The sequence below is a fragment of the Mycolicibacterium boenickei genome, assembly GCF_010731295.1.
In the GTDB taxonomy this organism is placed as follows: Bacteria; Actinomycetota; Actinomycetes; order Mycobacteriales; family Mycobacteriaceae; genus Mycobacterium; species Mycobacterium boenickei.
The window spans coordinates 3,233,305-3,289,652 of the sequence record NZ_AP022579.1 but is presented as its reverse complement, the minus strand read 5'-3'; the positions used below and the strand labels follow the sequence as shown (position 1 = coordinate 3,289,652).

Genomic DNA, 56,348 nt, shown 5'->3' with positions numbered 1-56,348 from the left:
CGGCAGCTGATCGCTGAACGGCAGTTCGTTGCGGTGCTTGTCGATGAGCGCGGTCACCTCTTCGGCGCTACGCCCCTCCAGCGGGACCGGGAAGCCCGGGAACGGTCCGGTAACCGACAGGCAGGACGAGAAGGTTTCCTCGTCGTTGTAGACCTGCACGGCCTCGTCCCAGCCGGTCACCATCGTGACGTTGTAGTGGTCTTCACGCGTGACCGGGCACTTGTTCCGCAGCGCCTCGAAGAATGGGTACGGGTCGTCGACCAATCGTTCATCGCGGAAAAAATCGATACCGGTTGGGTCGATCGCCATCAGCTACTCCCGTTCCAGCCGCACGTATGAGAATGCGGCTCTCATCTATGAATAGTAGATTTCCACAGCACCGGTTGTGCGTCAACGCCGGACCCCAACCCATCTGCGACAAGCAGCAAGAATAGGATTCTCTTCCTCAACCGCCGAGCATTGCCAGCCCGCCATCGACGGCGATCAGCCGGCCGGTGATAGTGCCCGCCCCGGGGCGTCCCGGCAACCAGGACCGGCAACCGCGCAGCGCAGTGCCAACAGAGAGATAGTTAGACAAACGTCAACTATTTCCAATAGCCGAATCCGTTGTTAAAGTGCCGGATATGCCCAAGGCAACCACGACCGAGACTGCTGACAACAGTCAGCGTCGGGCGTCATTCCAGCGGGCCCGGTCGCACCGGACCAAGCGCGATCTGGTCCAGGCCGCGATGGCGCTCTGGCGCACGAACGGCTATGCGAAGACCACGGTCGCCGACATCTGCCGCGCCGCGGGAGTGTCCCGCGCCCTCTTCTACTTCTATTTCCCAGCCAAGGAAGACGTGCTGTTCGAGGTGGGCCTGACCTCCACCCGACTGGCGCAAAAGCGGGTGAAATCGCTGCTGGTCGGCGATTACGACGTAATGACCGTCATCACCGAGGCGCTGCGCAGCCTGGAGCGGTCGATGGCACGCAACCCTCCTGATCTGATCGTCGAGACGATCCTGGAGGGGTACCGGCACGAGCACCGGATCCTGGCCGGCGACGTCGACCCGGATACGCAGGACGCCGACATGTTCGGCGAGTTGTTCCGCCGGGCCCAGGCCGACGGCAAGCTCGGCACCCACGTCGACGTGGACCATCTGTCCCGGCTCGCGCAGATCCTGGTCAGCGAAGGCGTCCGGCACTGGGCCGGCGGCAGTTTCGGCGACCACTCGTTCACCGACGTAGTGGCACGCGATATCGGCGCGATGATCACCGGCTTCAACAACACCGACAACTAGATTCGGAGGACCCCGATGGCGTGGGATTTCGAGACCGACCCCCAGTATCAGGAATTGCTGGACTGGGCCGACGAATTCGTGACCGAACAGGTCGAACCGCTCGATCTGGCCTTTCCGCACCTGCAGTTCACCCAACTGGAGGGCAAGCGACGGGACGCGATCGACCCACTCAAAGCACAGGTGCGCGAAAAGGGCTTGTGGGCTACGCATCTCGGGCCGGAGCTGGGCGGGCAAGGCTACGGACAGCTCAAGCTGGCACTGCTGAACGAAATCCTCGGCCGCTCGCAGTGGGCTCCGATCGTGTTCGGCTGTCAGGCCCCCGACACGGGCAATGCCGAGATCATCGCGCACTACGGCACCGAGGAGCAGAAGAAGCAGTACCTGCATCCGCTGCTCGAGGGTGAGCTGTTCTCCTGTTATTCGATGACCGAACCGCATGCCGGTGCGGACCCGACGCTGTTCACCACCAGTGCGGTGCGCGACGGGGACGACTGGGTGATAAGCGGCTGGAAGTTCTTCTCCTCCAACGCCGCAACCGCGTCATTCCTGATCGTCATGGTGGTGACCAATCCCGAGGTCAGCGCCTACCAGGGCATGTCGATGTTCCTGGTGCCCACCGACACTCCCGGCGTCGAGATCGTCCGCAATGTCGGGCTGTACGGCGAGGCGGACAACCACGGCAGCCATGCGTTGATCCACTACGACAACGTCCGAGTGCCGGCCGAGGCGCTGCTGGGCGGCGAGGGACAAGCCTTTGTGATCGCCCAGACCCGGTTGGGCGGCGGCCGGATTCACCACGCGATGCGCACGATCGGCCTGGCCCAGAAGGCGCTGGACATGATGTGTGAACGCGCGCTGAGCCGCGAGACCCAGGGCAGCCGGCTGTCCGACAAGCAGTTCGTGCAGGGCTACATCGCCGACTCCTATGCCCAGTTGCTGCAGTTCCGGCTGATGGTGCTCTACACCGCGTGGGAGATCGACAAGTACAACGACTACAAGAAGGTCCGCAAGGACATCGCGGCGGTCAAGGTGGCCATGCCCACCGTGCTGCACGACATCGCCTGGCGCGCAATGCAGGTCCACGGGGCGCTGGGTGTCACCAACGAGATGCCGTTCATGGGCATGGTCACCGGTGCCGCGGTGATGGGACTGGCCGACGGACCGACCGAGGTGCACAAGACCACCGTCGCCCGGCAAGTGTTGCGTGACTACCAGCCCACCACCGACACCTGGCCCACCGAGTGGATACCCCGCAAGCGTGAGGCCGCGCAGGCGAAGTTCGCCGAGTATCTCGAAGCCGAGGTGGGGAACCTGTGAGTGAGATCAACTCGGCGCGCCTTGCCGATTGGATGGACAACGCGGGGCTGGCCGGCAAGGGAGAGCCCCTGGAGGCCCGCTTCCTGTCCGGCGGCACCCAGAACGTCATCTATGAGATCCGCCGCGGCGAGCACACCTGTGTGCTGCGGATGCCGCCCGCGGGCGCTCCACCAGATCGGGACAAGGGGATTCTGCGGGAATGGCGCATCATCGAGGCGCTCGACGGCACCGACGTCCCGCATACCGCCGCGGTCGGGGTGTGCGCCGATCCGCAGGTGCTGGGCCGGCCGTTCTATCTGATGGGCTTCGTCGACGGCTGGTCCCCCATGGACACCCACGGCCGCTGGCCTGAGCCGTTCGACACCGACCTGAGCACCCGACCCGGGTTGAGTTATCAACTGGCCGAAGGTATAGCGCTGCTGTCCAAGGTCGACTGGCAGGCCAAGGGGCTGGGCGACCTCGGGCGGCCGGACGGCTTCCACGAACGCCAGGTCTCCCGCTGGATCGGCTTCCTCGACCGGATCAAGAACCGTGAGTTGCCCGGGCTCGAGGTGGCCACGGAGTGGCTTCGGGCGCACAAACCGCTCGACTTCATCCCCGGCCTGATGCACGGGGACTACCAGTTCGCCAACGTCATGTACCGCCACGGCGCCCCGGCCACGATGGCCGCGATCGTGGACTGGGAGATGGGCACCGTCGGCGACCCGAAGCTCGACCTGGCCTGGATGGTGCAGTCGTGGCCGGCCGATCCCGACAACCCCGAGCCGTCCGAGATGGGTTACGTCGACATGCGCGGAATGCCCTCGCGTGACGACGTCGTCGCCCACTACGCGAAGGTGTCCGGACGCCAGGTCGACGATCTGGACTACTACCTGGTGCTGGCGAAGTGGAAGCTGGCGATCGTCCTGGAGCAGGGTTTTCAGCGGGCCGGCGACGACGAGAAGCTGCTGGCCTTCGGACCGGTGGTCACCGAGCTGATGCGATCTGCCGCCGAACTCGCCGAATCCACCGATTACCGGTGAAGGCCGCCGTCTGCCCCGAGTACGGGCCTCCGGATGTCGTTCGCCTCGAAGACGTCCCCGCTCCCGCGCTGGAGTCCGGCCAGGTACGGGTCCGGATCCGCGCGGCCGCGGTGAACTTCCCCGATGTACTGCTGGTCGCCGACAAGTACCAGATCCATGTGCCGGTGCCGTTCATACCCGGCAGTGAGTTCGCCGGCGAGATCACCGAAGTTGCCGCGGGCACTGACGGTTTCGCCGTCGGTGACCGGGTGACCGGCACCGGGTTGTTCGGCGCATTCGCCGAGCAGGTGTGTGTCCCGACGGCAAGGCTGGCCCGGATTCCCGACGGTGTCGACGACGGCACCGCTGCCGCCTTCGGGGTAGCTCACCGCACCGCATATCACACCTTGCGCTCGGTGGCCCGGATTCAACCGGGCGACGACGTGATCGTGCTGGGAGCCGGCGGCGGCGTGGGTCTGGCGGCCGTGCAGCTCGCAACGATCCTCGGCGCGCGGGTCACGGCAGTGGCATCCTCGGACGAAAAGCTCTCCATTGCAGCGCATTACGGCGCGTCCTCACTCGTCAATCACACACGTGGAGATCTGCGTGCCGCCTTGAGAGAGGCACTACCCGACGGCGCGCATGCCGTGCTCGACCCGGTCGGCGGCGATCTGTCCGAGCCGGCGTTACGGTCGCTGGGTCGCGGCGGCCGATTCGTCACGATCGGCTACGCCTCCGGTGCGATCCCCCGCATCCCACTGAACCTGGTGCTGGTCAAGGGAATTCACATCTTGGGCTTCCAGTTCCAGGACATCACCCCGGACGAGTTCACCCGCAACGAGGCCGAACTGCGGGATCTGCTGGCCACCGGCGCCGTTCGGCCACACATCGGTGCGGTCTATCCGTTGAGCGAGGCCACCGCGGCACTGCGCGAGGTGGCCTCGGGGAAAGCCGTCGGCAAGGTCGTGATCGAGCTCAGGACTCCTTCGGCGGATAGAAGTACTCCCGCCACGCCGTGATCTTCTCGTCCCGTACCTCGTAGGCACCCATGACCGGCCAGCTCATCTGCTTGCCGTCCACGATCCAGTGATCGCGCCGCTCCATCAACACGACGTTCCCGTCAACAGCGAGGTACCGGATCTCGAGGTCGACACATTTCCCGCCGGCGAAGAACACCTTCATCATTTCGTGAATCGCATCGCGCCCGGCGAGCTTCGGCCAGTCGGGCCCGATGTCGAAGGTGGCGTCGTCGGCGAAATGATTCATGACCTCGTCGACGTCGTTGCTCCCCCACGCCGCGATCTCGGCGCGCACGATCTCCTCAGCGGTCATCAGTCCCCCGTCGGCCGTTGTTGGCAGATATTTACACTAGCGCGCCGGAGTGTAATTCCGATAGAGATCGCTTCCGGACCAGCGAACCTTTCAATCCGCAACAGCCCGTATCGAATTCACCCTGCCGCGGGCGCCGGCAACCAATCCTTGACCGGGCTGCCCCCGGCCTGCTAAGCAGATGCACAGCCCTTTCGATACGGTCAGGAGACCAGCCGTGCCCACGTCGACCGAAGCCGACCTGTACTACGACCCGTACAGCGTCGAGCTCAATATGGATCCCTATTCGGTGTTCGCCCGGATCAGGGAAGAGGCCCCGCTGTATTACAACGAGCAGCACGACTTCTACGCGCTGAGTCGCTACGACGACGTGAACAAGGCGGTCATCGACCATGAGACATTCATCTCCGGGCGAGGAGCCCTGCTCGAGATCATCAAGTCCGGCATGGAGATACCGCCGGGAACACTGATCTTCGAGGATCCGCCGATCCACAACATCCACCGCAACCTGCTGTCGCGGGTGTTCACCCCGCGCAAGGTGCTGGCACTCGAACCGCAGATCCGCGAATTCACCGCACGCTGCCTGGACCCGCTGATCGGATCCGACCGCTTCGACTTCGTCAACGACCTCGGCGAACAGATGCCCATGCGCGTCATCGGCATGCTGCTGGGCATCCCCGAGGACCGGCAGCGCGCCATCACCGACCACGGCGAGGAGACCCTGCAGGGGCAGACGGTCGACGCCCTGGCCACCGGTGAGGTGTTCGCCGAGTTCATCGACTGGCGCACCCAGCACCCGTCCGACGACATCATGACCGACCTGCTCAACGCCGAGTTCACCGACGAGACCGGCACCGTGCGCACCCTGCGCCGCGACGAGCTGCTGCTGTACCTGACGGTCATCGCAACAGCCGGCTCCGAGACCACCACGCGGCTGATCGGCTGGGCCGGAAAGACCCTGGCCGACGTCCCGGACCAACGCCGCGACCTGGTGGAGAATCCCGAGCTCATTCCCCAGGCGATCGAGGAGATCCTGCGCTGGGAGCCGCCGGCACTGCAGATCGCCCGCTATGTCACCCGCGATGTCGAGTACTACGGCCAGACCGTGCCGGCAGGTTCGGCGATGCTGATGCTGGTCGGCGCGGCCAACCGCGACCATCGGCGGTTCGCCCCCGACGGCGATGTCTTCGACATCCACCGGGAACAGAAGTCCCACATGACTTTCGGTGCAGGTACACACTTCTGCATGGGCAACGCGCTGGCCCGCCTGGAGGGTCGCATCGCCTTGGAGGAGATCCTCAAACGCTTCCCGGAGTGGAATGTCGACTGGGCCAACGCCAAGCCGTCTGAGACCGCCGCGGTGCGGGGCTGGGCCGCGATGCCCACTTTCGTCTAGCCCGGCTGGCGCCGAGTCTGCGTACAGATCGTGAAATTGGGAGTTTTCGCGATCTGTACGCAGACTCGACGAGCTGTACGCAGGGTCGACGGATTCAGAAAGGCAGATCCACGAAACCGTTGGTGGTGTTGACCTGGTCGTGGTTGTCGACGCTGTAATGCGGCCCCACCGGGGTGACCGGCTCGGCGGAGGCGGGCGCGGCCAAGCCGAGAACCGCTGCGCCCAAGCCGCCGGCGATCAGGGTGGCGAATCCGTATTTCTTCATTGTGGTGCCCTCTTCCGATGAGTTGAAGGTGGCGTCGAGCATCGCGCTACGGCTCCACAGGTCGACGATCCGTTGTGCCATTTCGTCGATCTGAATCATCAAACATCGAGGTCAAAGGGTTAATTCCGGTGGCAGAAATTGATCTGCCGGTGGCAGAAACGCTCGGCGAGAGATCAGCTGGCGGGAATCAGATCCGCGGGCACCGAGCGGCTGATCATCGTGCCGCAGCGGAATGCCTCGGTATTTCCGACCACCTTGGCTCCGGGATCGTTGACCGCCGCGAGCGCCTGTGCTTTGAAAGCGCGTGCGGCAGCGGATAGTTCGTGACGCACCGGGTCGACGCTCAGGTCCGCGGGACACTCGTCACCCCACAGCGTCACCTCGGTGTGGCCCTGCTCCAGCGCCCCCAGCACGCCGCGTCGCACCCGCTCGTCGGTGTTGAACAGATCCGCGGCCACCGCGACGGTCTGCGGATGCGGGCGGTCCTCCCACGACTCCAATACCGACTCCAGGGCGATGGTCTCCACCCCGAGGATCGCCAGCGGCCGGACATCCTCGTCGGCGCCGATCAGCACCGTGACATCCCACCCGGCCATCACCCGGTCGACCAGCCACCCACCGGCGAACCGGACCGCGTCCACCACACAGGGGGCGACCACATCAAGCCGATACCGCATGTCGTCCTCCAATCTCACTGGACGGCCGCCCCGTTGCGGCCGGCCGGCTGCTCTGTGTCCTGCTCCAAGTCCCTCGCCAGCATCTCCGCGTAGCTCGTGAACACGTCCGTCAACGGGAGCGAGGGATCGAGTAGCCATGAGGTCTCCATTCCATTGATGAATGCCAGGATTTCCACGGCCTTGGTGGCCGCGTCGAAGTCGGAGCGATAGCGGCCACTGAGCTGGCCGCGGGTGATGATGTCCGCGACGATGTCCCGCGCCGCCTGCTGTCGTTTCAGCAAACGATCGTGCAGTGGAGCGTCGGGTTGGATGTTCTCGACCAGCAGCACCGTGAACGTGCCGACCAACTCGGGCGCGCGGACGAAGCGCTCGGCGACCCGCTTGATCTCCTGAGCGAGATCACCGGAGCGGTCCGCGTGGGTGTCATCGTCATGATCGCGCGCATCGAGCACCGCGTTGAGCAGTTGCTCCTTGGACTCGAAATGGTGCAGCAGACCGGCCGGGGTGACACCCACCTCCCTGGCGATCTGGGCCAGGGAGGTGTTGCGCCAACCGTTGCGGGCCAGCAGCTTCTCGGCCACAGAAAGTATCCGCTGCCTGCGGTCTTCCCCCTTGGCCAGGAGCGTCTCATAGGGCCGTGCACCCCCGGAAGACGCCTCCGCCCCTGCCACTGAAGCCACCGGACTCCTTCGTCGAACCAACCTAGTGAACACACAGTAAGTTGGTTTGACCGCTGTGACAAGCGTCTCAGGGAAAGATTTTTCCGGCAGCCGTCACAACGGCCGGATATGCCCGGTCAGAGCCCCAGGGACTTCGCGATGATCACCTTCATGACCTCGCTGGTGCCGGCATAGATGCGGGCCACCCGGGCGTCCGTGTACAGCCGCGCGATGGGGTACTCCATCATGTAGCCGTACCCGCCGAAGAGCTGCAGGCAACGATCGATGACCCGCGCCTGCATCTCCGTGCAGAACAGTTTCACCCGGGCCGCGTCGGCACCGGACAGCTCGCCGTCGACGTGTAGCGCCACCGCCCGGTCGAGCATCGCCTGCGCCGCTTCGACCTCGGTCGAGCACGCCGCGAGTTCGAACTTGGTGTTCTGGAACGATGCCACCGGCTGGCCGAATGCCTTGCGATCTTTGGTGTAGTCGATCGCCGCGGCGATCGCCGAACGGGCCTGTGCCACCGAACCGACGGCCACGGTGAGCCGTTCCTGGGCCAGGTTGTGGCCCAGGTAGCTGAACGCCTCACCCTCCTCCCCCAGCACGTTGGCCACGGGGACACGGACGTCGGTGAACGACAGTTCCGCCGTGTCCTGCACCTTGCAGCCCATCTTCTCTAGCTCGCGACCCCGCTCGAAGCCCGCCATCCCGTCCTCGACCACCAGCAGGGTCAGCCCCTTGCGCCGGTTCTCCGGGTCTGTGGAGGTCCGCGCCACCACGACCACCAGATCGGCCTGGATGCCGCCGGTGATGAACGTCTTGGCGCCGTTGAGCACGTACTCGTCACCGTCCCGCACCGCGGTGGTGCGCATCCCGGCCAGATCCGACCCGGTGCCCGGCTCGGTCATCGCGACCGCGGTCAGCAGCGTGCCTGCCGCCAGCCCGGGGAACCAGCGCTGCCGCTGCTCGTCGTTCGCGTAGTGCAGGAAGTACGGCAGGATCACCTCGAGTTGGGTTCGCACCGTCGACAGCGTGACCAGCGCGCGGGCGGCCTCCTCCTGCAGCACCACGTTGTAGCGATAGTCCGTTATGCCCGCGCCGCCGTACTCCTCGGGAATCGCCATCCCGAGCATGCCGAGTTCACCCATCTGTTTGAACACGTCGCGGGGCATGCGCCCGCCCTTCTCCCACTCGGGATAGGCCGGCACGACTTCCTTTTCGATGAAATCACGGGCGAGCGCGCGGAATGCCTCGTGGTCCTCGGTGAACAGATTGCGTTGCACTACTTCTCCCTAGCGTCAGTCGATGAGCTCGACCAGCGTGGCGTTGGCGGTGCCGCCGCCCTCACACATGGTCTGCAAGCCGTACCGAATTCCGTTGTCGCGCATGTGGTTGATCATCCGGGTCATCAGCACCGCACCTGACGCACCGAGCGGGTGCCCCAGTGCGATGGCGCCGCCGAGCGGGTTCAGCTTCGCCTCGTCGGCACCCGTCTCGGCCAGCCAGGCCAGGGGCACCGGGGCGAAAGCCTCGTTCACCTCGAACACGCCGACCTCGTCGAGGCGGACTCCGGCCTTGTGCAGCACCTTTTCGGTGGCCGGGATCGGCCCGGTCAGCATCAGCACCGGGTCTGCTCCCGTCACCGCGCCGGCGCGGTAGCGCGCGATCGGCGAAAGCCCCATGGCCACCGCGGCTTCCGAGGTCATCACCAGCAGAGCCGCGGCCCCGTCGGAGATCTGTGAGGAGTTGCCCGCGTGGATCACCCCGTCCTCGGCGAAGGCGGGCTTGAGACCGGCCAGCTTCTCCACCGTGGTGCCCCGGCGCACTCCTTCGTCGGCGACTACTGGGTCGAGCTGATCTGCCGGATCGGGAAACACGGTGATCATCTGGTTCTCGAACGCGCCGCGATCCTGGGCAGCCGCGGCCCGCTCGTGCGAGGCCACCGAATACTCATCGAGCTGGGTTCGGCTGAAACCCCACTTCTGCGCGATCATCTCGGCCGAGATGCCCTGGTTGAACCCGAAATCCTTATAACGCTCGAATACTTTCGGCCCGTAGGGGGTTCCGGTGGCGCGGGCCGCACCCAGCGGCACCTTGCTCATCACCTCGACCCCGCCTGCGACCACCACATCCTGCTGGCCGGACATCACGGCCTGGACCGCGAAATCCAGTGCCTGCTGGCTGGATCCGCAAGCCCGGTTGACCGTGGTACCCGGGATGTGTTCGGGCCAGCCCGCGGCCAGCACCGAGTAGCGGCCGATGTTGCTGGACTGGTCACCGACCTGGGAGACGCAGCCCCAGACCACGTCGTCGATGATGTCGGGGCTGATCCCCGCCCGCTCCACCAGCGCGTTGAGCACCAGTGCGGACAGGTCGGCGGCGTGGAACCCGGACAGGCCGCCGTTACGCTTGCCGACCGGGGTGCGGACGGCCTCGACGATGACGGTTTCGCGCATGGGATTCTCCTCTAGAACTAAGACTGGTAGGCCGGGCCGATCGCACCCTGCTCCCGCAGGGCGGCGATCTGCTCGACGCTCAGGCCGATACCGCCGAGGACCTCATCGGTGTGCTCACCGAGGCCCGGAACCGCACCCATGCCCAACTCCATACCGCTGATCACCGGCGGCGGCAACAGAGCCGAGATCTCTCCGCTGGGAGTGTCGACCTGGCGCCACCGGTCCCGTGCCTGCAGGTGCGGATGGGTGATGACCTCGCTGGGCAGGTTGTAGCGCGAGTTGCCGATCCCGGCATCGTCAGCGGTCTGCTGGATGTCATCGAGATCATGCTCGGCACACCAGGATTCGATGGCCTTGTTCAGCTCGTCCCGATGGGCGCAGCGGTCGGAGTTGGTGGCGAAGCGCGGGTCGTCGGCGAGATCGGGGCGCTGGATGATCTCACGGGCCAACCGCTGCCATTCCCGGTCGTTGGTGGTCCCCAGCACGACGGTCTGCCCGTCGCGGGTGTCAAACGCACCGTAAGGCGCGACCGCAGGGGAACTCATCCCCAGCGGAACCTGGTCGATCCCCGAGTGCTGGGTGTACGTCAGCTGGTACCCCATGATGTCGGTCATGGTGTCGAACAGACTGACCGCAACGGCGGGCGCGGCGGCGGTGTCGCCAATTCGTGCCCGGCCGAGCAGCAGCGCCATGATGGACAGCGCCGAGTACAGCCCGGTGGTGATATCGGCAACCGCCGCACCAGGTTTGGCCGGCATCCCGGCATAACCGGTCGACGCGCAGGAACCGGATTCGGCCTGCACCAGCAGGTCGTAGGCGCGCTTGTGCGACAGGGGCCCACCTGGGCCGTATCCATCGATCTCCAGCGGGATCACCTGGGGATGACGCACCTTGAGATCCTCTGGGCCCAACCCCAGCCGTGCGGTGGCGCCGGGAGCGAGATTGGACACGAACGCGTCGGCACCGTCGAGCAACCGGTGCAACACCGCCATCCCCTCGGGCGACTTCAGATTGAGCGTGACCGACTCCTTGCCCCGGTTGGCCCATACGAAATGGGCCGCCTGGCCGAGCACGACGTCGTCGTAGTCGCGGGCGAAGTCGCCCCCCTTCGGGTTCTCGATCTTGATCACCCTGGCGCCGAAGTCCGCCAGCACGCGGGTGCACATCGGCGCGGAGACCGCCTGTTCCATCGCGATGACGGTGATACCGGCCAGCGGCAAGTCCGTCGTCGGTGGTTCGCTCGTAAACTCGCTCACAGGGTCACATAACCATGCCGCCATCGACCGGGAGCACCTGCCCGGTGATGTACGACGCGGCATCGGAGGCCAGGAAGACGAAGGCGCCCGCGACCTCGTCGGCCTCGGCCCACCGCTTGAGCGGGATGCGGTTCATCATGTTGGCCGCGAACTTCTCGTTGGTACGGATGGTTTCCGTCATCGGCGTCGCCGCCAGCGGCGCCAGGGCGTTGACCATGATGTTCTTGGTGGCGAGCTCACGGGCCAGGGATTTGGTGAACCCGATCAGCCCGGCCTTGGCGGCTGAGTAGTTGACCTGCCCCAGGGTGCCGGTGATGCCCGCCGAAGAGGTGACGTTGATGACGCGGCCGGTCCCGTCGGTCGGCATGTGCGGCAGCGCCGCCTGGGTGACGTGGAAGGTGCCCATGACGTGGATGTCGAAGGTGACGCGGAACGTCTCGTCGGTCAGCTTGGGGAACATCGCCGGCGACGTGACGCCCGCGTTGTTGACCACGATGTGCAGGTTGCCCTCACCGAGTGCGGCGGCCTGCGCCGCCGCAGCCACCGCCGCGTCACGGTCGCTGACGTCCAGCGCCGCACTGTCCGCCTTGCCACCGGCGGTATTGATCCGGTCGGCGACCTTCGCAGCCGCCTCACCGCTGATGTCGGTGACGAGCACCGACGCACCGGCGGCGGCCAGCGCCTCGGAAACCGCCGCGCCGATCCCGGCACCGGCGCCGGTCACGAGTGCCGAACGTCCGGTCAGGTCGAAATAAGTCCTCATCGATCTGGATATCTCCTAGTAGCTCTTGGGCAGGCCGAGAACGTTCGCACTCAGGAAGTTCAGGATCATCTCCTGACTCACCGGTGCGATCTTCATCAGCCGGGACTCCCGGAAGAACCGGGAGATGTTGTATTCCTCGGAGTAGCCCATCCCGCCGTGGGTCTGCAGGGCGCGGTCGGCCGCACCGAAACCCGCATCCGCGCAGAGGTATTTGGCCATGTTGGCCTCACGGCCACATGGCTTGCCGTTGTCGTAGAGCCAGGTGGCCTTGCGCAGGATCAGTTCGGCGGCATCCAAGCGGGCCAGTGAATCGGCGAGCGGGAACTGGATGCCCTGGTTCATTCCGATCGGCCGGTCGAACACCACACGTTCGTTGGCGTACTTGACCGCGCGGTCCAGCGCCACCCGCCCGATGCCAAGGGCCTCGGCCGCGATCAGCATCCGTTCCGGGTTGAGCCCGTGCAGGATGTACTTGAATCCGTTGCCCTCCTCGCCGATCCGGTGTTCGGCAGGAACCCGCAGGTCGTCGATGAACAACTCGTTGGAGCTCACCGCATTCCGCCCCATCTTGTTGATGGGACGGATCTCGACGTGGTCGCGGTCGAGGTCGGTCAGGAACAGCGTCAGTCCCTCGGTCGGCTTGCCTCCGCGTTTCTCCACGTCCTCGCGGGACTCCGTGCGAGTGAGCAGCAGGATCTTCTCGGACTCAAGAGCCTTGGAGATCCACACCTTGCGGCCGTTGACCACGTAATTTTCGCCGTCCTTCTTGGCGAACGTGGTGATGCGCGACGTGTCCAGGCCGGCACCGGGTTCGGTGACGCCGAAGCACACATGCAGGTCCCCGTTGACGATGCGCGGGAGCGTCGCCTTCTTCATTTCCTCGGAGCCGAACACCACCACCGGCTGCATCCCGAAGATCGACATGTGGATCGCACTGGCCGCATTCATGGCTCCGCCGGAGCGGGCCACTTCCTCGGCCAGGATGGTGGCCTCGGTGATGCCGAGGCCGTGTCCCCCGTACTCCTCGGGAATGGTCATCCCGAGCCAGCCCCCGCCTGCGATGGCGTCGTAGAACTCCTGCGGGAACTCGTGGGCCTGGTCCTTGGTCATCCAATAGTGATCGTCGAACTTGCCCGCCAGCTCCGCCACCGAATTGCGGATCAGCTGCTGGTCCTCGGTCAGCTCGAAGTTCATACCGCCCGACACTTGTGTGGTCTCCTATTGTTCTCGGCCGAGAAGTCTCGGCGTTCAGTCTCGCGCGCCGGCAACGGCTTTGGCGTTTGCCTGGAAGTCGGCGAACGTGGTGCCGGTCTTCTCCTTGTGGCTCAGCGCGCGGATCGACACGTCGTGCCCCTCGGCGGCCTTGCGCAACGCGCCGACGGTGGCCTGGTCCTTGGGCACGTGCGCGAACGGCTCGAAGTGGTAGAGCCGCATGGCGTTCTCGTGGGTGATCTTGTTGATCTCGTCGTCCGGGACGTCGTACGTCTCGAACACCGCGTGCAGTTCTTCGGGAGCGCCCGGCCACATCGAGTCCGAGTGCGGGTAGTCCATCTCCCAGCAGATGTTGTCGACGCCGATCTCATGGCGGTTCTTCACCCCGACCGGGTCGGAGATGAAGCAGGTCATGAAGTGCTCGCGGAAGACCTCCGAGGGCAGCTTGCCGCCGAAGTCCTGGTGCGTCCAGGTCGAGTGCATGTCGTAGGTGCGGTCCACCCGGTCCAGGAAGTACGGAATCCACCCGGTGCCACCCTCGGACAGTGCGATCTTGAGGCCCGGGTACGCCTTGATCGGTGCCGACCACAACAGGTCGGCCGCGGCCTGCACGATGTTCATCGGCTGCAGCGTGATCATCACGTCCATCGGGGCGTCCGGCGCGGTGATCGCCAGCTTGCCCGACGACCCGATGTGCACGTTCATCACGGTGTCGGTGTCAACCAGGGCCTCCCACAACGGCTTCCAGTACTCCAGGTCATGGAAGGACGGGTATCCCAGTGTCGACGGGTTCTCGGTGAAGGTCAGCGAGTGCACGCCCTTCTTCGATACGCGACGCACCTCGTCGGCGCACAACTGCGGATCCCAGATCGCCGGGATGGCCATCGGGATGAACCGCCCCGGATTCGACCCGCACCATTCGTCGATGTGCCAGTCGTTGTACGCCTGTACCAATGCCAACGAGAACTCGTCGTCGTCGGTGGCGAACAGCCGGGCGGCGAAGCCTGGGAACGACGGGAAGTTCATGGTCGCCAGCACACCGCCGGCGTTCATGTCCTTGACCCGCTCGTTCGGGTCGTAGCAGCCCTTGCGGATCTCGTCGAGCCCCTGAGGCTCCAGGCCGTATTCCTCCTTGGGCCGGCCGGCCACTGCGTTGAGTGCCACGTTGGGGATCACGGTGTCCCGGAACTGCCAGGTGTCGCTGCCATCCGGGTTGTGCACGAGCCGCGGTGCCTCGTCACGGTATTTGGCCGGCAGATGGTTCTTGAACATGTTCGGCGGCTCGATGATGTGGTCGTCGACGCTGATCAAGATCATGTCGTCTTTGTGCACTGCCTCGCTCCATTCCATGGCCGTCACATTGGTTCTCTATGAGAGAAAACTAGCTTCTCCTTTCGAGAGAATCAATGTCTGAGCCTGCTGACATGGAGATTTAGCCAGGTCACCCCACAACCTGGTGCGTTCTTGTTGACCATCGCGGCAAAAGATGGAAACCTCTTAGTCGGAAATGAGAACCAGATTCTCGCAACCGAGAGTCGGTGATGGGTCATCGAGAGGAGAACCGCCCCGTGCGCTTGGCCCCCTTGCCCGCCGAGGAGTGGGACGACGACGTGCGACGAGCACTGTCGGTCATGCTTCCGGAGGAGCGGCTCAACCCCGAGGGTGCGGGAACCGCGTTGTCGACGCTGGCCCGCCATCCCGCGCTGACCAAGGCGTTCTTGCGGTTCAGCAATCACCTGCTGTTCCGCTCGACGCTGGACCCGCAGATGCGTGAGCTTGCCATCCTGCGGATCGCCCATCGCAAGAACTGCGAATACGAGTGGGCGCACCACGCTTTCATCGGCAAGTCCGAGGGTCTCACCGATGAGCAGATCGCGAGCAGCACGAGCGGCGAAGGCACCACTGCGCTCGACCAATTGGTGCTCGACTCCGTCGATGAACTCGACGGAGAATCGGAGATTTCGGACGGCACCTGGGCCGCCCTGAGCGAGCACCTCGACGAGCGCCAGCGCATGGACCTGGTCTTCACAATCGGCGGCTACGGCCTGATGGCCATGGCTTACAACACCTTTGGAATCGCGCCGGAATCCGGCCACTAACTCAAGAGGAAAGTAGAGGTAGATGATGGCGTTCTTCCCGAAGCCAGCCGTTGGCAGCTGGACCGAGAACTGGCCCGAATTGGGCACCGCCCCGGTCAACTACGAGGACTCGATCGATCCCGAGCACTGGAAGCTGGAGCAGCAGGCCATCTTCCGCAAGACCTGGCTGCAGATGGGCCGGGTGGAGCTGATTCCCAAGAAGGGCAGCTACATCACCCGCGAGCTGCCGTCGGTCGGCCCAGGCACCTCGATCATCATCGTCAACGACGGAGACCAGATCCGCGCCTTCTACAACCTGTGCCGCCACCGCGGAAACAAGTTGGTGTGGAACGACTATCCGGGGGAGGAAGTCTCCGGCAGCTGCCGCCAGTTCGTCTGCAAGTACCACGCCTGGCGTTACAGCCTCAAGGGTGACCTGACGTTCATCCAGCAGGAGCAGGAGTTCTTCGACGTCGACAAGGCCGACTACCCACTCAAGCCGGTGCGCTGCGAGGTGTGGGAGGGCTTCATCTTCGTCAACTTCGACGACGACGCGGTGTCGCTCGAGGAGTACCTGGGCGAGTTCGCCGAGGGCCTCAAGGGTTATCCGTTCCACGAGATGACCGAGCACTACAGCTACCGCTCGGAGATCAAGGCCAACTGGAAGCTGTTCATCGACGCCTTCGTCGAGTTCTACCACGCACCGATCCTGCACATGAAGCAGGCGGAAAAGGAGGAAGCCGAGAAGCTGGCCAAGTTCGGCTTCGAAGCGCTGCACTACGACATCAAGGGCGATCACTCGATGATCTCGTCCTGGGGCGGCATGAGCCCGCCGAAGGACCTCAAGATGGTCAAGCCCATCGAGCGCATCCTGCACAGTGGCCTGTTCGGGCCGTGGGATCGCCCTGACATCAAGGGCATCCTGCCCGACGAGCTGCCACCGGCGATCAATCCCGGCCGGCACTCGACGTGGGGCCAGGATTCTTTCGAGTTCTTCCCGAACTTCACCCTGCTCTTCTGGGCGCCGGGCTGGTATCTGACCTACAACTACTGGCCCACCGGTGTCGACAGCCACATCTTCGAGGCCGACCTGTACTTCGTGCCGCCGAAGAACCTGCGCGAGCGGCTGTCCCAGGAACTCGCCGCCGTGACGTTCAAGGAGTACGCCTTCCAGGACGCCAACACGCTGGAAGCGACCCAGACGCAGATCGGCACCCGCGCCGTACTCGACTTCCCGCTGTGCGACCAGGAAATTCTGCTGCGCCACCTGCACCACACCGCGCACAAGTATGTCGACCGGTACAAAGAAGCCAAGGCCAACGGGAATGGTTCGACCAACGGCAAGCACGCCCCGAGTGAGAAGGCCGCAGAAAAGGATGCCGCAAATGTCTAAGTTGCCAGAGGAATTCGCCGACCTGGAGCGGTTCAGCGACTGGTGCCTGCCCACCGAAGAGGAGCGCTATCAGAAGCGCCTCAACTCTTCGATGGACGAGATGCAGGCACTGTACGACGCCGGCATGGAACGCCTCGAGGACATCATGGTCTACGTCGATGCCCGCTTCCCGCTGGCGAGCATGCCGGACGACGCCAAGGCCCTGGTCCACCTCGGACAGTCGATCGTCCAGGTCAGCTTTCCCGTCGAGGTGTGGAAGCAACCGCGGGTGCTCGACAGCGGTGCGGCCTACATCAACCTCATCAAGGAGCCGGTGGTCTGATCGTGCTGACCCTCAAGGCTGCGGGTCTTGTCGACGTCGATGCCGGGACGATCATTCGTCCCGGCATTGTCCGTGTCGACGGTGACCGAATTGTGAGCGTAGGTGGCCCGATTCCGGACGATGACGAGGTCATCGATCTCGGTGACTCCATCCTTCTACCCGGACTCATGGACATGGAAGTCAACCTGCTGATGGGTGGCCGGGGTGAGAACCCGGGCCTGTCCCAGGTGCAGGACGATCCCCCGACCCGCGTGCTGCGCGCGGTGGGCAACGCCCGCCGCACCCTGCGCGCCGGGTTCACCACGGTGCGCAACCTCGGGCTGTTCGTCAAGACCGGCGGCTACCTGCTCGACGTCGCCCTCGGTAAGGCCATCGACGCCGGCTGGATCGACGGCCCCCGCATCATCCCGGCCGGCCACGCCATCACCCCCACCGGTGGGCACCTGGACCCCACGATGTTCGCGGCATTCATGCCCGGCGTGCTGGAGCTGACCATCGAGGAAGGCATCGCCAACGGAGTCGACGAGATCCGCAAGGCGGTGCGCTACCAGATCAAGCACGGCGCCCAGCTGATCAAGGTGTGCTGCTCGGGCGGCGTCATGTCACTGACCGGTGAAGCTGGGGCACAACACTATTCCGACGAGGAACTGCGCGTCATCGTCGACGAGGCACACCGCCGCGGACTGCGCGTCGCCGCCCACACCCACGGCGCCGAAGCCGTCAAACACGCCGTGGACTGCGGCATCGACTGCATCGAACACGGCTTCCTGATGGACGACGAAGCGATCCAGAAGCTCGTCGACAACGACCGGTTCCTGGTCACCACCCGCCGCCTGGCCCAGGCCATGGACGTCTCGAAGGCACCGAAGGTGCTGCAGGACAAGGCTGCCGAGATGTTCCCCAAAGCCGAAACATCGATCAAGGCGGCCTACGAGGCCGGGGTGAAGATCGCCGTCGGCACCGACGCCCCCGCCATCCCGCACGGCAAGAACGCCGACGAGCTCGTCACGCTGGTGGAATGGGGCATGCCCCCGGCCGCCGTGCTGCGCTCAGCCACCACCATCGCCGCAGACCTGATCAACGTCACCGACCGGGGCCGGCTCGCCGAAGGCCTCCTCGCCGACATCATCGCGGTGCCGGGAAACCCACTCGAGGACATCAGCGTTACACAACATGTGGATTTTGTAATGAAAGGCGGTAAGGTCTTCCGCAATGAGCACATCAACTGATTCCCCGACGCGGACCGAGGATCTGATCGAGATCCAGCAGGTGCTCGCCAAGTATGCGGTGACCATCACCCAGGGCGACATCGACGGTCTGATCAGTGTTTTCACACCCGACGGCACGTACAGCGCATTCGGCGAGACCTACACGCTGAATCGCTTCCCGGTACTGGTGGACGCCGCCCCCAAGGGCCTGTTCATGACCGGCACCGCCCTGATCGACCTGGTCGAAGGGGCCGATACCGCGTCAGGCACCCAGCCGCTGTGCTTCATCGAGCACTCCAAGCACGACATGCGCATCGGCTACTACCGCGACACCTACGAGCGGACCGCCGAGGGCTGGCGGTTGAAGACCCGGGCGATGACCTTCATCCGGCGCAGTGGCGATCACGACCACGGCCGGCCGCACGCGATCGGCAGGCCGGAAGCGGGATGAGCGAGCGTAGCGCAGATCTGAGCGACCTCTTCGAACCCGCGACATTCCGTGCCGCGCTGCAGGATTGGCTTGCCGACAATGACCTGACCCCACCCGAGGACCACTCACTCGAAGGTCACATGCGCCAGTTTGCCCGCGTGCAGAAAGCGCTGTACGACGGCGGCTGGAGCCGCTACGGCTGGCCTGAGCATGCCGGCGGCCTGGGCGGCCCGGAGATGCTGCGCGCCATCGTCGGCGAGGAGGTCGTGGGCCGCAGGCTGGCCGAACCCGGCCCCTATTCGATGCTGGAAGTGCTGGCGCCGACGATGATCGACTACGCGCCCAAGGAACTGGCCGCCGAGATGGTGCCGAAACTGCTGTCCGGCGAAGAGCAGTGGTGCCAAGGCTTCTCCGAACCCGGCTCCGGCAGCGACCTGGCATCGCTGACCACCCGCGCGGTCCAGCATCCGACGGAGGGTCACCGGTACATCATCAACGGCCAAAAGGTCTGGACCAGCTTCGCGCAGTACTCGCACCGGTGCATCCTGCTGACCCGCACCGGCGGCGCCGACACTCCCAACCACCAGGCCATCACCGCATTCTTCGTCGACACCGACTCCCCCGGCATCACCATCAGGCCCTTGCGCACAATGCACGGCGTCGACGAGTTCTGCGAGGTGTACTTCGACGACGTCGAGGTCGACGCGAGCCGGATGCTAGGTAAGCCAGGCGACGGCTGGCAGCTGGCGATGGACCTGCTGCCGTACGAGCGGTCGACCTGCTTCTGGCAGCGCATCGCCTACCTGTACTCACGCTTCGACGCACTCGTCGAAGCGGTGAAACGGCAAGGGCAGGTGGTGGATCCGGATCTCGGCGAGGTCTACCTGGCTCTGCACACACTGCGCTGTCGTTCGGCGGCAACCCAGCACCGGCTGGCCGAGGGCCACAAGCTCGGGCCGGACACCTCGATCGACAAGGTACTGCTGGCGAGCGCCGAACAGCTGCTCTACGACACCGCACGCAATCTGATGCCCGGCGTCATCGAACTCGAAGACTCCGAATGGCGCACCGAGTACCTGTATTCGCGGGCGTCGACCATTTACGGCGGCACGGCCGAAGTGCAGCGCAACATCATCGCGCGTCGGCTACTCGACCTCGGGAAGGAGTGAGGCGTGACCGATTTGGATACCGAATCGCTGGGCCTGCTCGAAGACACGCTCCGCAAGACCATGCTGTCGACCTCGGGCGCCAAGCTGGACGCCGCACTGGCCGAACTCGGCTGGAACGAGATGCTGTCCGACATGTCTGAGGTCGCCCTGCCCCTGGTGTTCCGGCTGCTGGGCGAAACAGGTTCGCACGCCTCGATTCTCAACGATGTGCTGCTCGAGACCATCGGTGGGCTGCCCGGCGGTACCCCGCCGATGCCGTATGCCGGCGGCACCTGGGTGGTGTGGGAACGCGGCGAGAATCCCGCCAGCGCCGACGAAACCATGGGCGGCCTGCCGCTACGGAAGGTCCCCGACGGCCAGCTGCTGCGGATATCGGAGGCCCGCCGCGCGCTGGGCTGGTGGCTGGTCGGGTCCGCCCGCGCGATGCTGACCCTGGCCCGGCAGCACGCGCTGGACCGCGTCCAGTTCGGCAAGCCGATCTCGACCTTCCAGGCCGTGCGGCATCGGCTGGCCGAGACACTGGTGGCCATCGAAGGTGCCGAGGCCACGCTGAACCTGCCAAACGCGGACAACGTCGACTTGAACTCGCTGCTGGCCAAGGCCGCCGCCGGCAAAGCTGCGCTGACCGCGGCCAAGCATTGCCAGCAGGTGCTCGGCGGCATCGGCTTCACCGCCGAGCACGAGCTGCATCACCACGTGAAGCGGGTCCTGGTGCTCGACGGATTACTGGGCAGTTCACGGGAACTCACCCGCAAGGCCGGTGCCGGACTACGTGCCCGCGGGACCGTCCCCCGCCTCGCGCAGCTGTAGGTTTTCCCACCGCGAGCGTGCGGGTCTGCTGCCCGACACGCCGCGGTGGGGCGGCAGTGAGTGCACGCTCGAACCGATCGAGCGTGCACGAAGTACGGACATTTGTCGGCGTGTCGGCCAGCAGACCCGCACGCTCGCGGAGAACGACGCTCGCCGCTACGACGAGTCCGCAACAGGTTCGGCGAAGACCGTGGCCGTCGAGCGACCGCGCAGTACCGTCGAGCCGCGAACCACCCAGTGCTGCCCTTCGTCGGCATCGGCACAGGCCAGCGCGCTTCCCGAACACAACACCGTGGACTCGCGGTCCTTGGCGTGGTCGGCCAGCCGCGCCGCTTCGTTGACCGCGTCGCCGATCACGGTGTACTCGTACCGGTTCTCGGCACCGATGTTGCCTGCGAACACCGAGCCGCACGAAATACCCACGCCGAACTCCACATCCGGTAGTTGATGCAGCCGTGGCACCAGAGCCCGGGCGGTGGCCAGCGCCGAGGAGGCCGGGTTGTCCAGCCGTAGCGGGGCACCGAAAACGGCGAGCACGGCGTCACCCTCGAATTTGTTGATCAGGCCGTGATGCCGCTCGACGGTGTCCACCACGATCTTGAAGAACCCGTTGAGCAACTGCGCGACTTCCTGGGGCGGGCGCGAGGCACCCAACGCCGTCGAGCCGACCAGGTCGACGTAGAGCACAGCGGCGTCCCGAACGTCACCGGTGACCGCTCCGCCCTGCTGCAATGCATGGCGGGCCACGTCGACGCCGACGTAGCGACCGAACAGATCCCGCAACCGGTTCCGCTCGGCCAGGCCCGCGAGCATCCGGTTGAAACCGGACTGGAGCCGGCCTATCTCGGACGACTCGTATACCTTGACCGACACGCCGGACCAGCCCCGTTCGACCGCTCTCATGGCCAGCACGACCTCGCCGACCGGGTCCGATACCGACCGCGCCACCAACACCATCGACCGCAGTCCGAAGACCAGCGAGATGACGGCCACCACCAGTACCGGTGCCTCGACGGGCGCGGTCTTCTGCACGAACCAGCCGTTGGAGCGGGCCAGCACGATCATCGCGATGCCGGCCAGGGGCAGCCCGCTGAACAGCGTCCAGATGGTGATCAGCCGGGCCAGCACGCCGGGCATCCGCACGATCGTGGACGAGGACGCGGTCAGCGACGCGGCCACGATCGGTCGCAACATCCGTTGCGTCACCAGGAATCCCATGCAGGCGGCCGCGACTCCACCGAAGAGGATCGCGCCGCCCATCACGTACGCGACGCCTCCCCCGACATCGAGGTTCAGCAGTGTGTACACGAGTGCGCTCACCGCCCAGGTGGTGAACTGGATGATGGTCTGGCGAGGCGCGATACGCATGGCGGCGCGCTGCTGTTGCGGCGTCGGCTTCTCCCCCGCGGCGAACCATTTGAACGTCGGGTGGACGTTCACCCAGCCCACGATCGTGTCGACGATCGCCGCCGCGACCATCAGCGCGATCAGCGCCACCAGATTCGCCTGCGTCATCAGCTGGCGCGCGTCGCCGACCGTGTTGCGGCTCAGCGCCAGTACGACGAGCGTCACGGCGACCGCGGCGGTGGTCTGCGCGTAGATCTGCCTGGCCGCGTAGCTGACGCTGAGCCGGATCGCCCCCATCTTCAGAGGCCCGGGCCTACTTGATGTTCTGCTTCATTCCGTCGATATCCATCAGCACCGGCCATCCGCTGACGCTAAGCGCATTGCCGTGTCCGGTCTGGTGAATATCGAACACCGACTGGATCGCGGCGTAGAAACCCTGTACGTCGAGGGTCTGATTGACGGCCCGCTTGGCCTGCCGGAGCGCGAACGCCGGCATCTGCGCGATCTGCGCGGCCAGCTCTGCCGTCTGGGTGTCGAGTTCGTCGCGCGGCACCACCCGGTTGACCATGCCGGTGCGCTCGGCTTCCTCCGCGGTGAGCGCCCGGCCGGTGAACAGAATCTCCTTGGCTTTGCGGGCGCCGAGCTCCCAGGTGTGTCCGTGATATTCGACGCCGCCGATGCCCATCAGGGCCACCGGATCGGAGAACAGCGCGTCGTCGGCGGCCAGGATCAGATCGCACGGCCAGCAGAGCAGCAGACCGCCGGAGATGCAGCGCCCCTGGACCGCCGCGATCGACGGCTTCGGCACGTTGCGCCACCTCAGCGTGTATTCCAGATAGCGCCGCGACTCGTGCTCGATGAGGAATTCCAGCGTGATCTTGTCCGGCACCGGCCCACCGCCGCGCAGGTCATGGCCCGCGGAGAAGTGCTTGCCGTTGGCGCGCAGCACGATCACCTTCACCTCGCGGTCGTCGGCAGCCCGGGTCCAGGCGGCGTCGAGCTCATCGAGGAGTTCCGAATTCTGGGCGTTGGCCGCTTCCGGCCGGTTGAGCGTGATCGTGGCGATCGAATCGGCGACGTCGTAGTCGATGTACACGTGCTTCCTTCTGTTCACAGCTGCCACGCGACAGCCGCCTTCGCGATGCGGCAGCTACCCGCGAACAGCGCCCCGGCGGCGCCAAATTTGATGTGAAACCCTTCTTCTCAAAGGACTTCTATAATTCCCCTCATGAGAATACTATTCTCACAGTACGAAAGTTACAATCTCCGACACGTTGGCCGCGAGGGGGTCTGGCACCACAATGGCAAGGCGTTCTCCGGTACAGTCAGTTCATGTTCTCCCCACTCGACAAGCGTCGGAGCAGCCAGTGACCACCGCTGGCGAAGAACCCGCGTGGAAGCAACGAGCTGTCGAGCGGTCGATCAAAACCGCCAAGTTGCGCGCCGCCCAGCGGGTGCAACGGTTCCTGGATGCGGCCCAGGCGATCATCATCGAAAAGGGCAGCACCGACTTCACGGTGCAAGAGGTCGTTGACCGCTCCCGCCAGTCGCTGCGCAGCTTCTACCTGCAGTTCGACGGTAAGCACGAGCTGCTGTTGGCGTTGTTCGAGGACGCATTGAGCCGCTCGGCGGATCAGATCCGGGCCGCCACCTCGACACAGGGCGAGCCGATCGAGCGCCTCAAGGTCGCCATCCAGCTGCTCTTCGAATCGTCGCGCCCCGATCCGGCCGCCAAGCGGCCGCTGTTCACCGACTTCGCACCCCGTTTGCTGGTTTCACACCCGTCCGAGGTGAAGGTCGCCCACGCACCGCTGCTGGCCCTGCTCACCGAGCTCATGGAGGAAGCCTCCGAAGCCGGCCAGCTACGCCCCGGCATCAACCCGCGACGCATGGCCGCCATGACCATGCAGACCGTGATGTTCGTCGCTCAGTCCAGCGGCGGCACCGACGAGGCATCGGTCCATCCGATCACCGCCGACGAGGTCTGGGACTTCGTGGCCAACGGATTCGCCGCCAGCTAGTTGAGAATTTCGTTCTCTTAGGGAAAGAACTCTCCTCACACTCACGCGGGTACCCGATCTCCGGACTCGTCGCCTTCGCGCCGCGCAATGGCCGACCGGCACCACCGCAGCCCACGCCCTGCGCACGATCGTCGCGAATCCATCCCCGGAACTGAGCGCTGTTCATGTCTTCGGGGCCGACAAGGTCAGCCCCGAAGCGGCTGGACTCCGCTCGACACCGGACCTGCCGCGGACTGGCACCGCAGTCGCCGTTGGAGAACTCGATTCTTCTAAGCAGAGAGTACAAATTGCCCAAAACGTATCTGCCGTTGACACGACGGCCGCGCCGGTGACAGAGTTGCTGAGCAGGTGCACAGAATTTCACCGAGCATGCGGCAGACACGAACAGAACTGGGGTAATCAATGACTGGACGGGTGGAAGGCAAGGTCGCGTTCGTCACCGGCGCGGCCCGCGGCCAGGGGCGTAGCCACGCGGTACGGCTCGCCCAAGAGGGCGCCGACATCATCGCGATCGACATCTGCGGGCCTATCCGGCCCGGCGTGGAGACCGCCATCCCGGCCTCCACCTCCGATGACCTGGCCGAAACCGCAAACCTCATCAAAGGCCTCAACCGCCGCGTCGTGACCGCCGAGGTCGACGTGCGCGACGCGGAAGCGATCAAGGCCGCCGTGGACAGCGGTGTCGAGCAGCTGGGTCGCCTCGACATCATCGTGGCCAACGCCGGCATCGGTAACGGCGGCGACGTGCTGCACGAGACCAGCCAGCTCGACTGGGACGAGATGATCGACATCAACCTGTCGGGCGTCTGGAAGTCGGTCAAAGCCGGTGTGCCGCACCTGATCGAAGGTGGCCGCGGCGGCTCTATCATCCTGACCAGCTCGGTCGGCGGGCTCAAGGCCTACCCGCACTGCGGCAACTACGTGGCCGCCAAGCACGGTGTGGTCGGCCTCATGCGCGGCTTCGCCGTCGAGCTGGGCCAGCACAACATCCGTTGTAACAGCGTGCATCCCACCCATGTGGCGACCCCGATGCTGCACAACGACGGCACGTTCAAGATGTTCCGGCCCGACCTGGAGAACCCGGGTCCCGACGACATGGCGCCGATCTGCCAGCTGTTCCACACCCTGCCCATCCCGTGGGTCGAGGCCGTTGACATCAGCAACGCCGTGCTGTTCCTGGCCTCCGACGAGGCCCGCTACGTCACCGGCGTGACGCTTCCGGTCGACGCCGGGAGCTGCCTCAAGTAGGTCCGGAATCCTAGCCCGGGCCGAGCGTTGCGGCACCGGTCTGCGGGTGGCGATACCAGCCACCCGCAGCCCGTGTGCCGCCGTCGACGTGAATCGTCTGCCCGGTGATATAGCCCGACAGGGCGGAAGCCAGAAAGACTGCTGCGCCCGCGATTTCGTCCACGTGCCCGGCCCTCCCCAGCGGGATGGCGTCAGCGATGCCCGCCGGAGGACCGTCTGGCGACAGCGCCAAGAGCCCCTCGGTGAGGGTGACGTCCGGAGCGATCGCATTGACCCGGATGTTGTGCGGCGCAAGCTCGAACGACGCGGTCTGGGTGTAGTTGATGACGCCGGCCTTCGCCGCGGCGTACGCGGCATAGCCGGGCGCCGCACGCACTCCCTCGATCGACGTGAGGTTGATGATGCTGCCCGGCAATTCATCGGCGACCAGCTGTCGCGCCACCCGCTGCGTACACAGCAGCACGTGGCGCAGGTTGCTCTTGTACAGCGCGTCCCAACCGTTCTCGCTCGTTTCCAGCAGCGGCGAGGAGAACACCCCGCCGGCGTTGTTGACCAGGATGCGCACCGGCCCGAGCTCGGACGCGGTCTGCTCCAACGCTGCATCCACCTGCTCGCCGTCGCGCACATCGGTGACGATGCCCAGGGCTCCGATCGACTCGGCGGAATCCGCACAGGTGTCCCCGTTGCGTTCCCAGATCGCCACAGAGGCACCGAAGGCGGCCAGCCCGGCGGCGATACCCCGGCCGATACCGGTGCCACCGCCGGTGACAACCGCCACCTGCCCGGTGAGCAGAATGTCAGAAGGATTGATAGCCATGGTTATTCAGGCTAGTAGGTAAACCTGACTCAGCGGACTGCCTTCCGGCGACCGCCGACACCGGGTTCGGTGCCGATCACGCCGTCTTCGGCCAGTGTGGTGATCTCGTCGTCGGACAGCCCCAGTTCGGCCAGCAGTTCGTGATTGTGCTCGCCGAGCAGCGGTGCCGCCTGCCGGTGCAGCGCCCGTGGCCCGTTGGCGAGCGCGACCGGCAGGGTGCTGTGCGGTGCCGCGTTGTTCACCGGATGCCCGACGTGTTCGAAGAACCGCCGGAACCGCAGCTGCGACAGCTCCAGCTGGCGGTGCGGCTGCATCACCTTGGCCACCGGAACGCCCACCGGCCAAAGGGTTTCGACGATCTCGTCGCCGCTGCGCGGCAGACACCAGGCAGCCAGTTTCTCGTCGATCAGGTCGTGGTTCGCCCGGCGCCCGCCGGCGGTGTCCAATTTCGGGTCCGCCGCCCAGTCCGGTTCCCCGAGCGCCGCACGGAGGGCGACCCACTGGGCATCGGTGGTGACCGCGATCGCCACCCAGCTGTCTGCGCGCCCGAACTCGTCGATCTCGGCGCTCTGGTAGATGTTCTGCGGCGCCGCGGCCGGCCCCCGGTTGCCGTCGCGCTGCAGCAGTGTGCCATACGCCGAATACTCGATGACCTGCTCGGCAGCCACGTTGAGGGCGGCGTCGACCATGGCCGCCTCGACCAGCACCCCCTGCCCGGTGCGGCGGCGATGCTCGAGCGCGAGCATCAACCCCGACAACGCGTGCACCCCGGCATTGGGGTCGCCGATCGAATACGGTTCGAACGGAGTGCGGTCCGGGTAGCCGGTGAGCCAGCTCAACCCCGAGGCGTCCTCGATGATGTAGGCGAATGCCGGGTTGTCTCGCCACGGCCCGTCGAGGCCGAAACCGGGCATGCGCACCATGATGATGTCCTCGCGCAACTCCCGGAGCGATTCGAAATCGAGCCCGATCTGTTCGATCACCCTGGGGGTGAAGTTCTCCACCACCACATCGCAGGTGGCGATCAGCCGGCGTAACAGATCCCGGCCCTGCTCGGTCTGGAAGTCCAGGGTCAGGCTCTTCTTGTTGGTGTTGAGCGCACTGAAGATCGGCGAGCGCTCCCACCACTGCTCCACGGAGGCCGGGATGCCGGCGATCAACCGGGTGCCGTCCGGGCGCGGGGTCGACTCCAGATGGATCACCTCGGCCCCGAGCATGCCCAACGGATGGGTGCACGACGGCCCCGCCCAGAACGTGGTCATGTCGAGTACCCGTAAACCACTGAACGGCAACCGGTCCCCGCCAGCTACGCCCTCCGGCGCCGCACGCGGGGTCAGCTCCATCGCCCGAACCACTTCGGTGTGCTCCCCCAGCCGCGGAGCCGGTGCCGGCTCCCTCAGTGTCACGCCGGCCAGCCGGTACGGGGCAGCCGGCTGGGTGAACCCGCGTTGTGGATTGCGGACGAACGCCCGCCGCTGCACGAAATGATCCATGGCGGTGACGTTCTCACCGTTGCCGACCGGTGAGTTGGGGATCCGGAAGGCTGAGGCCAAATCTCGTACGTCGTCCACATTCTGCTCACGCACCCACGCGTAGAGGTCCTCGGCGTGCAGGTTGGCCTGCTCGGTGATCGTGAGCTCGGACGCCTCGTCGATCCATTCGTCGTGCCCCGACATCGCACACAGGTCCCACCACTGCTGGGCGGTACCGCAGCCGAGCGCGACCAGACCGTCAGCCGCTTCAGCGACCCCGGGAACCGTGGGCCTGCGCTCGTTGCGCCAAGGCCGGCCCAGCATCTCGAAGTAGGTGACCGGGAAGTACGTCAGGCCCAGAACTTGAGCCTCCAGCGCCGACAGGTCCACCAGTTCCCCGTGGCCGTCCCGGATCGCCCGGGCTCGGAATGCCAGCGTCATCGCCGCGGCATACGCCCCGGCGAGCCACTCACCCACCTGGCCGCCGATGGACACCGGCGCCCGGTCCTGCACACCGCGACCGATACCGATGGCACCACCCGACCACGCCTGCAGGGTGAACTCGGTGGCGGCCCGCCCGCTCCACGGACCGTCCAACCCGAAGGGGGTGATCGTGGTGACGATGAGATGCGGATGCCTGCGGAAGAGATCCTCCGGTGCCAGCGACTGAGCGACCGGCGATTCCGGTGACCAGATCACCGCGTCGGCCGCCGCCACCAGCCGGTCCAGCAGTCGAAGGTCGTCGGGCCGCACGACCACACTGCGTTTACCACCCGCGAGGAAGGTGAACAGGGCACCGTCCTCATCCGGGTCGATGTGCGCCCCCGACGCCGACCAGCGGCGCAGCGGATCGCCTTCGGGGGCCTCGATTTTGATCACGTCGGCGCCGCCGTCGGCGAGGATCTTCGTGGCGTACGCCCCGGCGATCCCGCTGGACAGGTCGACGACGGTGTAGCCGTCAAGAGGTGCGCTCATGCCTATTCGCGTTTCGCCCTGTTCTTCTTCGACAGCCGGAAATCGGGTGGGAACTTGCCGTCGTTGTCGTTGACCGCGGCCGACAGCCCCGAATCGATCGACTCGAACATGTCCAGGTCGTCATCGCTGTCGTTGGCCACGCCGTTGCCCATCGACTCGAAGAACGCACTCAGCAGGCTGCCCATGTACTCGCCCTGCTGCTGCTTGAAGATCTCGAAGAACATCTTCTGCTGAAAGACGGTGTCCACCGGACGGTTCCGGGTACAGGCCAGCGCGTACTTCTGCACCTCTGCTTCCAACTGGTCGCGAGGCACCACCTTGTTCAGGAAGTTGCAGTCGTACATCTCCGCGGCGGTGAACGGCCGTCCGGTGAAGACCATCTCCTGGAACTTCCGCAGGCCCATCATCTGGACCCACGTCCACATCCGCGGCCCCCAGCCGTGATACCGGAACGACGGATGACCGAACAGCGCGTCATCCGACGAGATCACCAGATCGGCGTCCGCGCACTGGTAGAAGTGCCAGCCGTAGCAGTAGCCCTTGGCCTCGACGATGCTGATCTTCTTGAAGTCCTGCAACGCACGGTTACCGGCCTGGGAGTTGGCGTACCACGAGCTGATCGTGGCGCCGTTGCGGAAGGTGCCCTTGGGCGGGTACGTCACCTCTCCGACCCCGTCGTCCTCCAGGCGCAGCTCGGCCAGGCGCGCCGCCGGATTGTCGTTGCCCTCCATGAACTCCGGCAGATCCGCCCCGCTGCCCAGGTTGTCCCCGACGCCGCGGATGATCACCACCTTGACGTCGTTGTCGGCGTTGGCCGCGCGCAACACGTCGGCATAGCGCAGCCGTGCCATCGAGGTCGGCGCGTTGAGGAACTCCGGCCGGTTGAACGTGATGGTGGCGATCTTGGTCTTGGGATCCTTGTCGTAGAGGATGATCTCTTGCGGACTGGGACGCTCAGGCATGTGCCGCCTCACTGTGTGACGGGGCCTGGGTCAGCACCTCGGGGCCGTTCGCGCCCACGACGACGGCGTCGCGGGTGAACACCGCACCGACGCCCGGCTCCCAGACGTAGCCCGTGATGGCCAGGACCATGCCCTCCTCGAGGATGTCGGCCTCGGCGGTCGCCCGCAGGTTCGGGGAGACCACCGGCGGGTCGAATCCCAACCCGAGCCCGTGCGCCACCGGCATCGCCGGCAGCGGTTCGCCGGCCTGATCATAGGCGTCAAGCAAGGCACTGGTCGGGTTGCCCGCACGGCAGGCATCGATCATCCTGTCCCACAGGTCATCCCGACGTCGGTACAGAGATCGGACCGCATCCGTCGGTTCGCCCACGGACACCGTGCGCGCGACCTCGGCGACGTACCCGTCGGCGAGCACGCCCGCCGACAGAGCGACCAGGTCGCCCTCGCTGACGCGGCCGTCTCCCTCGGCGCGGCGCCACGGATGGTCCTTCGACGTGACCCACGCGGCGTCCTGCGTGGCCGGGGTGCTCACCCCGCCGGCAGCCTCGGCCTCCAATATCGCACCGGCGAGGCGCTTCTCGGTGGTTCCTGGAACCAGCTCGGCGACGCCTCGTGCCAGCCCCTCCTCCGCGACGATCAGGGCGCGCCGCAGCGCCCGGATCTCCTCGGGGGTCTTCACTCGGCGCGCAGCGCGCATCGCCTGCTCACCGTCGACCAGCTCCGCGTTCGGGAAGGCCATCGGCAGCAACTTGGCGAAAGTCGGTGTCAGGGCATCCGTTCCGATCCGCCACGCCGAATCGGAACCCTTGATGCCGCGCAGCACGTCGACCAGGGTCATCGGGTTCCACGCGAAGCCGTACAAATTCTCGTGCGGGATCTCCTCGGGGATGCCCTCGTCCCACGTGCTGTTCAGGTGAATCTCACCCGTGGCACGCACGAACGTGCAGATCGGCCCGAACGGCCGGGTGCCCACCACCCACAACTGCGGGGCACCGGAGATGTACCGGACGTTGGCCTGCCTGCCGAGTACCAGCGCGTCGAGGTCATGGGCCTCCATCTGGGCGATGGCGCGCTCCCGGCGGCTGACACGCAATGCCAGGCCGTCGGCCTCGATTTCAGTTCCCACGGGACACCTCATAGGGGTCGTACGGATATGCGGTCAGCGGCATCCAGCCGCCCTCGGTCACCACCACGATCTCCTCGCCGCGATAGCCACCGGTGCCGTCCTCCCAGACCACCGGCTCGAACACCAGCAACATGCCGTCCGGGAAGACGAAGTTGTCGTCCCACTCCTGGCCGAGATCCGTTCCGATCATCGGCATTTCCGCCGCGCTGGTCCCGATGCCGTGACCCAGGTAGAAATGCGGCAGCCACGGCTTTTTCCCGCCGCCTGCTGCGGTGGCCGCCCGGCCGAGATCACCACAGGTGGCGCCGGCCTTGGTCACCGAGAGCACCGCGTCGACGATGCGGCTCCACTTGTCGAACTGCTCCTGCTGGGCCGCCGTTGGGTCCTGCCCGACGATCCAGGTGCGTCCGTGGTCGGAGCAGTAGCCGTGGTAGGCGATGGACACGTCGGTCCACAGCACATCACCCTGCTGCAGCTCGCGCTCGGTGGTGAGCAGCGGCAGGGCGAGATCGCCGGTGGTGGTCCAGGTGCCCTCGGCCTTCGACGCGGGCATGACCTGCCAGATCGAATCGAACATGTTGGTGGTGGCGCCGAGTTCGAAAGTGCGGCGCACGAATTCGGCGGACAGGTCGATCTGGCGCACGCCGGGGGCCAGCGACTTGTGGATCTCGGCAACCGCCTCTTCGGTGATCTGACAGGCCCGGCGGATACAGGCGATCTGGTCGATGGTCTTGACGATCTTCGCCGCGCCGATCACCGGCGCGGCATCCACCGGCGCACTGGGGAACAGCGCGCTACCGGCCAGCCGCATCGCCCCGGTCAACTCGTCGGTCGCGACCGTCGCACCCGCCGGGACCAAGCCGGCCAGGATCCTCGCGAATTCCGCGACGCCTTCGTCGAATTCGAGATAGACCGGCCCGTGCAGGTGGTCGTCGGGCAGCCCGGTTTCCATGGCCGCGCCCTCACGGAACGGCAGGAACAGGTGCGGATGTTCGTCGTCGGCCAGCACTACCGCGATCGGTCGCTCGACGTGTGACAGTCCCGCATCGGCCAGCGGCCAGGCGATGCCGGTGGCGTACATGACGTTGCCGTTGCCGAGCAGCACGAGAGCGTCCACGCCCTGGTCTGCCATCGCCGCGTGCAGACGGGCGCCGACCTCTCGGCGCATCCTGGCGAGGTCGGGCTCTGCGGGAATGTCGAGCGGGGTGAAGCCGGTGCGGGCGATCTGGGTGACGCCCGTTTGGGTCGCCGTACTCATAGCAGCCCCAGGAACTTCTGGATGTTGGTGGACACGATCTTGGTCGCGTTCTCCGGACCGACCGCCTCGACCACGGTGGCCAGTGACTTCTCCGAGTACCCGAACGTGCTCTCGTTGTGCGGGTAGTCGCTGGACCACATCACGTTGTCGACACCGATCTGGTCGATCAGCCGCAACCCCAGCGGGTCCACCATGAACGACGCGGCCATGTGCTTGTCCCAGTAGTACCGAACGTCGTGTTGCAGCTCGTGGTTGAACATGTGCCGGTACGAGGCCAGCATGTGCTCGGCGTCCTGCAACGCGGTGGGCACCCAGGCGATTCCGCCCTCGAACCAACCGACCTTCAGCTTGGGGTGCCGGTCGAGGATTCCCGAGAAGACATACTTCGCGAACTGCTCGCGGAACGAGTCGACGTTGACCATCATGCCGACCACGACACTGTTGTTCTCGCAGGGCGTCTTCGGCGGTGTCTCGCCGATGTGGTGACTGACCGGGATGCCGGATGCCTCGATCTCGTCCCAGACCGCGTCCATCGCGGTGCTTCCGTAGTCGTAGATGTTGCCCTCGTCGTCCTTACCCGGGTTCAACGGGAGCAGGAATGTCTTGAGGCCCAGCGCCTTCAGCTCCTCAAGGGTGCTGCGCGCCCCCTTGGGGTCCCACCAGTTGATCAGCCCGACACCGTAGAAGTGCCCGCCTGATTGCTCCTGCAGCGCGGCGATGTGCTCGTTGTAGATCCGGAACACCCGCTCGCGCAGCGCCTTGTCCGGGTAGTGGAACAGGGCCAGCACCGCGTTCGGGAACGCCAGCTCCTTGTCGATGCCGTCCTCTTTGAGCTCCCGGATGCGGGCCGCGATGTTGTTCGACGCGGCACCGGCCAGGTCGTCGTACTGCATCAGCACGCGGCCGAAATCGCCTCCGGTCCAGGCCTTGCCCTTCATGCCGACCATGTAGGCGCCGTCCTCGTACCAGATGCGCGGCGCGGCGCCCTTGAGCTCCTCGGGGAAGCGCTCGTAGAAGATGTCGTCGGCCACCGAGATGTGGTTGTCGGCCGAGAAGATCTCGGTGCCCTGAGGCAGTCCGGTTGGGCCGTCCGCTGACGCGTGCCCCTTGCGGTTCTTCGGCGCACCAAAGCCTTCAGGCGGATAGAGGGTCGTGGATGCAGTCATCTGTGGTACTCCAATCGGGCTGTGAGGGCTGGGAGTTCGGCTTACCTGCGACTACCAGGTGACGGGAAGCTCGTAGACGCCGTAGGCGAGCCGGTCGTGCTTGAACGGCACCTCGTCGAGCGGAATGGCCAGGCGCAGAGTCGGGATCCGGCGCAGCAGGGTGTGGAAGACGATCTGCAGTTCGGCGCGTGCGAGCTGCTGACCGACGCACTGGTGGCGGCCGTAGCCGAAACCGAGCTGCTGGCTGGCATCGCGGCTGAGGTCGAGCTTGTCGGGCTCCGGGTAGGCCTTCGCATCCCAGTTGGCCGGAGACAGATCGATGATGACACCGTCACCGGCGCGGATGGTCTCGCCGCTGATCTCGATGTCCTCCAAAGCCACCCGGCGCTGGCCGGTCTGGATGATGGACAGATAGCGCATCAGTTCCTCGACCGCGTTGGCGATCACCTTCGGATCGTCCGCGGCACGCAGGAAGTCGGCCTGCTCGGGGTTCTCCAGGAGCGCCAGGATGCCGATGCCGATCATGTTGGCGGTGGTCTCGTGCCCGGCGATCAGCAGACCGGTGCCCAGCTGCGCGGCTTCCTTGACGCTGATCTCGCCGGCGGTCACGCGCTCGGCCAGATCGGACACCGCGTCCTCGGACGGGTTGGCCTGCTTCTCCTCGACCAGGTTGATCAGGTACTGATGCAGGCTCATCGCGCCCTTTTGCATGGCGTCCGCCGCGGCGTAGCGGGCCAGCCCGGCGTTGGCGTGCTCCTGGAAGAACTCGTGGTCTTCGTAAGGGACTCCGAGCATCTCGCTGATAACCAAGGTGGGAACCGGCAAAGCCAGCTTGGCGACCAGGTCGGCGGGCTGTGGGCCGGCCAGGATCTCGTCGATGCACTCATCGGTGATCTTCTGGATGGCCGTGCGTAACCCCTCGACGCGACGGAAGGTGAACGGCTTGGACAGCATCCGGCGGAACCGGGTGTGCTCCTCGGCGTCGGAGGTGAACACCGACCGCGGCCGCTTGTCGACGGTGGAGAGCATGTGCTCGTTCCAGTGCGGAAAACCCTCGATCCGGTCGTCCACACTGATCCGCGAGTCCGCGAAGAGAGTTCGGGCCTCCTCGTGGCCGGTGATCAACCACGGGGTGCTGCCGTTCCAGATCTTCACGCGGAACAGGCCTTTGGGGTTGCCCAGCATCGGCGGCGGCGGGGCGAACGGGCAGGCCGCCGCGCGCTCCATCGGGTATTCGGGGATGTCTACTTCGGTAACGGTTTCAGACACGTCATTCCTCAAGTTCAGTCTTGGATCTCGATGGCTAGGGCTGGGCAGGCCGCCGCAGCGCGGCGGGCGTTGTCGATCTGGTCCGGACCGGGTTCGGGTTCGAGCAGGACGACGACCCCGTCCTCGTCACGCTGGTCGAACAGCTCGCTGGCGTTGAGCACGCACTGACCCGAGGAGACGCACTTGTCCTGGTCGACGGTGACTCTCATATGACGTCGCTTTCTTGAGTAACCGGCGCCATCCACAGGCCCGCGATCGCGTCGATCAATCCCGATGCCGCGCCCTGCCAGGACGCCCGCGGCACGTTGCCGCCCTGGGCCATCGCGCGCTCCCGGTCGGCGCAGCTGTGCATCAGCAGGTTGCGCGCCATGATGTTGCGTTCGGCGCGCACCTCTGCGGGCAGTTCGGGCAGGCAGTTGTTCATCCCCTCGATGACCTGCACCAGCGATGGCGAACTCAACGCGTCGCGGACCACGATGTTGTGATAGGCCGGATCGGTCATCACCTGAGCGGCGAACCTGGCGTACCAGGTCGGGTTACCCAGCGCCGCAAGGTGATCGGTGAGCGGCTGCACCAGGCACGACACCCAGTCCCGCAGGTTGGCCGAGGCTCCGGTGTCGGCCACCATCTGCTCGCGCAGACACTCGATCGGACCGCGGTGCTTGTGTTCGATCGCGCGCACCAGGTCGGTCTTGGTGCCGAAGTGGTAGCCGACGGCGGCATTGTTACCCTGCCCGGCCGCCTCACTGACCTGACGGTTGGACACCGCGAACACGCCGTGCTCGGCATAGAGCCGCTCGGCCGCCTTGAGGATCGCCTCCTGGGTACTGCTCGCCCGGTCGGCACGGGCGGTCCGGTTGGCTGCTGTCACCGTTACAGTCAACGCCCCTCCTGTAATTAAGTCAAGCAGTTGATTTAAATTCCCTCAACGCGCCCAGACTGCGGTTCTTGACGGAAAAACCTGGTTACCGAGCCAAGAACCGTAGTCTCGGCGGGGTTATTTGGCTTTCCGGGCGATGACCTTGCCCGCGACCGTGCCGCCGTCGATCGGCAGCACGGTTCCGGTCACATAGCGAGAGCGGTCGGTCGCGAAGTAGAGCGCCGCCTCTGCGACATCCTCGACCGTGCCCTCCCTCTTGAGCGGACGGTCGTTGCGCATCTGGGCCCGGATCCCCGCCTCGAACTCCTCGATGCGCTCGCGCTCCTCCGGCGAGGCCGACTTGGCGACGATCGCGGTGCGGATATTGCCAGGGGCGATGGCGTTGACCCGGATCTCGTAGTGGGCCAACTCGATCGCCGCCGACTTGGTGAACTGGATGACCGCGGCCTTGGATGCGCGGTACGTCATCACCCCGCCGCCGGCCTGGATCCCACCGATCGAGGTCAGGTTGAGGATCGAACCGCCGCCGTGCTCGGACATGTACCGGGCGGCGTCACGGGTCCCGGCCATCACCGCCCGGACGTTGACCCGCATGACGGAATCGAAGTCGGCGAGATCGTCGTCCATGAACCGCCGGTGCATCCGGCCCGAGATCCCGGCGTTGTTGACCATGACGTCCAGGCCGCCGAAGGTGTCGACCGCGGCCGATACCAGCCGCCCCACCTGCTCGACGTCGCTGACGTCGGTGAGCAGGAACCGGGTGTTCTCGCCGAGTTCGGCAGCCAGGGCCTTGCCGCGGTCCTCGTCGACGTCGCCGATCATCACCTTCGCCCCCTCGGCGGCGAATCGGCGTACCAGTCCCTCACCGAGACCCGATGCCCCGCCGGTGACGACCGTGACTTTTCCGGCCAGCTCGTTCATTGCACCTCTTTCAGGAATTCCAGCAATACCGCCGTCAGCGCGGCGGGCTGTTCGATCTGTGGGCAGTGCCCGGCACCGGGGATCACCGCACTGCGGGCGCCGGCGATCTGGCCGGCGATCTCGGCGGCCCAGCCAGGCGGCAGCAGCTTGTCATGATCCCCCTCGATGATCATGGTCGGCACACCGATGCGGTCATATGCCCGCTGCGCCGACGGCATCGCCGGCGGTTGGAGGCCGGGCCGCCGAAACCGGGCCGCGGCCAAGGTTTCCCAGGCCCCCGGCGCGATGCTCGCCTCGTATCGCCGTTGCACATACGCCTCGTCGGCCGGATAGGCCGGATCGGCGAACAGTGCGGTGACGATGCGGCGCATCCCGTCCAACGTGGCGTCGTAGTCGTACAACGCCGCCGAATGGTCGTTGCGTTGGATCTCTCCTCCCCCGCAGATCGCGGTGAGCGATCGCGCCGGGAGCCGCGGGGCATCCGAGGTGGCATCGACCAGGAGGTTGACCGCGCCCATCGAGTTGCCGACGAAATGCGCGTCGGCAACGCCCAATTGGGCGCAGAACCGCGCGATGTGACGGATCCGCATTCCCCGGCCGTCGTTGAAATCGATGACCTTGGCGCTCTCACCGAAACCCAGCATGTCGGGGGCGAGCACCCGGTAGTGCTCGGCGAGCACGCCGATGGCACGCTCCCAACCCAATTCGGCCCCGGCGCCGAACTCGCCGCCATGCAGCAGGACGACGGGGTCACCCTGTCCCGCCTCGAGATAGCCGGTGGTCAAGCCGTCGACGTCGATGGTCTTGCGCGCGAACGTGTGCTGCGCCGTCACTGCGGGGCTCCGCCTGCCCGGCCGAAGTTGAGCAACTGGGTGGCCAGCATCTCGAGCTGGCCGCGCACCGTCCCGTCCGCCAATTCACCTGTCTCGGCCCAGATCTTGTCCGCGGTGTTGATCGCCACCCCCAGCGGGGTGGGCCAGGCCCGCAACGCGTGGCCGATAGACCGCAGCTGCCCCAGGGTGCCCACGGCGGCCTGCCAACCGTAAGCGCAGCTGATGCAACCCCACGGGGTGTTGTCCAAGTAGACGCGCGGGTCCTCCCGCAGATCCTCGATGTAGTCCAACGCGTTCTTGACCAGACCCGAGATCGCACCGTGATAACCGGGCGAGCCCACCACCACGGCGTCGGCGTCCCGGAGGGCGGATACGAATTCCAGAGCGGCCGGCGTGCGCTCCAAGGAGTGCGGCGCATACATCGGCAACTCCAGGTCCGGCCCGGCGAACATCCGGGTGCGGCCGCCTTGGCGCTCTACGGCCTCCAGGCAGTAGCGCACAGCCCGCTCGGTCGAGGAGTCGGCGCGCAGGGTGCCGCCCATCCCGACCACGAACAGCGCTTTCTCAGTTGACGTCATGTTTCCTCACTTGATCGCAATGGGATTCACCGGCGACCCCACTGCACCGGTGACCCGCAGCGGCGGGGCGATGAGCTGGAATTCGTAGACACCGTCGGCCGCACAGTCGGCAGCCAGCGCACCCAGATCCCAGTACTCACCGAGCATCAGGCCCATGTCGCGCAGACACAGCATGTGCATCGGCAGGAACGTGCCCTCGACCCCGTTGGCCGGGTCTGGATCCTCGACCATCAGATTGTCGGCAGCCACTGCGGCGACCTGGTGGTCGTGCAGCCACGAGGCGCAGCGCCAGTCCAGTCCGGACCCGGGCTCGGCCCCGTCGCCGTTGTCCAAAAAGCGTGTCCACCAACCGGTGTGCACCACCACGATGTCACCGGGGGTGATGCTCACCCCCTGCGCCTTGGCGACGTTGTCGAGTTCGGCCGGGGTGATCGGATTGCCCGGTTCCAGGAACTGCTCGGCCCCGCGGTGGCGCACCACGTCGAGCAGCACCCCGCGCGAGGTGATGCCCTTGCCGTCCACCTTGTCGATCCCGCAGTGGAAGGCGCCGAAGCTGGTGACGGAATCGGCCGGGAATCCGTTGTAGAGCTTGTCCTCGTAGTAGACGTGCGACAACGCATCCCACTGCGTGGCGGCCTGCAGCGGCATGACGATCATGTCGTCGTTGAAGCGGAACGGATTGTCCACGAAGAACCCGCTGACCTCGTGAGCCACCGAGTTGCGCAACCACTGCGGGCCGTACTGGGCCAGCGTGCCGGCGTCGCCGCCGTCGACCGTCATCACATGGGTCGGGTTCTGCCGGAACTGAAACGCCCCTTGTGGTCCGGCCGAGGAGAAGTCACCGCCGAGTGCGAACACCTTGCCCCGCTTCACCAGTGCCGCACCCTCGGCCACTTTGTCGGGTGTGATCAGGTTGAGGGTGCCGAGCTCATCGTCGGAACCCCAGCGACCCCAGTTGCGCACATCGTCGGCGACCTTGCGAAAGTCGCTCATCGTCCCGGCCAATCTCAGCTCCTCTGGTCAGCTTCGTCGGTGCCCTCTATAGCATCGACCGCAGCCGCCTCGCACCGGGCCAGAATGCCACCATCGGCCCAAATAACCTGCCCGGTCACATAACTGGCGGCCGGGCTGCCCAAGAACGCCAGCAGTGACGCCTGTTCGGCGGCCTCGGAGTTACGGCCCAGCGGGGTGGTGAACGCATCGAGGTACTGCTGACCATAGGCCGACCGCAACTGGTCCAGGATCGGCGTATCGGTCACCCCCGGTGCGGTGCAGTTGATCCGGATCCCGCGGGCGCCGAGTTCGGTGACGCGGCGCATCCCGTAGAGAATCGTCGCCTCCTTGGACAACCGGTAGCCGCCGTCGGCCAGCGCCTCGGGATGGTCGGCGCACCACTGCAACCCCTCGTCGACCGACCGGGTGCGGATCAACCCCGCTGTGGTGGACCGGTTTTCCCGGTATCCCGACGCTGCCAGCGACGACACCGAGGTGATCGACCCGCCCGCACCGATGCGGTGCTCCACCGCCTCGGTGAATTGCCGCGTACCCAGGAAGTTGATCCGCACCACCAGCAGTGGATTGCCGATCCCCGAGGACACGCCTGCCACGTTGAACAGGGCGTCCACCGGGCCGGCGATCGCGCCGGCAGCGCGGTCGACGGACTCCTGGTCGGCCAGGTCGAGTTCGATGAACTCATCGGGCAGACGATCAGGTGGCCGGATGTCCAGGCCCGTCACCCGGGCGCCGAGCTCACCCAGTGTCCGGGCGACCTCGGCGCCGATGCCCGATCCGCAGCCGGTGACCACGACGTGTTTGCCGTCGTAGCGCACCAGCTCGCTCAGTGCGGTCACGTGTGCGGCTCCGCCTAACCCGAAGTTTCCCGGGCGGCCTTCTCGGCCTGGGCCGCCTTGACCCGGCCCTCGTTGATCTCGGCCATGGCCTCGGGAATCTCACCGGCGGTGAACTTGTCACGGCCGGTGGGCAGGCCGCCGAACGCGTAGGTCTCGTCGAACAGCGGGGCGTCCGACGGACGGCGACGCGATTCCACCTTCTCGATCACCGGCTCAAGACGCTTGGCCTTGTCCGCCACCGCCTTCGCGTCCCGCTCGATGAACTCGGGCAGGATCTCCTTGCCCATGATCTCGATGGACTCCATGGTGCCCTCGTGGCTGCGGGGGTTGAGCAGCAGGATGATCTCGTCGACCCCGCTCGCCTCGTAGGCACGCAGGAATTCCCGCACGGTGTCGGGCGAACCGATGGCGCCACGGCCGGGACCGTAGGCCAGCGTCGGATCCTCCTTGACCGCCTCCTCGTACCGTTCCCACACCTTGGTGCGGCCGGGGGTGTGCATGCCGGTCAGGTAGTAGTGCATGATCCCGAACGAGAAGAAACCGCCGCCGATGCCAAGGCGCTTGAGTGCCTCGTCGTCGGACTTCGCCACCATCATCGACAGGTCACCGCCGATGGCCAGGATGTTGGGGTTGATCGCCGGCGTGATCGGCGCGCCCTGCTCTTCGAATTCTTTGTAGTACCCGTCGACCCGCTCCTTGAGCGCCTCGGGGCCGGTGTAGGCGAAGCTCAACGCGCCGATGGCCTTCTGCGCGGCCATCTGCACCGACGACGGGCGGGTGCACGCGACCCAGACGGGCGGGTGCGGCTTCTGCAGCGGCTTGGGGATCACATTGCGCGCAGGCATCTCGACGTGCTCGCCCTTGAAGCCGGTGAACGGCGCCTCGGTCATACAGCGGATCGAAACCTCAAGGGCTTCTTCCCACATCGTGCGCTTGTCCGCCGGGTCGATGTCGAAGCCGCCGAGCTCGGCGACCGAGGATCCTTCACCGGTGCCGAACTCGACCCGCCCGTTGGACAGGTGGTCCAGCGTGGCGACGCGCTCGGCGATGCGGGCCGGGTGGTTGATCGGCGGCGGCAGGTGCATGACGCCGAAACCCAGCCGAATGTTCTTGGTCCGCTGGCTGGCCGCGGCCAGGAACATCTCCGGCGCGGTGGAGTGGCAGTACTCCTCGAGGAAGTGGTGCTCGGTGAGCCAGACGGTGGAGAAACCGGCCTTGTCAGCGGCCTCCACCTCGGTCAGGCCGTGCTGGAACAGTTGATGTTCGTCATCCTCCGACCACGGCCGGGGCAGTGGGAACTCGTAGAACAGCGAAATCTTCATCGGTTTCCTCCTGAGGGGTTGCTGACGGTGTCCTGGATCGGTTGGTTGGCGGCTGGTGTAACTGCTTGTGCGACAGCATGTTGGGCCTGTGCGATGTGCCTGGCCGCCACATACCCGAAGGTCATCGCCGGCCCGATGGTCGCGCCCGCACCGGCGTAACTGCGGCCCATGACCGCCGCCGAGACGTTGCCCACCGCGTAGAGACCGGCCACGGTGGACTCATCGGAGCGGAGCACCCGGGCGTGCTCGTCGGTGCGCAGGCCGCCCGAGGTGCCCAGGTCGCCGAGGATGATCTGGAACGCGTAGTACGGCGGCTTGCCGAGCGGACGCAGATTGGGGTTCGGCAGGGTCGGGTCCCCGTAGTAGTTGTCGTATGCGCTGTCGCCGCGGTTGAAGTCGTCGTCGTGACCGCCGTGTGCCAGCTGGTTGAACCGCTCGGCGGTGGCGCGCAGGTTCTGCGCGGGCACTCCGATCTTTCCGGCCAGCTCGTCCCAGCTGTGTGCTTCCACCACGACACCCGAATCCAGCCAGGCCCGAGGCACCTTGCGTCCGGTGGGCACCGGCGCGAACGGAATCTTCGGGATGGGCAGGTGCCCGGCCACCACGTAGCGGTGGAACGAGTCGATATCGGTGACGAGCCAGCACGGGATGTGGTCGACACCGGATTCCTGGCCCTTGATCATGGCGTGGGCGAAGTCCATGTAGGGCGCAGCCTCGTTGATGAACCGCTTACCCTCGCCGTTGACGACGAACTGCGACGGCATCATCCGCTCGTTCAGCATGAACTGCAGCCGGCCGTCGGGCCAGCAGATCGCCGGGAACCACCAGGCCTCATCGAGCAGCTCGGTGGCGCCCCCCACCTTTTCACCGGCCCGGATGCCGTCGCCGGTGGCCGCGGGATTTCCGAAGCTCCAGTCCTTCTCGAGCACCGGCAGGTGCTCCTTACGCCACGCCATGTCGTGGTCGAATCCGCCGGAGGCCAGGATCACGCCACCCGTGGCCCGGATCCTCACCGCGCGCCCGTCCCGTTCGACGACGGCGCCGAGCACCGCACCGTCCGGCCCGGTGATCAGCGAGGTCATCGGCGCATCCAGCCACAGCGGGATGTCGTGCTGCTTGAGCGCCAACCGCATCCGGGCGGCCAGCGACTGGCCGATGGCGGCCATCCGGTCACCGAACACCCGGGCCCGCACCATCCGCCAGATCAGCTTCAGCAGCACGGCCTTGCCGTGCCAGTTCTGCCGGATCTGATAGAAGAGTCGAAGGTCTTTGGGGGCGAACCAGATTCCCTTGGGCGCCAGGGCCAGCGGAGCGAGTAACTCCTGTTCGTGCTCACCGAGTTTGCGCAGGTCGATGGCCGGGACGTTGATGGTACTGCCCTGGGCCGAGCCGCCCGGGAGCTCCGGGTAGTAGTCGGCGTAGCCCGGCTTCCAGACGAACTCGAACCAATCGCTGTTGTGCTCGAGGAAATCCATCATCTCCGGCGCGGCCTCGACGTACTTGCGCAGGCGGGCGTCGCTGACGGTGCCGTCGGTGATCTGCTTGAGATAGTCGAACACCCCGTCCGGGGAGGGGACGTAGCCGGCCCGGCGCTGCGACGGTGCCCCTGGCACCCAGATTCCGCCGCCCGAGAGCGCTGTGGAACCGCCGAAGTGGGAAGACTTTTCGACCACGAGGGTGTCGAGACCGGCGGCATCGGCGGCCAACGCCGCTGTCATTCCGCCGCCGCCGGAACCGACGACGAGCACGTCGACCGTTTCGTCGAACGTAAAGCTGTCTGAAGTCATGCTGCGATTCCTACCGCCGTCCTGATTGCGAATCCTGCGATCAATTCCGGTGCCGCCCGGTAGAAATGGTTTCCGGTCCGGTACGGCCCGTTGGCTCCCAGAGCCGCGAAAGCAGCCACCCAGGTGCGGATCTCGTGTGCCGAGTTGCCCCCTTCGGTGGCGATGAAGGTGTTGGACCAGCTGTCCAGATCAGCGAGCCGGCCCTCGTCGAAGATCTCCAGCAGGCTGTGGTCCCACTCGGGATTCAGCGGCCGCAGCGCACTGTCACCGTGGGCGAAGTCGTGCGCGGCCTGGCTCACCGCGGTCTGCCGGGCCATGCGCTGCTCGGCGGTCATCGGGACCCCGTGCACGATCCGGTCCAGCGCCGCCGGCGGTGCAGTGGCCAGTGTTGGCACCGGTGGGTCATGTGAGAGCCCACCGGACCCCAGCACCAACACCCGCTTGTCGAGGGTCGACAGGAAGGCACCGACGGCCGCTCCGAGTGCGCGGGACCGCGCCAGCGGCCCCAGCGGAGTGGCAACGGAATTGATGAAGATCGGCAGGATGGGACGCGCGGTCGCGTCGCCGAACAACTCCTGCAGCGGCTGCACGGTGCCGTGGTCGACCTCCATGCTCGTCGAAACGGCCACGTCCACACCGGATTCCCACACTGCCTCCGCACACTGCTGGGCGATGTCGCCGGCCACGTTGAGCGCGCCCTCGTACGTCCCGTAATCCCCCACTCCCGCCGCGGCGGTGCCGATGCAGAAGGGCGGCATCAGCCGGTAGAAGAATCCGTTGTAGTGGTCGGGCGAGAAGGTGACGACCAGTTCGGGGTCGTAGTCGGCCACGAAGGACCGAGCAGCGGCGAGGGCCGAGCCGATCTCGTCGAGGAGATCAGCCGACGGTCCCGGAAGATTCAGCAGTGGGCTGTGGGACATACAGCACAGGGCTACTGGCACCGTTCACTCCTCCTTCCACCACATGCAGCACGTCGAACAAGGCATCGCTCAGTTCCGGGGCACGCTGCGCGATGTCGGCCCCGGCGATGCAGCGGTCCGGGCGCAGCACGAGCACGGATTCGGCGTGCACGTCGAACCAGGACTTGAGCGCGCCCGTGCGGTCGCCGACGATCACCACGGAGCCGTCATCGTGGTCGGCGTCGTGCCCGGTCCAGAACAACTGGGTCTGCGGCCGAGCAGCAATGAACTTGGCTCCCAGAGCTTTCCAGCGCGTATACGCCTGCTCCCCGAGCAATGCACGCGGGTTGTTGTTCCAGCACAGCACCGCGAAGTTCAGCCCGATCACATCGTCGAGCAGGACATTCGACTGCTCGCGGGTGTCCACGCGCGGCTGGATGAACAACGTGCCCACAGGTGCATCGGGTGCAGGCGGCTTGGCGTGGTAGACCGCCCCCTGGTCGTAGCGCGGCATCGGCTTGAACCGCATCTCCAGCACGTAGCGCTTGAGTGCCGGAACCACCGAGGCGCCGCGAATCAGCTTGTCGCGCAGCACCGCGATCTTGCGGTTGGTGGGCGAGATGACCCGGCCCACCAACGTGGACAGGTCGATCATCGCCCGTGCGTGCTTGCGGCGCTCGGTGTCGTAGCTGTCCAGCAGTGCGTCGCCGGCCTGGCCGTTGACCACGGCGGCCAGCTTCCAGCCGAGGTTGGCCGCGTCCCGGATACCGCTGTTGTAACCCTGGCCCTGCCACACCGGCATCAGATGTGCGGCGTCGCCGGCCAGCATGAACCGGCCCTTGCGGAAGTTGCCCGCGATCCGGGAATGGTGGGTGTAGACCCGGCGACGGATCACGTCCACCTTGTCCGGATGCGGCACGAACGGAGCCAGCAGCCGCGCCACGAACTCGGGATCCTCGGCCTGCTCGTCGGTTTCGTCGGCGTGGATCATGAACTCGAACCGTCGGATGCCGTGCGCGATCGAGATCGAGGCGTATGGCCGGTCCGGGTCGGCACCGACCTCGCTGTTCGGGTGTCCCAGCGGGTCATTGGCCAGATCGACCACCACCCAGCGGGTCGATGAAGTGGTGCCGTCGAAGGACACTCCCATCAAATGGCGGGTGGCGCTGCGCCCGCCGTCGCAGCCCACCACGTACCGCGCCCGCACCGCAGGCACGTCCGGCCCGAATTCGATCGTCACTCCGTCGGCGGACTCGACTGCCGATTCCATCCGTCGACCCCAGGCCACCTGCACGTGCTCGAACCGGTCGAGCCCGGCGAGCAGTTGCGCGTCGACGAGCGGCTGGACGAAACCGTTGCGCTTGGGCCAGCCGAATCGTGCGTCCGGAGGAGCCATTTCGGCCAGCAGCCGGCGGTTGCCGTCGTAGAACCGCAGGATCTGATTGGGCACCGTGTGCGGCAGGATCGCCTCGACCAGACCGATCGACTGGAAGGTGCGCAGCGATTCGTCATCGAGTCCGACGCCGCGGGGGTAATCGATGAGGGTGTCGCGTTCCTCTACCACGAGGGTTCGGACACCCTGGATGCCAAGAACATTCGCCAGGGTCAGGCCGACCGGCCCGGCCCCGACGATCACGACGTCGACGTCGTCAGCCACGTTCGCGCCCTAACAGGAAGTCCAGGTGCAGCCGGTTGAAGGTCTCGGGGTCTTCGTACTGCGGCCAGTGCCCGCAATCGGGCATCACCTCGAACCGGGCGCGGGGGATCATCGAGGCGATCCGCCGGCCCTCACTGACGTCGGCAGTCGGGTCGTCACTGGTCCACAACACCAGCGTCGGCGCGGTGATCGACCCGTACTCCTTCTCCCCCAGCAGGTTCCGTGCACGGATCTCCGGATCCTGCAGGGCCATGATGTCGCTCATCGCGGCGACGAAACCGGGCTGGCGGTACACCGCCTGGCGGCTCGCCACGATGTCGTCGTAATCCCTTGTCTTATCGGCCATCAACCACTTGATCCGGGCCTGCACGGTCTCCCAGCTCGGGTTCTCCGCAGCCGCCATCGACAGCGTGATGATCCGCTTCATCACCTCGGGGTCGGCCTGCGAACCACCGGCGGTGTTGAGGACCAGCTTCTCGACGCGGTCCGGGTGATCGGCGGCGGCCCGGGCGGCCACCCAACCGCCCAGCGACTCACCCGAGATGTGCGCGCGTTGCGCACCGATCGTGTCGAGGAACCCGATCAGGTGATCGACGTAGTGCGCGACCTCCAGCGGATGGCCGGGCTTGTCGGTGTAGCCGTGCCCGAGCATGTCGATCGACCAGGTCGAGAAGTGCTCGGCATGAGATTCCAGGTTGCGCACGTAGGCCTCGGCATGCCCGCCCGATCCGTGCAGCAGAACCAGCGCAGGCAGCTTCGGGTCGCCGGCATGCAGGTAACGGGTGCGGACGCCACCCACGTCGAGGTAACCCTGCGAGAACGCGACGCCCTGCAGGTCCGCCCAGACACTCTCGTGCTCGGTAGCCGAAACGGAACCGGATGCCGGCCCGGCGGCAGTGCTTGTCATGTTCCCCTCTCCGGAGGTAGGGAGAATGCTATTCTCCAAATTTGTAAGCACTTTGCTCATATATCGCACATCTGCGTGCATTATTATCAGAGCATCACTCTCGCGGTGCTATCTGTCAAGGAGGGGCGCGATGCCGGCCAAAGCAACCCAGCCGCAGCCACAATCGAAGACCGACGGCACTCCCACCGGAGCGCCCGGTTCCCAGACGTTGGCGCGCGGACTGAGCGCGCTGGCAGCCATTGCCGCGGCACCTACCGGGTTGACGGTGCAGCAGGTCGCCGACCACGTCGGGGCCCACCGCACGATCGCGTACCGGTTGCTGGCCACCCTGAGCCAGTTCCGTTATGTGACAAAGGGTGAGGACGGCCGCTACCGGCCCGGCGCCGGCCTGGCCGCCCTCGGGGCGTCCTTCGACAACAACATGCGCGCACTCAGCGTCCCGACGCTGCGCGCCCTCGCCGACGAACTCGGAAGCACGGTCTCCCTGTTGGTCGCCGAGGGCGACCAACAGGTGGCGGTCGCGGTGATCGTGCCGACGCAGGTGTTCTACCAACTGTCCTTCCACGAGGGCAGCCGCCATCCGCTCGACCGCGGCGCGGCGGGGGTGGCGCTGCTGGCGAGCATGCCGCCGCGGCCCGGCGAACGTGAGCTGGTCCGCCAGACCCGCGAACAGGGCTGGGTGATCACCCACGGCGAGATCGAGCCGGACACCTACGGTCTGGCCGTGCCCGTGCGCCGGCGACTGCCGTCGCCGCCCACCTGCATCAACCTCATCTCGCACCGCGAAGACGTCGTGCTGGGCGGCAAAGACGCGGTGGTCCGAGCGGCGAACGAACTATCGGCGATCCTGTACTGAAAGGGAATGACAGTGACCCGTACCGAATTCGATTGGGATGACGAGGTCGACGTCGTCGTACTGGGCAGCGGAGGCGCCGGACTCACCGCGGCACTGACCGCGTCCGTCAACGGCGCGTCGGTCGCGATCTACGAGAAGGCACCCACGGTCGGCGGCACCACCGCGGTCTCCGGCGGCATCGTGTGGATCCCGGCCCATGACCGCAGCACCGACGGCCCACTGCCGGTCGCCGACGCGATCGACTATCTGCAGGCCCAGTCGCTCGGCTACATGGATGCCGATCTGGTCGACACCTTCGTGCGGACCGGCCCTGCGATGCTCGATTTCGTCGAGGAGCACAGCGAGCTGCGCTTCGCCGTGGCCGAGGGCTTCCCCGACTACAAGCCCGAACTGCCCGGCGGACGGCCCGGCGGTGGCCGCTCACTGAGCGCAGGCCCGGTGGATCAGGCGAAGCTCGGTGCCTGGAAGGACCGGATCACCTCTTTCCCAGCCGATTTCAGCAATGTCGGGATCGACGCGGAAACCCGCGCCCGCATCCACGCCGTCTACCACGATCCCGACGCCGACCTCTGCGTCGCCGGCACCGCACTGATCGCCGGGCTGCTCCGGGGTCTGCTCGATCGCGGCATCCTGCCGGTCACCGAGGCCCGCGCACTCGAGCTGATCGGCGGCGCCGACGGCATCGCCGGGGTGCGGATCAGCATCAACGATGCAGAGATCACCGTGCGTGCCCGCAGCGGCGTGGTGCTGGCCACCGGCGGATTCGAATGGGACGCCAAGCTGGTCGAGGCCTACCTGCGCGGGCCGATGCGCGGCGCCGTGTCCCCGCCGAACAACACCGGCGACGGACTGCGGATGGCCATGGCGCACGGCGCGGATCTCGCCAATATGGGTGAGGCGTGGTGGGTTCCGATCGTGCAGATCCCCGGCGACACCATCGACGGTCATCCGCGCAGCCGCAGCGTGCGGCTGGAGCGCACTCGGCCGCGCAGCGTCATCGTCAACCGGGCAGGTAAGCGTTTCCTCAACGAGGCCGGCGAATACAACTCGATGGCAGGTGCTTTCCAGTACCTCGACCCCAAAATCGGCTACGCCAACGATCCGGCCTGGATCGTGTTCGACTCGGTGCACCTGCAGCGCTACGGCTTCCTCGGCGTCGAACCGGGCGATGCGGTGCCGGACTGGTTCTGCGAATCGGCCACCCTCGCCGAGCTGGGCGCCAAGACCGGTATCGATGCCGAGGGCCTGGCCGATACCCTGAATCGCTGGAATGACAACGTCTCCCGCGAGATCGATCCGGATTTCGGCCGGGGATCCAGCGCCTACGACGGCTACTGGGGCGACAACTCGGCGGCCACCCCGGCCGGCCAGACGCTCGGCCCGCTCGACACCGCGCCGTTCTATGCGGTGCCGGTCAAGATCGGGGCGATGGGCACCAAGGGTGGCCCCCGCACCGACCGCGACGGCCGGGTCCTGCACGTCAATGGCGCCCCGATCCCCGGCCTGTTCGCCGCGGGCAACGCCATGGGCGGAGTGACGGGTAAGGCCTACGGCGGCGCAGGCGGCACCCTCGGCCCGGCAATGGTGTTCGGCTACCGCAGCGGATACGCCGCAGCTACCGGCAAGTCGGTGAGCTGATCGGCTACGATCGGTGTCACGAAAGCCGCTGTCTACCACCAGTTCAAGACCAAGGAAGCCATCGTCATCGCGCTCACCGAACGCGGACTCGGCCAGCTGGAGGATGCCATGGAGGCCGCTGGGGCCGGGGGCGCTACCCAGCTGACTCCGCGATCAGTTGCGCCGCAGCGCTGTACGGGTCCGTGGTGCCGTCGGCCACCGCAGCGGCCAGCCCTTCCAACTCACCGTGATTGCGCAGCAAGGTCTGGGCCAGTGACAGGATCTGGGTGCGGGCACGGGCGGTGCGCCGCTCCGCGGTATCGGACCGGTGGTGAGCGTCGATGGCCTCGACCAGCTCGGCCAGTCCGTCTCCTTGGGCCGCAACGAGTTTGAGTACCGGGACACTGGCCTCGGCCCGCAGGTCACGGGCAGTTTGATCGGCACCCTCGCGGTCGGCCTTGTTGACCACCACGAGATCGGCGACTTCCAGCAGCCCCGCTTTGGCGGCCTGCACGGCGTCGCCCGCGCCGGGATTGAGGATCACCACGGTCGGATCCGCGATCGCGGCGATCTCGATCTCGGACTGCCCCACGCCCACCGTCTCCAGCACGATCAGGTCGTAGGACAGCGCCGCCAGCAGCCGAATCGCCGCGGGTACCGCGGCAGCGAGCCCGCCCAGGTGTCCGCGGGTGGCCACCGATCGGATCAGCACGTCGGGATCGTTGATGTGGGCGGCCATCCGGATCCGGTCTCCGAGAAGCGCACCGCCGCTGTACGGGGACGACGGATCCACCGCCAGCACCGCGACCCGCAGACCGCGCTCCCGATACGCACCGACGAGAGCACCCACCGTCGTCGACTTTCCGGCCCCGGGCGGTCCGGTCACCCCGATGACGCGCGGCGAAGCGGGGCCGAGCACCGCGAGAACCTCGTCGCGGCGGTCACTTTCGACCAGGCTCAGCAAGCGCCCGACAGCACGCTGGGACCCGCCGCGAGCCGCGGCGATGAGTTCTTCGATAACTGACATCGGAAAAAAGCCTACGGCGCTGTATTTCATGTCGCCGCCGAGGCGGCTCCGTCTACCTCGATGACCGTCGCCGAGCCCATCCCGCCGCCGGCACACATCGCGGCCACGCCGATGCCTCCCCCGCGCCGCCGAAGCTCATGGACCATCGTGGCCAGCATGCGCGCCCCGGTGGCGGCCACCGGATGCCCCAGTGAGCACCCGCTACCGCTGACGTTGACGATCTCCGGGTCGAGGTCAAGCAGCTTGATGGTGGCCACGCACATCGAGGCGAACGCCTCGTTGATCTCGAACAGGTCCACGTCCGACAGCGAAAGGCCGGCCCGGCCAAGCGCTTTGGTGATGGCTTCGACAGGGGCCAGCCCGGTCGACGCCGGGTCCACACCCACCGAGGCCCAGGACTTGATGGTGGCCAGGGCCGGCAGCCCGAGGTTGTCACTGGCGATGGTCAGCAGTGCGGCGGCGTCGTTGGCCCCGCACGCATTACCTGCCGTGATGGAGAACCCGTCGATCTCGGGATGCAGCGGCTTGAGCGCGGCCAGCTTCTCCAGCGTGGTGTCACGACGCGGATGCTCGTCGGTGTCGAACAACCCGTGCGGAGTCTGGATCGGGACGATCTCCTCCTTGAAGCGGCCCGCGTCGATCGCCGCGATGGCCTTGAGGTGCGAACCCAACGCCCATCGGTCCATCTCCTCGCGGCTCACCCCGGCCTTCACCGCGGCATTCCAGCCGACCGTGATCGACATGTCCATGTTCGGCGCATCCGGGCGGTCGGGATGGGTGGGCGGGAACCAGCTCACCCACTCGGCGTCCTTGGCGCTTCCGGCCGCGCGGATGAACCGGGGTGAGGTGGACGCCGAGTTGACGCCGCCGGCGAGGATCAGCCGGTCCATCCCCGCCCGGACGCTGGCGGCGGCGCTCTGCACGGCGGCCTGACCGGCTGCGCAGTGCCGATTGACGGACCCCCCCGGGACCGTCGCGAGACCGGCGGTGATGGCGGCGTGGCGAGCGATGACGCCGCCGCCGTAGAGCCCCTCGCCGAGGATCACGTCGTCGATCGATGCGGAGAGATCGGCAGGAATGTTCTCCAACGCCGCCCGCACCACGTGATCGGCGAGCGCATAGGCGTCCGTATCGCGCAACGTGCCCTTCTTGGCGGTGCCGATGGGGGTTCGCAGCGCGGACACGATGACGGCTTCAGGCATTGATCTGCTCCCTGGTTCACCCGATACGAGAATGTTATTCTCTCAGTCAGAGAGCACGAGTTGCAAGAAGGGGAACCGTATGCAAATCGCCGGTAGTTCCGCGATCGTCGTCGGCGGCGCGGGTGGCCTGGGTGAGGCGACAGTCCGCCGCCTGCAGTCAGCGGGAGCGAAGGTGGTCGTGGCGGACCTCGCCGACGAGAAGGGCGCCGAGCTGGAGAAGGAGCTGGGCGTGCGCTATGTGCGCACGGACGCCACTTCCGAGGAATCGGTGCTCGCTGCCATCGCCGAGGCTGAAGCGCTTGCCCCACTCCGCATCTCGGTGGACACCCACGGCGGGCCCGCCGCCGGTGGACGCCTCGTCGGCAAGGACGGCTCCCCGCTGGACCTCGACGGTTTCAAGAAGACCATCGAGTTCTACCTGACCGCGGTGTTCAACGTGATGCGCCTGTCGGCCGCGGCGATCGCCAAGACCGAGCCGCTGGAGGAAGGCGGCCGCGGCGTCATCGTCAACACGGCGTCGATCGCCGGGTACGAGGGCCAGATCGGTCAGTTGCCGTACTCGGCCGCCAAGGGCGGCGTGCTCGGCATGACGCTCGTCGCCGCGCGTGACCTGTCGCCGCTGGGTATCCGGGTCTGCACCATCGCCCCCGGCACCATCAACACCCCCGCGTATGGCAAGGCAGCCGATCAGCTGGAGCAGTACTGGGGCCCGCAGGTGCCGTTCCCCAAGCGCATGGGCCGGTCGGTCGAGTATGCCCAGCTGGCACAGAGCATCATCGAAAACGACTATCTCAACGGCGAAATCATCCGCCTCGATGGGGCATTGCGGTTCCCGCCCAAGTAATAGAGTCTGTCGCAATGGATCTGATCGGAAAGGTCGCCTTCGTCGCCGGGGCCAGCCGCGGCATCGGCGCGACGATCGCGGCCGCACTGGCCGCCGAGGGTGCCGCGGTGGCCGTGGCCGCTCGCTCCGAAGAACCGGGCAAGCTGCCCGGCACGATCGGCTCGGTGGCCGCGGCCATCAACGATGCGGGTGGCCGCGCGCTGCCGGTCGCCTGTGACGTCACCGACGAGGAATCGGTGAACACTGCTGTTGCCAAAACAGTTTCGGAGTTCGGTGGGATCGACATCCTGGTCGCCAACGCCGGTGTGCTGTGGCTCGGCCCGGTCGAGGCCACGCCGCTCAAACGCTGGCAGCTGTGCCTGGATGTCAACCTCACCGGGGTGTTTCTGGTGACCAAGGCGGTGATCCCCGAGGTTCGCAAGCGCGGCGGCGGGTCCCTCATCGCGGTTACCACCACCGGGGTCGACATGGTCGAGCACGGCGCCAACGCCTACTGGGTGTCCAAGGCCGCAGCCGAGCGGCTCTACCTCGGCCTGGCCGCCGACCTACGCGGCGACAACATCGCGGTCAACTGCCTGAGCCCGTCGCGCGTGGTGCTGACCGAGGGTTGGCAGGCCGGCGGCAGCGGACTGCAGATCCCACCGGAGATGGTCGAGCCGCCGGAGACCATGGGCCACGCAGCCGTACGACTGGCCGGTCAAGATGCCAGTGGCGTCACCGGCACCGTGCAGCGCTCCGAAGCACTCACCTTCTGACGCACCGCGAGCGTGCGTGTCTGCTGCCCGACACGCCGCTTTCGGTAGGCACTGTGCGCACTGTCGTCGCCGACGAGTGTGCACATATGACTGCCTGCCGACGACGCCGTCGTGCGTAACACCATGGCGGAATAATTGCTGAATCACCGCCACTGCGTTACGCACGCGATTGCCGTAACGGCTTGCGCACCTTCACGTCCCGCGAGCGTGCGTGGAATGCTGCCTCGGCACGGAGTGTCGGGCAGCAGACACGCACGCTCGCGGTGCTGGGTGAGCAGCGCTGGGTGAGCAGCGCTGGGTGAGCAGCGCTGGGTGAGCAGCGTCAGTTCTTGGCGATCAGGCCGTCCACGATCCGATTGAAATCAGCCGTGCCGAACGAAACGTACTCGGCGAGGTTGGCGTAGTCCAGCGACGCCATCACCTGCTGCTCCAGCTGGATGTTCATCAACCGCTTGGTGGCCTCGACCGCCTGCTTGGGCAGGTCGATCAGCTTCTTGGCGCACGCGATCGCCTCGGTCAGCGGGTCCTCGACCACGTGGTTGGCCAGGCCGAGTTCCAAGGCACGCTGCGCCTTGATCCGCACCCCGGTAAGCGCAAACTCCTTGGCCTGCAACAGGCTGATCTGCGAACCCCACACCAGCGGCCCACCGTCGGCGGCCACCAGTCCGATCTGTACGTGCGGATCGGCGAAGTGCGCGGTCTCGGCCATGTAGACGACGTCGGACAACGCGGCCAGGCTGCAACCGAGCCCGACGGCCGGGCCGTTCACCGCGGCGACCACCGGGATGCGGCAACGCACCATGCCGATGACGAGGTCGCGTCCGTGCTTGATCGTCTTCTGCCGCAAGGCTTCATCGCGACGCAACTCATCGAGGTAGTTGAAGTCGCCGCCCGCTGAGAACGCCCGGCCCGCACCGGTGATCACGGCTGCGCGCGCCTCGGCGTCCTCGTTGAGCTCTTCCCACAACCGTGCGAGCCCGACGTGCAAGTTGTCGTTGACCGCGTTGAGGGCATCGGGGCGGTTCAGGGTGATGATGCGCAGGGCGCCGTCGGCCTGCACGTCGATTTCTTCTGGCATTCCGTACATCTGGCTAAACCCCTAGTCCGAGGATGCGTGACGCGATGATGTTCTTCTGGATCTGTGACGTGCCACCCATGACGCTCTGCGCACGGCTGTACAGGTAGGCCTCGAGCAGTTCTGGGTCCTTGGTCCCCGTCACCGCGAGCGCGGCATGGCCGACGGACTGCTCGACCCAGGTCATCAGCAGCTTGTCCAGCGAGCCGTCCGGGCCGTGCTTGAGCCCGTCGAGCTGTTCGGACAACCGCCGTCGCACGTGCAGGCGCAACATCTCGGCCTGTACGCCCGCCCAGGCGAGGTCCTCCGGCACCTTGCCACCCGAGCCTTCGACCCGAGAAGCCATCTCCCGCACGAGCTTTCCGTAACGCGCCGAGTAACCCAGCGTCGACGGCTCACGCTCATGGCTCACCACGGTCATGGCCAGACGCCAGCCGTCGCCCGGTTCCCCGACCATGTTCGAGGCCGGCACCACCGCACCGTCGAATGCCACCTGGCCGAACTCGGTGGTGACTCCGTTGATCATCTGCAGCGGTCGCTGCTCGATGCCGTCCTGATGCATCGACACGATGAATGCCGAAATGCCTTTATGCCGAGCCACATCCTTATCCGTGCGGGCCAGAACCAGGCACCAGTCCGCCACATCGGAGTAGCTGGTCCAGATCTTGTGCCCGTTGATGATGTAGTTGTCACCGTCGCGCGTCGCCGTCGTGGTCAGCGAAGCCAGGTCCGAACCGGCGCCGGGCTCCGAAAAGCCCTGGCACCAACGCTCAGTGCCGTTGATCATCCCCGGCAGGAACCGCTGCTGCAGTTCCTTGCTGCCGTGGTGGCCCAGGCCCACCACCAGGTACCCGAGGCTGGGGCGCGGTGGGGCGCCGGCCCGGGCCAGCTCCTCGTCGACGATGACGTCGTAGACCGGCGGCAGGTCCTGGCCGCCGAACTCCTTGGGCCACGAGGTGCCGAAAAACCCTGCGGTGTAGAGGGCCTGGTGCCACTCCCCCATGCGAGCCCAGTAGTCGTCGCCGGATGCCTTGAACGATGCGGCATTTTCCGCCAGCCAGGGCCGGAGCCGGTCGCGGAAGGCAGCTTCCTCGGTTGAATCACGAAAGTCCAAGATCAGTGACCTCCAAGTCCTCGAGCTTGACGGGCCACAACTCGGTGGCCACCAGAACGCGGCGCAGATACACATGCGCCAGGCACTCCCAGGTGTTGCCGATACCGCCGTGCACCTGGATGGCGGTCTCGCAGACCGTCCGTGCGGCCCGGGCGCAGTAGACCTTGGCGATCTTCCCCGCCCGCACGGCTTCTTCTGCAGGCAGCTCGTCGACCGCCCACGCCGCGTGCCGCAGCACGCTGATCGAACCCTCGATCAGGGCGAGCCCCTCCGCCAGCAGGTGCGCGACGGCCTGATACGAACCGATCGTGGAGCCGTACTGCTCACGGACTTTCGCGTAGTCGACAGCCAGCGCGTGCGCACCGCGGGCGGCACCGACCAGGTCGGCGCAGGTGCCCACCAGCGCCAGCGCCCGCCAGCGCAGGGCGTCCTCGCCCGACAGCTCGGCGAGCTCGGCGGGCGACTCGACCACGCCCACCGTGCTGTGGGTCAGATCCACTCCGGCGGTGGCGGCTTCGTCGGTACCGGCCTTGATCTCACGGTCGAGGCGGCGGGCCAGATCGTCGGCGAGCACGTGACCCAGGAAGGGCACGTCGACCAGCCCGCGGGCGAACTCCTCGGCGATGATCGCCACTTCCACGCCGGAGGCACCGTCGGACCGCAGGGTGCGCCACTCGGTTGCGGCGACCGTGCTCTCCAACCGGGCGATCCGGCCCTCATCCGACAATTCTCCGACCGCATCCGGTCCGAGGTCGTCGGCCAGTTTCGCTGCGGCCTCGCGCAGCTGCTGCTGTTCAGACGTCAGACGAACGTCCATGCCGCTCCTTCAGCACTCGTCGCAATACCTTTCCGGAAGGTAACCGGGGTATCTCGGTTACGAACTCCACGCGGCTGGGCCGCTTGTACGAGGCCAGCCGCGCACCGACAAGATCGATGAGCTCCTCGGCTGACACCGCAGAATGTGTCGCCACGGCGGCCACGATGGCCTCCCCGTCCGCCGCATCGGTCACCCCGAACACCGCACAGTCGGTGACCGCGGGATGGCCGTGCAGCACCGCCTCGACTTCGGCAGGTGCCACCTGAAACCCTCGGACCTTGACCATCTCCTTGGAACGGTCGGTGATATGCAGGTACCCGTCGTCATCGAGAAAGCCGATGTCGCCGGTGCGGTACCAGCCGTCACAGAATGCGCCCGCGGTGGCGTCCTTCGGCAGATAGCCGGCCATCACCGAATCCGACCGCACCTGGATCTCGCCGCCCTCACCGATCCGCACCTCGACCCCGCGCACCGGGGTACCCACGGTGTCGATGTGAATGGCGTCCAACGGATTACAGGCGATCACCGGAAGTTCGGTGGTGCCGTACGCGGTCAGCCACCGGATCCCGGCGCGCTGCGCGACGTCCTCGGCCACACTGCGGGTCACCGGGGTGGCACACCACATCACGTAGCGCAGCGAGGACAGATCGTAACGACCCAGATCGGGGTGGGAGGCCAACGCCAAAGCAATTGGTGCCACTGCCATTTCGATGGTGATCCGA

General features: G+C 66.3%; 56 protein-coding genes and 1 pseudogene (2 of these 57 only partly in view). 19 read left to right on the top strand and 38 right to left on the bottom strand.

Annotation, left to right across the window (positions count from 1 at the left end):
- Nucleotides 1-309, bottom strand: the 5' end (the start) of a protein-coding gene (locus G6N57_RS15710; protein ID WP_077741532.1) for a cytochrome P450. It extends 972 nt beyond the left edge of the window; 309 of the gene's 1,281 nt are visible here — the first part of the coding sequence; it begins with the start codon at nt 307-309; its stop codon lies off the left edge, out of view.
- Nucleotides 310-623: 314 nt separating this feature from the next.
- Here G6N57_RS15710 and G6N57_RS15705 point away from each other — a divergent pair, with 314 nt between their 5' ends.
- The 4 genes from G6N57_RS15705 to G6N57_RS15690 are packed head-to-tail and all read left to right on the top strand — an operon-like array spanning nt 624 to nt 4,617.
- Nucleotides 624-1,280 carry a TetR/AcrR family transcriptional regulator gene (locus G6N57_RS15705; RefSeq protein ID WP_077741533.1) on the top strand — a complete coding sequence of 219 codons (657 nt, stop codon included), beginning with the start codon at nt 624-626 and terminating at the stop codon, nt 1,278-1,280.
- Nucleotides 1,281-1,295: 15 nt separating this feature from the next.
- Nucleotides 1,296-2,597, top strand: a complete 1,302-nt coding sequence (locus G6N57_RS15700) for an acyl-CoA dehydrogenase family protein (protein ID WP_077741534.1) — start codon at nt 1,296-1,298, stop codon at nt 2,595-2,597.
- A gap of 32 nt (nt 2,598-2,629) precedes the next feature.
- On the top strand, nt 2,630-3,619 hold the full coding sequence (locus G6N57_RS15695) for a phosphotransferase family protein (protein ID WP_077742066.1): 990 nt from the start codon (nt 2,630-2,632) through the stop codon (nt 3,617-3,619).
- Nucleotides 3,616-4,617, top strand: a complete 1,002-nt coding sequence (locus G6N57_RS15690) for an NADPH:quinone oxidoreductase family protein (RefSeq protein ID WP_077741535.1) — start codon at nt 3,616-3,618, stop codon at nt 4,615-4,617. The genes G6N57_RS15695 and G6N57_RS15690 overlap by 4 nt, the downstream gene beginning before the upstream one ends.
- Here the strand turns inward: G6N57_RS15690 and G6N57_RS15685 are convergent.
- Nucleotides 4,574-4,930, bottom strand: coding sequence for a limonene-1,2-epoxide hydrolase family protein (locus G6N57_RS15685; RefSeq protein ID WP_077741536.1), 357 nt, complete (start codon nt 4,928-4,930; stop codon nt 4,574-4,576). The genes G6N57_RS15690 and G6N57_RS15685 overlap by 44 nt on opposite strands.
- Nucleotides 4,931-5,108: 178 nt before the next feature.
- Here G6N57_RS15685 and G6N57_RS15680 point away from each other — a divergent pair, with 178 nt between their 5' ends.
- Entirely contained in the window at nt 5,109-6,323 is a 1,215-nt protein-coding gene (locus G6N57_RS15680) for a cytochrome P450 (RefSeq protein ID WP_077741537.1), read from the top strand.
- Between the two features lie 94 nt (nt 6,324-6,417).
- Here G6N57_RS15680 and G6N57_RS15675 read toward each other — a convergent pair whose 3' ends face one another.
- The 9 genes from G6N57_RS15675 to G6N57_RS15635 form a co-directional block, all read right to left on the bottom strand.
- Nucleotides 6,418-6,669 (bottom strand): hypothetical protein, encoded by a 252-nt coding sequence (locus tag G6N57_RS15675; protein WP_133118345.1) that lies wholly within the window; start codon nt 6,667-6,669, stop codon nt 6,418-6,420.
- Nucleotides 6,670-6,761: 92 nt separating this feature from the next.
- Complete coding sequence (locus G6N57_RS15670; RefSeq protein ID WP_077742068.1) at nt 6,762-7,265, bottom strand: hypothetical protein; 504 nt, start codon at nt 7,263-7,265, stop codon at nt 6,762-6,764.
- A gap of 14 nt (nt 7,266-7,279) precedes the next feature.
- On the bottom strand, nt 7,280-7,945 hold the full coding sequence (locus tag G6N57_RS15665) for a TetR/AcrR family transcriptional regulator (protein ID WP_407665973.1): 666 nt from the start codon (nt 7,943-7,945) through the stop codon (nt 7,280-7,282).
- 116 nt (nt 7,946-8,061) lie between these two features.
- The gene (locus tag G6N57_RS15660) at nt 8,062-9,210 is read right to left on the bottom strand and encodes an acyl-CoA dehydrogenase family protein (RefSeq protein ID WP_077741539.1); all 1,149 of its coding nucleotides are present in this window, start codon (nt 9,208-9,210) and stop codon (nt 8,062-8,064) included.
- A gap of 15 nt (nt 9,211-9,225) precedes the next feature.
- Complete coding sequence (locus G6N57_RS15655) at nt 9,226-10,383, bottom strand: thiolase family protein (protein ID WP_077741540.1); 1,158 nt, start codon at nt 10,381-10,383, stop codon at nt 9,226-9,228.
- Between the two features lie 17 nt (nt 10,384-10,400).
- A complete protein-coding gene (locus tag G6N57_RS15650) occupies nt 10,401-11,639 on the bottom strand; it encodes a CaiB/BaiF CoA transferase family protein (protein WP_268951118.1) in 1,239 nt (412 codons plus the stop codon).
- A gap of 4 nt (nt 11,640-11,643) precedes the next feature.
- Nucleotides 11,644-12,402 carry an SDR family NAD(P)-dependent oxidoreductase gene (locus G6N57_RS15645; RefSeq protein WP_077741542.1) on the bottom strand — a complete coding sequence of 253 codons (759 nt, stop codon included), beginning with the start codon at nt 12,400-12,402 and terminating at the stop codon, nt 11,644-11,646.
- 15 nt (nt 12,403-12,417) lie between these two features.
- Nucleotides 12,418-13,596: an acyl-CoA dehydrogenase family protein gene (locus tag G6N57_RS15640; protein WP_077741543.1), complete on the bottom strand. Its 1,179-nt coding sequence runs from the start codon at nt 13,594-13,596 to the stop codon at nt 12,418-12,420.
- A gap of 54 nt (nt 13,597-13,650) precedes the next feature.
- A complete protein-coding gene (locus G6N57_RS15635; protein ID WP_077742069.1) occupies nt 13,651-14,946 on the bottom strand; it encodes an amidohydrolase family protein in 1,296 nt (431 codons plus the stop codon).
- Between the two features lie 236 nt (nt 14,947-15,182).
- Between G6N57_RS15635 and G6N57_RS15630 the strand changes: the two genes are divergently transcribed.
- The 7 genes from G6N57_RS15630 to G6N57_RS15600 are packed head-to-tail and all read left to right on the top strand — an operon-like array spanning nt 15,183 to nt 21,024.
- Entirely contained in the window at nt 15,183-15,713 is a 531-nt protein-coding gene (locus G6N57_RS15630) for a carboxymuconolactone decarboxylase family protein (protein WP_077741544.1), read from the top strand.
- A gap of 25 nt (nt 15,714-15,738) precedes the next feature.
- Complete coding sequence (locus tag G6N57_RS15625) at nt 15,739-17,085, top strand: aromatic ring-hydroxylating oxygenase subunit alpha (RefSeq protein WP_077742070.1); 1,347 nt, start codon at nt 15,739-15,741, stop codon at nt 17,083-17,085.
- Nucleotides 17,078-17,407, top strand: a complete 330-nt coding sequence (locus G6N57_RS15620) for a hypothetical protein (protein ID WP_077741545.1) — start codon at nt 17,078-17,080, stop codon at nt 17,405-17,407. The genes G6N57_RS15625 and G6N57_RS15620 overlap by 8 nt, the downstream gene beginning before the upstream one ends.
- Before the next feature lie 2 nt (nt 17,408-17,409).
- Entirely contained in the window at nt 17,410-18,636 is a 1,227-nt protein-coding gene (locus G6N57_RS15615; protein ID WP_077741546.1) for a metal-dependent hydrolase family protein, read from the top strand.
- Nucleotides 18,620-19,066, top strand: coding sequence for a nuclear transport factor 2 family protein (locus G6N57_RS15610; protein WP_019344217.1), 447 nt, complete (start codon nt 18,620-18,622; stop codon nt 19,064-19,066). Before G6N57_RS15615 ends, G6N57_RS15610 begins: the two co-directional genes overlap by 17 nt.
- Complete coding sequence (locus G6N57_RS15605; RefSeq protein ID WP_077741547.1) at nt 19,063-20,214, top strand: acyl-CoA dehydrogenase family protein; 1,152 nt, start codon at nt 19,063-19,065, stop codon at nt 20,212-20,214. Before G6N57_RS15610 ends, G6N57_RS15605 begins: the two co-directional genes overlap by 4 nt.
- Before the next feature lie 60 nt (nt 20,215-20,274).
- On the top strand, nt 20,275-21,024 hold the full coding sequence (locus tag G6N57_RS15600) for an acyl-CoA dehydrogenase family protein (protein ID WP_234815750.1): 750 nt from the start codon (nt 20,275-20,277) through the stop codon (nt 21,022-21,024).
- Nucleotides 21,025-21,180: 156 nt separating this feature from the next.
- On the opposite strand, the gene G6N57_RS15595 is transcribed toward G6N57_RS15600, so the two are convergent.
- Both G6N57_RS15595 and G6N57_RS15590 read right to left on the bottom strand, forming a co-directional pair.
- The gene (locus tag G6N57_RS15595) at nt 21,181-22,668 is read right to left on the bottom strand and encodes an adenylate/guanylate cyclase domain-containing protein (protein ID WP_077741548.1); all 1,488 of its coding nucleotides are present in this window, start codon (nt 22,666-22,668) and stop codon (nt 21,181-21,183) included.
- 16 nt (nt 22,669-22,684) lie between these two features.
- Nucleotides 22,685-23,467 (bottom strand): enoyl-CoA hydratase, encoded by a 783-nt coding sequence (locus tag G6N57_RS15590; protein WP_077741549.1) that lies wholly within the window; start codon nt 23,465-23,467, stop codon nt 22,685-22,687.
- A 205-nt stretch (nt 23,468-23,672) separates the two neighbouring features.
- Here G6N57_RS15590 and G6N57_RS15585 point away from each other — a divergent pair, with 205 nt between their 5' ends.
- Complete coding sequence (locus tag G6N57_RS15585; protein ID WP_077741550.1) at nt 23,673-24,392, top strand: TetR/AcrR family transcriptional regulator; 720 nt, start codon at nt 23,673-23,675, stop codon at nt 24,390-24,392.
- Between the two features lie 402 nt (nt 24,393-24,794).
- Entirely contained in the window at nt 24,795-25,640 is an 846-nt protein-coding gene (locus tag G6N57_RS15580; protein WP_075921097.1) for a mycofactocin-coupled SDR family oxidoreductase, read from the top strand.
- 10 nt (nt 25,641-25,650) lie between these two features.
- On the opposite strand, the gene G6N57_RS15575 is transcribed toward G6N57_RS15580, so the two are convergent.
- The 19 genes from G6N57_RS15575 to G6N57_RS15485 form a co-directional block, all read right to left on the bottom strand.
- On the bottom strand, nt 25,651-26,457 hold the full coding sequence (locus tag G6N57_RS15575; protein WP_077741551.1) for an SDR family NAD(P)-dependent oxidoreductase: 807 nt from the start codon (nt 26,455-26,457) through the stop codon (nt 25,651-25,653).
- Between the two features lie 29 nt (nt 26,458-26,486).
- On the bottom strand, nt 26,487-28,904 hold the full coding sequence (locus G6N57_RS15570; RefSeq protein ID WP_077741552.1) for a CaiB/BaiF CoA transferase family protein: 2,418 nt from the start codon (nt 28,902-28,904) through the stop codon (nt 26,487-26,489).
- 2 nt (nt 28,905-28,906) lie between these two features.
- Nucleotides 28,907-29,866: an enoyl-CoA hydratase/isomerase family protein gene (locus G6N57_RS15565; protein WP_077741553.1), complete on the bottom strand. Its 960-nt coding sequence runs from the start codon at nt 29,864-29,866 to the stop codon at nt 28,907-28,909.
- Nucleotides 29,859-30,992, bottom strand: coding sequence for a M24 family metallopeptidase (locus G6N57_RS15560; RefSeq protein ID WP_077741554.1), 1,134 nt, complete (start codon nt 30,990-30,992; stop codon nt 29,859-29,861). The genes G6N57_RS15565 and G6N57_RS15560 overlap by 8 nt, the downstream gene beginning before the upstream one ends.
- Nucleotides 30,982-32,250, bottom strand: a complete 1,269-nt coding sequence (locus G6N57_RS15555) for a M24 family metallopeptidase (RefSeq protein ID WP_077741555.1) — start codon at nt 32,248-32,250, stop codon at nt 30,982-30,984. The genes G6N57_RS15560 and G6N57_RS15555 overlap by 11 nt, the downstream gene beginning before the upstream one ends.
- On the bottom strand, nt 32,247-33,416 hold the full coding sequence (locus G6N57_RS15550) for an amidohydrolase family protein (protein WP_077741556.1): 1,170 nt from the start codon (nt 33,414-33,416) through the stop codon (nt 32,247-32,249). Before G6N57_RS15550 ends, G6N57_RS15555 begins: the two co-directional genes overlap by 4 nt.
- A gap of 51 nt (nt 33,417-33,467) precedes the next feature.
- Nucleotides 33,468-34,643: a cytochrome P450 gene (locus G6N57_RS15545; RefSeq protein WP_407665986.1), complete on the bottom strand. Its 1,176-nt coding sequence runs from the start codon at nt 34,641-34,643 to the stop codon at nt 33,468-33,470.
- A 56-nt stretch (nt 34,644-34,699) separates the two neighbouring features.
- On the bottom strand, nt 34,700-34,894 hold the full coding sequence (locus G6N57_RS15540; RefSeq protein WP_077741558.1) for a ferredoxin: 195 nt from the start codon (nt 34,892-34,894) through the stop codon (nt 34,700-34,702).
- Entirely contained in the window at nt 34,891-35,556 is a 666-nt protein-coding gene (locus G6N57_RS15535; protein WP_174814487.1) for a TetR/AcrR family transcriptional regulator, read from the bottom strand. Before G6N57_RS15535 ends, G6N57_RS15540 begins: the two co-directional genes overlap by 4 nt.
- A gap of 126 nt (nt 35,557-35,682) precedes the next feature.
- A complete protein-coding gene (locus G6N57_RS15530) occupies nt 35,683-36,486 on the bottom strand; it encodes an SDR family NAD(P)-dependent oxidoreductase (protein ID WP_077741560.1) in 804 nt (267 codons plus the stop codon).
- Nucleotides 36,483-37,319 carry an alpha/beta fold hydrolase gene (locus G6N57_RS15525; RefSeq protein WP_077741561.1) on the bottom strand — a complete coding sequence of 279 codons (837 nt, stop codon included), beginning with the start codon at nt 37,317-37,319 and terminating at the stop codon, nt 36,483-36,485. The genes G6N57_RS15530 and G6N57_RS15525 overlap by 4 nt, the downstream gene beginning before the upstream one ends.
- Complete coding sequence (locus G6N57_RS15520; protein WP_077741562.1) at nt 37,316-37,897, bottom strand: NADPH-dependent FMN reductase; 582 nt, start codon at nt 37,895-37,897, stop codon at nt 37,316-37,318. Before G6N57_RS15520 ends, G6N57_RS15525 begins: the two co-directional genes overlap by 4 nt.
- 6 nt (nt 37,898-37,903) lie before the next feature.
- Nucleotides 37,904-38,890, bottom strand: a complete 987-nt coding sequence (locus G6N57_RS15515) for a cyclase family protein (RefSeq protein ID WP_097926187.1) — start codon at nt 38,888-38,890, stop codon at nt 37,904-37,906.
- 14 nt (nt 38,891-38,904) lie between these two features.
- Complete coding sequence (locus G6N57_RS15510; RefSeq protein ID WP_077741564.1) at nt 38,905-39,747, bottom strand: coniferyl-alcohol dehydrogenase; 843 nt, start codon at nt 39,745-39,747, stop codon at nt 38,905-38,907.
- Between the two features lie 14 nt (nt 39,748-39,761).
- The gene (locus G6N57_RS15505; RefSeq protein WP_077741565.1) at nt 39,762-41,069 is read right to left on the bottom strand and encodes an LLM class flavin-dependent oxidoreductase; all 1,308 of its coding nucleotides are present in this window, start codon (nt 41,067-41,069) and stop codon (nt 39,762-39,764) included.
- Entirely contained in the window at nt 41,066-42,856 is a 1,791-nt protein-coding gene (locus G6N57_RS15500; protein ID WP_077741566.1) for an FAD-binding protein, read from the bottom strand. Before G6N57_RS15500 ends, G6N57_RS15505 begins: the two co-directional genes overlap by 4 nt.
- Complete coding sequence (locus G6N57_RS15495; protein ID WP_234815744.1) at nt 42,853-43,776, bottom strand: 3-carboxyethylcatechol 2,3-dioxygenase; 924 nt, start codon at nt 43,774-43,776, stop codon at nt 42,853-42,855. Before G6N57_RS15495 ends, G6N57_RS15500 begins: the two co-directional genes overlap by 4 nt.
- A complete protein-coding gene (locus tag G6N57_RS15490) occupies nt 43,733-45,412 on the bottom strand; it encodes a bifunctional 3-(3-hydroxy-phenyl)propionate/3-hydroxycinnamic acid hydroxylase (protein WP_077741568.1) in 1,680 nt (559 codons plus the stop codon). The genes G6N57_RS15495 and G6N57_RS15490 overlap by 44 nt, the downstream gene beginning before the upstream one ends.
- Nucleotides 45,405-46,319, bottom strand: a complete 915-nt coding sequence (locus G6N57_RS15485) for an alpha/beta fold hydrolase (RefSeq protein ID WP_077741569.1) — start codon at nt 46,317-46,319, stop codon at nt 45,405-45,407. The genes G6N57_RS15490 and G6N57_RS15485 overlap by 8 nt, the downstream gene beginning before the upstream one ends.
- A 130-nt stretch (nt 46,320-46,449) precedes the next feature.
- On the opposite strand from G6N57_RS15485, the gene G6N57_RS15480 reads away from it, so the two are divergent.
- The 3 genes and pseudogenes from G6N57_RS15480 to G6N57_RS15470 form a co-directional block, all read left to right on the top strand.
- Nucleotides 46,450-47,175 (top strand): IclR family transcriptional regulator, encoded by a 726-nt coding sequence (locus tag G6N57_RS15480; protein WP_077741570.1) that lies wholly within the window; start codon nt 46,450-46,452, stop codon nt 47,173-47,175.
- A gap of 6 nt (nt 47,176-47,181) precedes the next feature.
- The gene (locus tag G6N57_RS15475; protein ID WP_077741571.1) at nt 47,182-48,813 is read left to right on the top strand and encodes an FAD-dependent oxidoreductase; all 1,632 of its coding nucleotides are present in this window, start codon (nt 47,182-47,184) and stop codon (nt 48,811-48,813) included.
- A gap of 9 nt (nt 48,814-48,822) precedes the next feature.
- Nucleotides 48,823-48,939, top strand: a pseudogene (locus tag G6N57_RS15470) (TetR family transcriptional regulator); the annotation flags it as partial.
- A 7-nt stretch (nt 48,940-48,946) separates the two neighbouring features.
- Here the strand turns inward: G6N57_RS15470 and meaB are convergent.
- Together meaB and G6N57_RS15460 are read right to left on the bottom strand one after the other, a co-directional pair.
- Complete coding sequence (gene meaB / locus G6N57_RS15465) at nt 48,947-49,819, bottom strand: methylmalonyl Co-A mutase-associated GTPase MeaB (protein WP_077742072.1); 873 nt, start codon at nt 49,817-49,819, stop codon at nt 48,947-48,949.
- Nucleotides 49,820-49,845: 26 nt separating this feature from the next.
- Entirely contained in the window at nt 49,846-51,021 is a 1,176-nt protein-coding gene (locus tag G6N57_RS15460; RefSeq protein WP_077741572.1) for a thiolase family protein, read from the bottom strand.
- Nucleotides 51,022-51,100: 79 nt separating this feature from the next.
- On the opposite strand from G6N57_RS15460, the gene G6N57_RS15455 reads away from it, so the two are divergent.
- Together G6N57_RS15455 and G6N57_RS15450 are read left to right on the top strand one after the other, a co-directional pair.
- Nucleotides 51,101-51,865, top strand: coding sequence for an SDR family NAD(P)-dependent oxidoreductase (locus G6N57_RS15455; RefSeq protein WP_077741573.1), 765 nt, complete (start codon nt 51,101-51,103; stop codon nt 51,863-51,865).
- A 14-nt stretch (nt 51,866-51,879) separates the two neighbouring features.
- Nucleotides 51,880-52,620, top strand: a complete 741-nt coding sequence (locus G6N57_RS15450) for an SDR family NAD(P)-dependent oxidoreductase (RefSeq protein WP_097926549.1) — start codon at nt 51,880-51,882, stop codon at nt 52,618-52,620.
- A gap of 322 nt (nt 52,621-52,942) precedes the next feature.
- On the opposite strand, the gene G6N57_RS15445 is transcribed toward G6N57_RS15450, so the two are convergent.
- The 4 genes in view from G6N57_RS15445 to G6N57_RS15430 are tightly spaced (at most 4 nt apart) and all read right to left on the bottom strand, a layout consistent with a single transcriptional unit that may run on beyond the window.
- On the bottom strand, nt 52,943-53,707 hold the full coding sequence (locus tag G6N57_RS15445; RefSeq protein ID WP_077741574.1) for an enoyl-CoA hydratase/isomerase family protein: 765 nt from the start codon (nt 53,705-53,707) through the stop codon (nt 52,943-52,945).
- Nucleotides 53,708-53,711: 4 nt separating this feature from the next.
- Complete coding sequence (locus G6N57_RS15440; protein ID WP_077741575.1) at nt 53,712-54,809, bottom strand: acyl-CoA dehydrogenase family protein; 1,098 nt, start codon at nt 54,807-54,809, stop codon at nt 53,712-53,714.
- A complete protein-coding gene (locus tag G6N57_RS15435) occupies nt 54,796-55,626 on the bottom strand; it encodes an acyl-CoA dehydrogenase family protein (protein WP_077741576.1) in 831 nt (276 codons plus the stop codon). Before G6N57_RS15435 ends, G6N57_RS15440 begins: the two co-directional genes overlap by 14 nt.
- Nucleotides 55,604-56,348 carry the 3' portion of a class I adenylate-forming enzyme family protein gene (locus G6N57_RS15430; protein ID WP_077741577.1) on the bottom strand. It continues 626 nt past the right edge of the window, so only the last 745 of its 1,371 coding nucleotides appear in the window; its start codon lies off the right edge, out of view; its stop codon occupies nt 55,604-55,606. Before G6N57_RS15430 ends, G6N57_RS15435 begins: the two co-directional genes overlap by 23 nt.

Excerpts from the sequence above, each read along its gene's own strand:
- G6N57_RS15705 (WP_077741533.1), top strand. The coding sequence starts at position 624 with ATGCCCAAGGCAACCACGACCGAGACTGCTGACAACAGTCAGCGTCGG.
- G6N57_RS15700 (WP_077741534.1), top strand. The coding sequence starts at position 1,296 with ATGGCGTGGGATTTCGAGACCGACCCCCAGTATCAGGAATTGCTGGAC.
- G6N57_RS15695 (WP_077742066.1), top strand. The coding sequence starts at position 2,630 with ATGGACAACGCGGGGCTGGCCGGCAAGGGAGAGCCCCTGGAGGCCCGC.
- G6N57_RS15685 (WP_077741536.1), bottom strand. The coding sequence starts at position 4,930 with ATGACCGCTGAGGAGATCGTGCGCGCCGAGATCGCGGCGTGGGGGAGC.
- G6N57_RS15680 (WP_077741537.1), top strand. The coding sequence starts at position 5,109 with ATGCACAGCCCTTTCGATACGGTCAGGAGACCAGCCGTGCCCACGTCG.
- G6N57_RS15675 (WP_133118345.1), bottom strand. The coding sequence starts at position 6,669 with ATGGCACAACGGATCGTCGACCTGTGGAGCCGTAGCGCGATGCTCGAC.
- G6N57_RS15670 (WP_077742068.1), bottom strand. The coding sequence starts at position 7,265 with ATGCGGTATCGGCTTGATGTGGTCGCCCCCTGTGTGGTGGACGCGGTC.
- G6N57_RS15655 (WP_077741540.1), bottom strand. The coding sequence starts at position 10,383 with ATGCGCGAAACCGTCATCGTCGAGGCCGTCCGCACCCCGGTCGGCAAG.
- G6N57_RS15645 (WP_077741542.1), bottom strand. The coding sequence starts at position 12,402 with ATGAGGACTTATTTCGACCTGACCGGACGTTCGGCACTCGTGACCGGC.
- G6N57_RS15640 (WP_077741543.1), bottom strand. The coding sequence starts at position 13,596 with ATGAACTTCGAGCTGACCGAGGACCAGCAGCTGATCCGCAATTCGGTG.
- G6N57_RS15625 (WP_077742070.1), top strand. The coding sequence starts at position 15,739 with ATGGCGTTCTTCCCGAAGCCAGCCGTTGGCAGCTGGACCGAGAACTGG.
- G6N57_RS15620 (WP_077741545.1), top strand. The coding sequence starts at position 17,078 with ATGTCTAAGTTGCCAGAGGAATTCGCCGACCTGGAGCGGTTCAGCGAC.
- G6N57_RS15610 (WP_019344217.1), top strand. The coding sequence starts at position 18,620 with ATGAGCACATCAACTGATTCCCCGACGCGGACCGAGGATCTGATCGAG.
- G6N57_RS15605 (WP_077741547.1), top strand. The coding sequence starts at position 19,063 with ATGAGCGAGCGTAGCGCAGATCTGAGCGACCTCTTCGAACCCGCGACA.
- G6N57_RS15600 (WP_234815750.1), top strand. The coding sequence starts at position 20,275 with ATGCTGTCGACCTCGGGCGCCAAGCTGGACGCCGCACTGGCCGAACTC.
- G6N57_RS15595 (WP_077741548.1), bottom strand. The coding sequence starts at position 22,668 with ATGGGGGCGATCCGGCTCAGCGTCAGCTACGCGGCCAGGCAGATCTAC.
- G6N57_RS15585 (WP_077741550.1), top strand. The coding sequence starts at position 23,673 with ATGGCAAGGCGTTCTCCGGTACAGTCAGTTCATGTTCTCCCCACTCGA.
- G6N57_RS15580 (WP_075921097.1), top strand. The coding sequence starts at position 24,795 with ATGACTGGACGGGTGGAAGGCAAGGTCGCGTTCGTCACCGGCGCGGCC.
- G6N57_RS15575 (WP_077741551.1), bottom strand. The coding sequence starts at position 26,457 with ATGGCTATCAATCCTTCTGACATTCTGCTCACCGGGCAGGTGGCGGTT.
- G6N57_RS15570 (WP_077741552.1), bottom strand. The coding sequence starts at position 28,904 with ATGAGCGCACCTCTTGACGGCTACACCGTCGTCGACCTGTCCAGCGGG.
- G6N57_RS15565 (WP_077741553.1), bottom strand. The coding sequence starts at position 29,866 with ATGCCTGAGCGTCCCAGTCCGCAAGAGATCATCCTCTACGACAAGGAT.
- G6N57_RS15555 (WP_077741555.1), bottom strand. The coding sequence starts at position 32,250 with ATGAGTACGGCGACCCAAACGGGCGTCACCCAGATCGCCCGCACCGGC.
- G6N57_RS15550 (WP_077741556.1), bottom strand. The coding sequence starts at position 33,416 with ATGACTGCATCCACGACCCTCTATCCGCCTGAAGGCTTTGGTGCGCCG.
- G6N57_RS15545 (WP_407665986.1), bottom strand. The coding sequence starts at position 34,643 with ATGGAGCGCGCGGCGGCCTGCCCGTTCGCCCCGCCGCCGCCGATGCTG.
- G6N57_RS15540 (WP_077741558.1), bottom strand. The coding sequence starts at position 34,894 with ATGAGAGTCACCGTCGACCAGGACAAGTGCGTCTCCTCGGGTCAGTGC.
- G6N57_RS15530 (WP_077741560.1), bottom strand. The coding sequence starts at position 36,486 with ATGAACGAGCTGGCCGGAAAAGTCACGGTCGTCACCGGCGGGGCATCG.
- G6N57_RS15520 (WP_077741562.1), bottom strand. The coding sequence starts at position 37,897 with ATGACGTCAACTGAGAAAGCGCTGTTCGTGGTCGGGATGGGCGGCACC.
- G6N57_RS15515 (WP_097926187.1), bottom strand. The coding sequence starts at position 38,890 with ATGAGCGACTTTCGCAAGGTCGCCGACGATGTGCGCAACTGGGGTCGC.
- G6N57_RS15505 (WP_077741565.1), bottom strand. The coding sequence starts at position 41,069 with ATGAAGATTTCGCTGTTCTACGAGTTCCCACTGCCCCGGCCGTGGTCG.
- G6N57_RS15500 (WP_077741566.1), bottom strand. The coding sequence starts at position 42,856 with ATGACTTCAGACAGCTTTACGTTCGACGAAACGGTCGACGTGCTCGTC.
- G6N57_RS15495 (WP_234815744.1), bottom strand. The coding sequence starts at position 43,776 with ATGTCCCACAGCCCACTGCTGAATCTTCCGGGACCGTCGGCTGATCTC.
- G6N57_RS15485 (WP_077741569.1), bottom strand. The coding sequence starts at position 46,319 with ATGACAAGCACTGCCGCCGGGCCGGCATCCGGTTCCGTTTCGGCTACC.
- G6N57_RS15480 (WP_077741570.1), top strand. The coding sequence starts at position 46,450 with ATGCCGGCCAAAGCAACCCAGCCGCAGCCACAATCGAAGACCGACGGC.
- G6N57_RS15475 (WP_077741571.1), top strand. The coding sequence starts at position 47,182 with ATGACAGTGACCCGTACCGAATTCGATTGGGATGACGAGGTCGACGTC.
- meaB (WP_077742072.1), bottom strand. The coding sequence starts at position 49,819 with ATGTCAGTTATCGAAGAACTCATCGCCGCGGCTCGCGGCGGGTCCCAG.
- G6N57_RS15460 (WP_077741572.1), bottom strand. The coding sequence starts at position 51,021 with ATGCCTGAAGCCGTCATCGTGTCCGCGCTGCGAACCCCCATCGGCACC.
- G6N57_RS15455 (WP_077741573.1), top strand. The coding sequence starts at position 51,101 with ATGCAAATCGCCGGTAGTTCCGCGATCGTCGTCGGCGGCGCGGGTGGC.
- G6N57_RS15450 (WP_097926549.1), top strand. The coding sequence starts at position 51,880 with ATGGATCTGATCGGAAAGGTCGCCTTCGTCGCCGGGGCCAGCCGCGGC.
- G6N57_RS15445 (WP_077741574.1), bottom strand. The coding sequence starts at position 53,707 with ATGTACGGAATGCCAGAAGAAATCGACGTGCAGGCCGACGGCGCCCTG.
- G6N57_RS15435 (WP_077741576.1), bottom strand. The coding sequence starts at position 55,626 with ATGGACGTTCGTCTGACGTCTGAACAGCAGCAGCTGCGCGAGGCCGCA.